Genomic DNA, 57,671 nt, shown 5'->3' with positions numbered 1-57,671 from the left:
AGATCATCACGTTGCGGCAGAACAGCGCCAGGTACGGGCCGGCGACGTCGTAGCGCGGTTCCAGCAAGTTGAGCTGGCGGAACTCGAGCAGGTCGCGCAGCGCCGGCAGCACCCGGCACTGGCCCTCGTTGGCGCCGCTGCCGCGCTGGAAGTACTTGCGCTTGAGCGCGGGGTCCAGGCTGGCGACGCGCTCCAGCGCGTACACGCCGCGCGAGGCGGTGGCCAGCACCTGGGTATCGACGTCGGTGGCGAGGATCCGCACCGGCGGGGTCAGCGTGCCGAAGGCCTCGCAGGCGGTGATCGCCAGCGAGTAGGGCTCCTCGCCGGTGGAGGCGGCGCAGGACCAGATCTTCAGCGGCGCGGCGCTGGAGTGCTTCTGCAACTCTTCGCGCAGCCGCTCGAAATGGTGCGGCTCGCGGAAGAACGAGGTCAGGTTGGTGGTCAGCGCGTTGGTGAACGCCTCCCACTCGTCGCCGCCGTCGCGCTCCAGCCAGTCCAGGTAGTCGCGGAACGAGCGCAGGCCCAGCACGCGCAGGCGCCGCGACAGTCGGCCGTAGACCATGTCGCGCTTGGCCGGGGCCAACGCGATGCCGGCCTTCTGGTAGATGAGGTCGCAGACCCGCTTGAAATCGCGATCGCTGAAGTCGAAGTCGCGATTGTCGGAACCGGAGGAGGGCGAAGCAGGAGTCTGGATGGCCATGGTGTGCAGCGATGCTCGGTCACTCGGGTTATCGGCCGGGACGGGCCGAAATTGACAGCCGGCGTTCAGCGACGGCCATCAGCAAGGGTGTATCGGTTCAGAACTCCTGCCACTGGGCCTCGCTGGCGGTGGAAGCGCCCGCGGCGACTGCGGCGACGGGGCGCGGCCGTGTCGCCTGCCGGGGTCTGCCGCGGGCCGGGGCGGGCGCGGCTTGCACCGTAGGCGCGTTGGCGGCGACACCGTGGTAGGTGTCCAGCTTGAACGCGGCGATGGCCGCGCCGAGTTGCCCGGCCTGGTCCTGCATCGAGCGCGCCGCGGCGGTGGCTTCCTCGACCAGGGCGGCGTTCTGCTGGGTGCTCTCGTCCATCTCCGTCACGGTCCGGTTGACCTGCTCGATGCCGGCGGACTGCTCCTGCGACGCGGCGGCGATCTCGCCCATGATGTCGGTGACGCGCCGCACCGAGGTCACGATCTCGCTCATGGTGCGGCCGGCCTGGTCGACCAGCGCCGAGCCTTCGGCGACGCGGCCGACCGACTCGTCGATCAAGCCCTTGATCTCCTTGGCGGCACTGGCCGAGCGCTGGGCGAGGGTGCGCACTTCGCTGGCGACCACGGCGAAACCGCGGCCCTGGTCGCCGGCACGGGCGGCTTCCACTGCGGCGTTGAGCGCCAGGATATTGGTCTGGAAGGCGATGCCATCGATGACGCCGATGATGTCGGCGATCTTCTTCGAGGAGGCCTCGATGCCGTTCATGGTGGTGACCACCTGGCCGACCACGTCGCCACCCTGCGAGGCGACCGCGGCGGCGCCGGCGGCGAGCTGGTTGGCCTGGCGCGCATTCTCGGCGTTCTGCTTGACGGTGGAGGTCAGCTCTTCCATCGACGCGGCGGTGCGCTCCAGGCTGGCCGCCTGCTGTTCGGTGCGACGCGACAGGTCGTCGTTGCCGGCGGCGATCTCGGTCGAGGCGACATTGATGTTGGCGGCGGCGGCCTGGATGCGGCCGACGATGGCCGCCAGTTGCGCGGCGGTGGCGTTGGCGTCGTCGCGCAGCGCGGCGAACACGCCGTGGTACTCGCCGTGCATGCGCGCGGTGAGGTCGCCGGCGGCGATCGACTGCAGCAGCGTCGACAGCTCGCCCAGGTTGCGGTCGCTGACCGCCATCATCGCGTTGAGGTCCTGCACCATGGCGCGGAAGCCGAACTGGAAGCGGTCGGGATCGCCGCGCGTGCCGAACGCGCCGGCCGCGGCCGCCTCCGCCAGTTGCTTGATCTGCTCGCTCATCGCGGTCAGGTTCTGCTTGGCCATGTCCATGGTTTCGGTGAGCACGGCCTTTTCGCCGGGCAGCCGGTCCATGTCCTCGGACAGGTCGCCGATCGCGTAGCGCTGGATGATCTGCAGCAGGCGCATCTTCACCGCGATGTGCGAGGCGACCAACTCGTTGGTGCCCTTGACCATCTGCCCGTACTCGCCGGGGAAGGCGTTCTCGTCGATGCGGTAGCTGATGGTGCCGTGCGCGTGCTGCTGCGCCATCTCGTCCTGCGCGCGGATCACCGCGTGGATGCGCGAGCGCATGACCAGCATGTCGTCCATCAGCTCGCCGATCTCGTCCTTGCCGTGCGGGTAGGTGGCGCCTTCCAGTTCGCCGCGGGCCACCGCCTGCGACAGGCGCTTGGCGGCGTGCAACTGGCGCGCGATGCCGCGCGCGATCAGCCAGGCGGTGACGCCGGCGAACAGCACGGCCAGCCCGAGCAGCGCCAGGATCAGGGTCTTGGTATTGGCCATCTGGCTGTCGGCGCGATCCATCTCCCGGTTCAGTTCGGCGACGTTGTACTGGGTCAGCGCCACGATGCGCTCGAACAGGGTCCGCCGCAGCGCACGCGACCGGGTGTCGGAGATCGTCTGCGCCGCCGCCACGTCACCGGCGCGCAAGGCGGTGCCCATGTCGGTGTTGGCCTGCAGATAGGCGTTCAGCGTTTCCTGGACACCGGCGTACATCTGGACCTGCTTGGGGTCGCGCATCATCGCCGCGATGACCTGCTGGTTCTTCGCCACCTCGGTGCGCACCTTCTGCATGCGCTTGAAGTAGTCGGCCTGGGCCTGGGCATCGTCGGCGCGCGACAGCTGCGCCAGCTCGTAGGTGCGGAACTCGCCCAGCTGCGCGCGCACCTCGGACAGGGCCTGGGTCGCCGGCACCCAGTCGTGCTCGATGTGCTTGAGTTCGGCGATCGACAGGTTGGTGCGGGAATAGGTGAACGCGCCCAGCACCAGCGTCAGCAGTGTGGTCAGGACGAAGGCGCCGATCAGCTTGTCGCGGATTTTCAGGTGCGAGAGCACGTTCATGGGCATTCCATGTGCGGTAGCGGGGTGGAAAAGCGGAGCGAAGGCGGCCGCGGCATCAGCCGGCGGAAGCGGGGCGGGGCGAGGGCGACGCAGAGGCAGGCTGCCGGTCGAGGCCGCGTGCGTGGCGCCGCCGGGACGGCCGGCGCGGAACCGTGCGCAGGATCTGCGCGCATGCGGCGCCGCGGCGCGGCGGCAAGCGACTGGACGACGGTGAAGATGGACAGCAAGGCATCACGTGCTCCCTGAACGGTCGCGGTCGTGACCCGGCGATGTCATGCGCGGATCACGTGGCGTGATCCTGATATCGACTAGCGCGGCGATTGCTTGAACCGCGCCAGGGGGTAAATCGCCATGCCGTGCCTGATCGTTTCTATGGCAGCGGTACGTCCGCTCAATCGGCCTCGATGGCCGGGGCCGCCGTGCGGACCAGCCGCAGCGGGGCCGATCGCGCCGCGCTCCGTGCCGCTGCGGCAGGCATGAGCGCCGCAGCGCCGTCCGCATGTGCCGACACCGCGTCCAGCCGGAACACCGCTGCGGCCTCGCCGAGCCGGCGGCCTTGCTCTTCCAGCGCCCGCGCCGAGGCGCTGGCCTCCTCGACCACGGCGACGTTCTGCTGGATCGCCTGGTCCATCTGCGCCACGGTGCGGCTGACCTGCTCGATGCCCATCGACTGCTCCTGCGAGGCCGCGGAAATTTCGCCCATGATGTCGGTGACGCGCTGCACCGAGGCGACGATCTCCTGCATGGTGCGGCCGGCCTGGTCGACCAGGACCGAGCCCTCGCTCACGCGGCCCACCGAGTCGTCGATCAGCGTCTTGATTTCCTTGGCGGCGTTGGCCGAGCGCTGCGCCAGGGTCCGCACTTCGGTGGCGACCACGGCGAAGCCGCGGCCCTGCTCCCCGGCGCGGGCGGCTTCCACCGCGGCGTTCAAGGCCAGGATGTTGGTCTGGAAGGCGATGCCGTCGATGACGCTGATGATGTCGGCGATCTTCTTCGACGACGCCTCGATGCCGCTCATGGTCTCGACCACTCTGCCGACCACCTCGCCGCCCTGCGAGGCCACCGACGCCGCCCCTGCCGCCAGTTGGTTGGCCTGGCGCGCGTGTTCGGCGTTCTGCTTCACGGTGGAGGTCAGTTCCTCCATCGAGGCAGCGGTCTCTTCCAGGTTAGCTGCCTGCTGTTCGGTGCGGCGCGACAGGTCCTCGTTGCCGCCGGCCAGTTCGGTGGTGGCGCCGTGGATGCTGCGCGCCGCGGCCTGGATGCGGCCGACGATGTCGGCGAGCTGGTCGGCGGTGGTGTTGGCATCCTCGCGCATCCGCGCGAACACGCCATGGAAGTCGCCCTGCATGCGCACGCTCAGGTCGCCGGCGGCGATCGCCTGCAGCAGCGCCGAGAGCTTGCCCAGGTTGCGGTCGCTGACCTCCATCATCGCGTTGAGGTCCTGCACCATCAACCGGAAGTCGTGCTGGAAGCGCTCGGCGTCGCCGCGCACGCTGAAATCGCCGGCCGCAGCCGCGGCGGCCAGACGCTTGATCTCGGTATTGATCGCCAGCAGGCTGGCCTTGGCGGCATCCATGGATTCGTGCAGCACCGCGCGGCTGCCGGGCAGGCGGCGCGCGTCGCGGCGCAGATCACCGTTGGCGTATTCGTTGAGCACGCCGATGGCGTCGACGATGGCGTCCAGGTGCTCGAACATCATGCGGTTGATGCTGGCGGCCAGTTCGCCGTACACGCCGGGGAAATCCTCCGGCATGCGGTGGGACATGTCCTTGTCGGCATGCAGCACGGCCATCCGGGCGGTCTCGCTGGAGAAGCGCTCCAGCATCCGGATCATCTCGCCGGTGGCGCGCAGCATTTCGCCGGTCTCGTCGCGGCCGGGGTTGTCGATGCGCACGCTGAGGTCGCCGCGCGACACCGCGCGGATCGCCTCCAGGCTGCGCGACACCGGCCGCAGCACCGAACTGCCGATCAGCCAGTTGATGCCGAAGGCGAGCAGCACCAGGATGCCGCCGGCCAGGGTCATCACCCCGGTGAAGATCAGCGCCTGCGCCTGCACGTCGTCCATGTAGACGCCGGTGCCGATCACCCAGTGCCAGGGCGCGAACGGGGCGTTGTAGGAAACTTTCTCCACCGGCGTCTCGTTGCCGGGCTTGGGCCAAAGGTAGTCGACGTAGCCGCCGCCGGCCTCGGCCACCTTGACGAACTCGCGGAAGATCGGCTTGCCGTCGGCGCTGAGCACCTGGCCGATGTCCTTGCCGATCAGATCCTTGCGGGTGGGATGCATCAGCATGGTCGGGTGCAGGTCGTGCACGTAGAAGTAGTCCACGCCATCGCGGGCGCGCATCGACTCCAGGGTGCGCAGGGCGGTGCGCTGCGCCTCGGCCAGCGGCATGCTGCCCTTGTCCACCTCGGCCGCATAGGCGCGTACCACGCCCAGCGCCAGCTCGATCTGGCTCTTCAGCGCCTGCTCGCGCGTGTTGCGGATGTCCAGGTACTGCATCCGCGCGGCGATCACCGCCAGCAGGACGATCCCGGCGCCCAACAACACGGTCTGCCACAGGAACTTGCGGCGCAGCGGCAGATCCGAGAGGCGGGTGAGCAACGAGCGAGACGACATCGACCTGTTCCTTGGAAAGGATCCCAGGGATTTAACGGCCCCGGGAACGATGAAATTGAGCGCGCGGCGCGATCGATTCGTAGACAATCCGCGCGCCGACGCGGCCATCAAAAAAATCCCCGGCGCGAGGCCGGGGAGAGGGATGCAGCGACAGGCCGGGCCGGTCTCAGAACTCCTGCCAGTCGGAATCGGCCAGCGCCGGTTCGACCTTGCGGGCGCGCACCGGCGCCGGCTTGGCGGAGGCGACAGCCGCAGGCTTCTTCGCCACCGGTGCCGGACGGGGTGCGGCCACGGCGTGCGGTGCATGCACCACCGCGGCCTGGGCCGACTGCTCGACGCGGAAGATCGACACGGCCTCGGTCAGCTGACCGGCCTGTTCTTCCATCGAGCGCGCTGCGGCGGTGGCTTCTTCCACCAGGGCGGCGTTCTGCTGGGTGGTCTCGTCCATCTGGGTGACGGTCTGGTTGACCTGCTCGATGCCGGCGGACTGCTCCTGCGAGGCCGCGGCGATCTCGCCCATGATGTCGGTGACGCGCTGCACCGAGGCGACGATCTCGGTCATGGTCTGGCCGGCCTGGCGGACCAGGGTCGAGCCGTTGGTCACCTGGCCCACGGAAGCGTCGATCAGGCCCTTGATCTCCTTGGCGGCGTTGGCCGAGCGCTGGGCGAGGGTGCGCACTTCGCTGGCCACCACCGCAAAGCCGCGGCCCTGTTCGCCGGCACGTGCCGCTTCCACCGCCGCGTTGAGCGCCAGGATGTTGGTCTGGAAGGCGATGCCGTCGATCACCGAGATGATGTCGCCGATCTTCTTCGAGGACGCTTCGATGCCGCTCATGGTCTCGACCACGCGGCCGACCACGTCGCCGCCCTGCGAGGCCACCGAGGCCGCGCCTGCGGCCAGCTGGTTGGCCTGACGCGCATGTTCGGCGTTCTGGCGCACGGTGGAGGTCAGTTCCTCCATCGACGCGGCGGTCTCTTCCAGGTTGGCGGCCTGCTGCTCGGTGCGGCGCGACAGGTCGTCGTTGCCGGCGGCGATCTCGCCGGCCGCGGCGTTGATCGCGTTCGCCGACTGCTGGATGCGGCCGACGATGGCCGCCAGCTGTTCGGCGGTGGCGTTGGCGTCGTCGCGCATGGTCGCGAACACGCCCTGGAAGTCGCCGTGCATGCGCGCGGTGAGGTCGCCCTGCGACAGCGCGGTCAGCAGCTTGGACACTTCGCCGATGCTGTCGCCGTTGGCCTGCAGCAGGCCGTTGAGCTGCTGCGCCAGCTGCAGGAAGAAGCCGTGCTTGCCTTCCACGCCGACACGCCCGCTGAGGTCGCCAGCGGCGGCCTCGCGCACGATCTTGGCCACTTCCTGCTCGACCTGCGCTTCCAGGGTGCGGTCGCGCGCTTCGCAGACGAAGCCGATGTGGTTGCCATGCGCATCGCGGATGGCGGTGATGGTCTGGGCGATGCGCGCGTCGGCATAGACCATCTCGCGCTCCATGACGCCGTTCTTTTCCAACTCCGACAGGGTCTTGGGGTCGTGCTGGTTGCGGTACTCCAGTACCGTGACCGGCGAGCCCACCAGCGGCAGGCTCGAATCGAAGGCCGGCGCCACCGATTGGATCTGCTGGGCGTACTTGTCGGCCAGGCCCTGCATCGACGGGTTGGCGTAGACGATGTTGTAGTCCAGGTCGACGATGAACATGCCGGTGGAGGAATTGTCCAGCGCGGTGCGGATGCGCAGGTTCTCGGAGGCGACCGCGGCGTCGCGCTCGATGCGCCCGCGCAGGTCCTGCTGCATGCGCTTGAGCGCCTGCATCAGCTCGCCGATTTCGTCCTTGCCGTTGGCGTCGATATGTCCGTCGAGCTTGCCGCCGGCGACATCGCTGGCGACCTTGACCGCATCGCGCACGCTGTTGGCCAGCATCCGGCCGAACAGGAAGGCCATGCCGATCGCGGCGCCAAAGCCGATCAGCAGGCAGACCAGCAGGGTGGCGGCGGCCTTGCGGTAGGTGCCGCTGGCGGCGTCGGCTGCGGCCTTGGCCTGGCGGTCGTTCTCGCCGATCAGGGCGATGACGTCATCCATCACCTTGTTGTGCAGGGTGCGGGTCTCGCCGGTGAACGTGTCGATGGCATCGTCGTGCAGATCCAGCTGCAGCATTTCGTCGACGGACTGGTAGGAGGCGCTGGCCTTCTTCCAGTCGGCGACCAGGCGATCATAGAGCGCCTTTTCCTGCGGGCTGGCGATCCTGGGGGGATACTTGGCCAGGATCGTATCCAACTGCTTCTTCAGCGCGGCCTGGCGCGCAGCCGATTCCTTCTTCAGTGCATCGCTGCTGCGGATCAGGCTCTGGTAGGCGGCATTGCGGTACTCGCCGAGGATGCCGCGCATTTCGCCGCCGGTGCGCACGCTCGGCACCACCTGCGTCGATACGTCTTTGGTCACGCCATCGAGCGCGTTCAGGCCGCGATAGGCGGCCACGCCCTGGATCAGCATCAGCGCCAGCACGACGCCGAATGCCAGCATCAGCTTGGGCATCACCTTGAGATCTTTTATCCACTGCATGAGCGGTTCCCGTAATTCGGAGGGGGGCGACAAGGGGCAAAAACGACAAACGCCGCCGTGCCGGACCGTCTGTGCGGGTCCAGCGCGGCGGCGCAAAGGCTTACTTGATGGTCGCCAGCTTCAGGCTGGACGGCGCGCTGACCTGGATTTCGGCACGCGAGCTGTCGCGCTCGATCTTGCCGATCACGCAGACGTCCTTGCCTTCCAGGGTCTCCGGCGCGAAGCCGAACTTGCTGCGGTCGGCGCCGGCGATGCGGGCGGAGAAGGTGTGGCGCGGGAACATGCCGCCCATGTACAGGAAGGTCGGCTCGCCTTCGGAGTTCTGCGCGTACTTGGCTTTCTCGACCTTGCCGCAGACCATGCCGTCCTTGCCGACGAAGCGGGTGGCCATCTCCGGCGGGATCATCTGCTGGGACTGGGCGAAGGTGCTGGGGCTGGCGGCGAGCAGCAGGACCAGCAGCATGGGAAAGCTCGGTTTCATGGAACGACTCCTTGGGGACGGGGGCTGAAGTGAGGGCTGTGTGATGGCCAGCCACCTTTCAGCTATCGGCCTGAAACCGGTTAACTTGATTCTCACAAGTGATAAACAGTTCGCATTTCAAATAAAAAACCCGCCGTGAGGCGGGTTTCGTCTACAGCCGGGCCGGCCGTCGCCGTCAGGCGGCTTCGTCGACGTGGGCGTGCTGCTGGCCGAACTCGGCGCTGTCCAGCAGGGTCTCGATGTCCAGCAGGATCAACATCTTGTCGTCCTGGGTGCCGATGCCGGAGATGAAGCGGGTATCGACCGCGGCGCCGAACTCGGGGGTCGGGCGGATCTGCTCTTCGTTCAGCGGGATCACGTCGGAGACGCTGTCCACGACGATGCCGACCACGCGGTTCTCGACGTTGAGCACGATCATCACGGTGAAGGCGTCGTAGCGCGCCTCCTTCAGGCGCAGCTTCAGGCGCAGGTCGATCACCGGCACGATGGTGCCGCGCAGGTTGATCACGCCCTTGATGTACTCGGGGGCGTCCGGGACCCGGGTCACCGAGTCGTAGCCGCGGATTTCCTGCACCTTGAGGATATCCACGCCGTAGTGTTCTTCGCCGAGGGTGAAGCTGAGGAATTCGCCGCCGGTGGCGCCGGAGGTGGAGGTGGTCTTGTCGTTCATCGTGTGCTCCTGGTGCGCACGGAATTGCGGTGGTGGCGGAATTGGGGAAGCGCGACTCTGATGCTAGATCGGCGCGGGGCCGCCGAACTTTAGACCTCGGCCGGTTGGCCGGGCCCGGCGTTCAGGAAAGCACGCCGCTCTTGCGGGCGCTGCGCTGGCGCTCGATGCGGAACACGTAGCGCTGGATCGCCGCGTCGGCGCCGCGCGGCAGGTCCAGGAAGCGCATGCCCACCCGCAGCGTGTCCTGGCCGTTGGCGAGCTTGGAGACATACATGTTGCAGACCTGCAGGGTCAGCCGGATGGCGTCGGCATCGGGCAACTGCAGCACGCAGTTCGGGTAGCGCTCCTGCACTTTCGGCATCGGTTGGCCGTGCACCAGCGCCACCGCCAGGCCGCCGCCGCTGATGTCCACCACGCGCAGCTTCAGTTCGACCTGGCCGGCGTCGTCCTCGATGCGCAGCACGCACAGCGGCGAGTCGGTGATGGGGGTCTCCAGGCGGAAATGCTCGCGCCGCTGCAGGTAGTACAGCGATTCCGGGAGCGGGGCGCGGAAGCCGTGCTGGCCGTCGTGTTCGACGCGCTGGGGATGTTCGATGCGGAAACGCACCCGTACCTTGTCCAGTTGGGCGAAGCACAGCAGGTACTCGGCCTGTTCGGCGGCGCGATTGGAGGCTTCGTTGACGCTCAGGTCCAGCAGCACTTCGTCCTCGTCCAGCGCCAGCAGCGCGGTCGAGAAGGCCTGGTCGCGGCCGCCCACGTGCGCGCTGACCTGCGAACGCTGCTGGATCAGCGACTGCAGCAACTGGCGGATCTGTCGCGGCTTGTCCAGCAGGAAACGGTCGTCCTCCACCTCTTCTTCCGGCGAAGACGGGACGGGGGAGTCGCTGGGAGTGCCTTCGGCCATGGTGGACAGTGCGTACGGGAAGTGGGTGGGGCCGCACCGCATCGGCACGCCCCACGCATGCTATCGGCTGAGCTGGGCTTTTTTGTAGACCGGATGCACGTTGCCGCCGCTGGCGGAGACGCCCGACGGCGAGCGCTGCTCCAGGGTGAAGGATGCCACGGCCCGGGCCAGTTCGCCCGCCTCCTGTTCCATCGAACGCGCGTTGGCGCTGGCTTCCTCGACCAGGGCGGCGTTCTGCTGGGTCGCCTCGTCCATCTGGGTGACGGTCTGGTTGACCTGCTCGATGCCGGCCGACTGTTCCTGCGAGGCCGAGGCGATGTCGCGCATGATGTCGGTGACCCGCTGTACCGAGGTCACGATCTCGCTCATGGTGCGCCCGGCCTGGTCGACCAGCGCCGAGCCGGTGGCGACGCGGCCGACCGACTCGTCGATCAGGTCCTTGATCTCCTTGGCCGCACTCGACGAGCGCTGGGCGAGGGTGCGCACCTCGCTGGCCACGACGGCGAAGCCGCGGCCCTGGTCGCCGGCGCGCGCGGCTTCCACCGCGGCGTTCAGCGCGAGGATGTTGGTCTGGAAGGCGATGCCGTCGATGACGCCGATGATGTCGGCGATCTTCTTCGAGGACGCCTCGATGCCGTTCATGGTGGTGACCACCTGGCCGACCACGTCGCCGCCCTGCGAGGCCACCGCCGCCGCGCCGACCGCCAGTTGGTTGGCCTGGCGCGCATGCTCGGCGTTCTGCTTGACGGTGGAGGTCAGCTCCTCCATCGAGGCCGCAGTTTCTTCCAGGCTCGCCGCCTGCTGTTCGGTGCGGCGCGACAGGTCGTCGTTGCCCGCGGCGATCTCGCCGGCCGCGGTGTTGATCGCATCGGAGGCGCCCTGGATCTGCCGCACGATCGTCGACAATTGCTCGGCAGTGGCGTTGGCGTCGTCCTTCATGTTCGCGTACACGCCCTGCAGGTCGGCGTCGATGCGCCGCGACAGGTCGCCCTCGGCCAGCGCGCGCAACAACTGCTGGATGTGGCCCAGGCCGGAGGCGCTGGCAGCGAGCATGGCGTTGATCTGTTCGCCCAACTGCAGCAGGAAGCCGTGCTTGCCGTCCAGGCGGATGCGCCCGCCGAGGTCGCCGGCGACTGCGCCGCGCACGATGCCGGCGATCTCTTCTTCCACCGCCACCTCCTCGGTGCGATCGGCCCATTCCACCACGAAGCCCAGGCGGTTGCCCGCCGCGTCGGTGACCGGATTGACGATCAGGCGCATGGTGTGGCCGCCCACGCGGATCTGCGCACGGTGCGTGCCCTTGAGCTCGGCGAGCATGCGCGCCTGATGTTCCGGGTGGCGGTGGAACACGTCGATGGTCTGGCCCAGCAGTGCGCTGGCATCGAACTGCGGCAGATCGCGGCGCAGATCCTCCTGCACGTCGCTGAGCATCTGCAGCAGCGGCCGGTTGACGTAGACGATGCGGCGCTCGGCGTCGGCGATCATCACGTTGGTGGTGACGTCGTCCAGCGCGCTGCGGATGCGCTGGGTCTCGCGCTGGGCCTCGCTGTCCTGCTCGCGGCTGTGCAGCAGTTGCGCATTGGCGGCGACCAGGGTGTGGGCGATGGAGCCTTCCGGCAGGGTCAGTGCGCGGATCGCGGCCGGCAGCGGCTGCTGCTGGGCGATGGCGCGTGCGGCCTGCGCCAGATCGTGCGGGTCGTGGCCCACATCCAGCAGTTGACGGCGCATCTGTACCGCCATCGGCACCAGGATCGCCGCTTCCACCGCCACGTACAACGCGTGGATCGCCAGGATGCCGATTCCGGCCTCGGCGGTGAACACGCGCACCGGCAGGCCGCGATGCTGCAGCCAGAAGAACAACACGTGATGCACGGCGATCGCCGCGGCGGCGACCATGATCGGCCGCCAGTCGCGGTAGTACAGCAACAGCGCGATCAGCAGGATGACGCCGAAGTGCACCTCGATCATGCCGCCGGCCTGCTGGATGAGCGCGGCCGCCAGCACCATCAGGCCCAGCGCCACGGTACAGCGGCTGAGCAGGCTGCCCGGATACAGCTTCACCTGCAGCGCGATGACCGCCAACGTCGGCAGGCTGACCGTCAGCCACAACGTCCACGTGCCCTGATGCCAGGCGGCGCCCAGGCTGGCGAGGGTGGCCAGCACCGCCACCACCACGAACAGGCGGTCGGCCTGGGCCGCCAGTTTCTGCAGATAGACGTAGCGCTCGTTGCCGATGAGGAAATTGCCGTGGTGAGGCGACGCGCTCATGCGAGGGATTCCTTGGAGTCGATGGGACATCCGCACGAGGCGGGCGAGATCAGCGGCGAGACGCCGCTGGTGGCGAGTAGCCGGGGGATCAGCGTGGCGGCGGCGATGGAGCTGCCGCAGCCGGCCAGTTGTGCCGGGCCGGCATAGATCAGGCGGGACTGCGCATCGAAGACGATCAGCGCATAGGGCAGGGCCGGTGGTGCCGCACGGTCGCGCAGGTCGACGCTGCGGATGCCCGGCAGTGGCGCCGTCGTCGGTGCGGCGCATGCGCAGTCGGCCACGCGCAGGCGGAACGCGACGGCCTGGCCGGCGGTGACGGCGGCGGGCGCGAAGGCCAGCAGGCGCGCACGGATGGCCTCGGCGCTGTCGGCCGGGGGCGGCGTGGCAGACGCCACCAGGTGGGCGACGGCCCAGACGCTCCAGACCGCCAGCAGCAACAGGCCCGCCGGCAATCGCAGAACGTGCCGCGATCGGTCGGCATCGGTGGGGCGTGTCTGCATGGAAGACCGGCCTGGGCGGCGCCGGCATCTACCGGCTGTTCACGTTATCGACAGCGACCATCGTTCCTTAAGGTGGTATTCATTCCATTTCACGCTGTGGTCACGATACCGCTTTGGTGTGTCCGTACCGAAGCTGAATGTCTCAGGCTTGGAAACGATCGGCCGCGGGACGCCCGCAGCCGATCGGTCTTTCCAGTTGTCGCGTCGGTGGCAGGCGTGGCGCCGCCGGCCGGTGCCGGGCAGGCGGCAGGCTGGCTCCAGGGTGACCCTCGCGCGCAGGCTCAGGCGAGCGTGTGCGCCGGCCCGTGCGGGGACAGCACCGCCGGCGCGGGCGCCGAGGACGCGGTTTCCACCTTGAACACCGCCACCGCCTGGCGCAGCTGCCCGGCCTGATCTTCCATCGAACGTGCCGCGGCGGTGGCTTCTTCCACCAGCGCCGCGTTCTGCTGCGTGCTCTCGTCCATCTGGGTGACGGTGCCGTTGACCTGTTCGATGCCTGACGATTGTTCCTGCGAGGCGACGGCGATCTCGCCCATGATGTCGGTGACGTGCTGCACCGAGGTCACGATCTCCTGCATCGTGTTGCCGGCACGTTCGACCAGGGCCGAACCCTCGGCGACGCGCTCGACCGAATCGTCGATCAAGCCCTTGATCTCCTTGGCGGCGCCGGCCGAGCGCTGCGCGAGCGTGCGCACTTCGCTGGCCACGACGGCGAAGCCTCGACCCTGTTCGCCGGCCCGCGCGGCTTCGACCGCGGCGTTGAGCGCCAGGATATTGGTCTGGAAGGCGATACCGTCGATGACGCTGATGATGTCGCCGATCTTCTTCGACGACGCCTCGATGCCGCTCATGGTCTGCACCACCTGGCCGACCACGTCGCCGCCTTGCGAGGCCACCGAGGCCGCGCTGGCGGCCAACTGGTTGGCCTGGCGCGCGCGTTCGGCGTTCTGCTTGACCGTGGAGGTCAGCTCCTCCATCGAGGCCGCAGTTTCTTCCAGGCTCGCTGCCTGCTGTTCGGTGCGGCGCGACAGGTCGTCGTTGCCGGTGGCGATCTCGGCCGCGGCGCCGTTGATGCTGATTGCGGCGGTCTGGATGCGCGCGACGATCGTCGCCAGTTGTTCGGTGGTGCTGTTGGCGTCGTCGCGCATGGTCGCGAACACGCCCTGGAAATCGCCGTGCATGCGCGCGGTCAAATCGCCCGCGGCGATGGCGCGCAGCAGGGACGACAGCGCCTGCAGGTTGCCGTCGGACGTGGCCATCAACTGGTTGAGGCTGTCGACCATCAGCCGGAAGTCGTACTGGAAGCGCGCGGTATCGCCGCGCACGCTGAAGTCGCCGGCCGCGGCGGCGCCGGCCAGGTGCTTGATCTCGGTGTTCATCGCGGTCAGGTTGCGCTTGACCGTGTCCATCGTCTCGGTGAGACGCGCCTTTTCGCCCGGCAGGCGGTCCATGTCTTCGGACAGGTCGCCGATGGCGTAACAGCCCATGATCTGCGCCAGGCGCTCGGTCACCGCGATGTGCGATGCGGCCAGCGCATTGCTGTCGCGGACCATGCGCCCGTAGTCGCCCGGGAAGGTGCTTTCGTCCATGCGGTAACTGGTCTGGCCGGCATCGTGGCACTTGGCCATCTCGGTCTGCGCGGCCAGCACCTCGCGCAGCTGTTGCTGCATGCGTTGCATGTCGGCCAGCAGTCGCCCGCTTTCGTCGCGGCTGCGCACCACGATGCGGGCGTCCAGGCGGCCCTCGGCGATGTCGGCGGCGACGCTGGCGGCGCGGCGCACGTTGCGGGTCAGGGTGATCAGGGTATGCACGCACACCGCCGCGATCAGCAGGGTCAACAGGCTGAGCCCGACCACGGCGGTCCACATCGCCTGCAGCGAGGCGTCCAGGTGCCGTTGCGATTGGCGCTGCAGCGCCTGCAAGCCGGTGGCACTGAGGCTGTGCAAGGCGTCGTCCCAGCCATGCAGGGCCGCGTCCCAACGTTGATCGGCATCGGCGTTGCCGCCGTCCAGGGCCTGCGCCAGCTGCGGCAGCGCGCGATCGGCGACCGCCGCCTCGGCGGCGACCGCACGCGACAAGGCCGGATCCGGTTGCTCCAGCAGGCCCAGCGCCTTCTTCAGCTCCTGCCGCAGGCGCGCGTGATCGCGGGCTAGTTCGGCGATCTGCGCGTGCAGCATCGGCGTCTCGGCGCCGGCCTGGGAGGGCGTGTGCATCGCATCCAGCCGGGTCAGTGTTTCGCTGGTGACCGGGGCGTAGATCAGGCTGCTGACCACCAGGTGGTAGCTTTCCACGTACGGCGTATAGACCAGCTGGCTGTCGTCGCGCAGGGCATCCAGCGCGTCGTCGGCCTGGTCCGCCACCGCCGCGAAATCGTTGCGCCTGGTCCGCAAGGTCTGCTGCAGCTGCGCCAGCGCCGCCGTGCTGCGGTCGAAGCCGGGCAGGGACGGCACGGTCCGCTGCAGTTCGCGCAGCGCCCGGTCCGCGGTGTCGCGTGCTTTCGCCACGTCTGCGGCGTCGCCCACCTGTTCTTCCTGCAGCGCGCCGAGCAGGACCAGCATGTCGCGCAGCGGCGCGTAGCTGCGCAGTTCGGCGCGGCTGACCTCCACGCCGTCGCTGAGCGTGCGCGTGTACAGCAGCAGCGGAATGGCCAGCCCGATCAAGGCCAGGACGCCGATCAGGCTGAGCTTGCGCGCGATGGGAAGGTCGTGCCAGACCCGCAAACGGGAGCGGTGTTCGGAGGCGGGCGGAGCGGCGTGGTTCGCGGGATGCGACGTCATTGCGCGGGTCTCTGAGGAAGAGCGAAAGAAGGCGGGCGATCCACAGGGAACCGCGCCATGGGAATGCGGGGTGCAACCGGATGGCCGCGGAACTTCGCCTGTCCAGGCGCGCGCATGCGATGGAATCGGCGGCGCTCGACCGGGTCGGGCAGATCTTTAGCGGCCGTCGTAGACAAATGTTGAAGCTGTCATCATGACTGCGTTAAGCCGCCGCCCATGCTGTGCAACCCTTGGCAGAGGGATGCATCGGGCGGGACATACGCGGCCGGGCGTGGCCCGGATGCAGCATGCGTGAGTCTTTTCGCGTGCGTGCCCGGTGGTCGGCGCTTCTCGGCCGGGCAGCGGCGTCGGGTCAGCGTTGTTCGATGGGGCGACCCCGGATTGCAGCGTCGGCTGCCTGCATGGTCGGGTGGATTTGAGCGAGGCATTGCATTGCCGATGACCGCGACCGCGGAGTCGTGGCGGGCTGCACGCTTACCCGTGTGAGGGACTGTCGGTGACGTCCGAGATGAGGCTGGGATGAAGCCTCAGGCCGTCACGGCTGCAGTCAAACCGGGCAGACCGTGGCGGCATCGGCGTGAGCCTTGGGACATTGCGAGACGGCAGCCGATCGCAGTGTCGATCGGCTGCCAGGCGCGTCCTTGCGGGGGCGGCGCCAGGCGACTGGTCGCCGTGGGATCAGAACTCCTGCCACGTATCGCCATTGCTTGTCGCGGCCACGGTCGCGCGGCGCGCGGTCGGCGCTTGCGGGCCGACGCCGGCCTTCGCCACGGTCTTGATCGGCGGCTTGGCGCTCCGTGCGGCCGGCGCAGTGCGGACAGACGCAGGCCTTGCCATCGCGGCGGCATTGTCGATCTTGAACAGCGCGACCGCATCGCTCAGTTGCACGGCCTGCTCTTCCATCGAACGCGCGGCAGCAGTGGCTTCTTCCACCAGGGCGGCGTTCTGCTGGGTGGTCTCGTCCATCTGTGTCACGGTCTGGTTGACCTGCTCGATGCCCGCGGACTGCTCCTGCGAGGCGGCCGAGATCTCGCCCATGATGTCGGTGACCCGCTGCACCGAGGAGACGATCTCGTTCATGGTCTTGCCGGCCTGGTCGACCAGGGCCGAACCGGTGGCGACGCGGCCGACCGAATCGTCGATCAAGGTCTTGATTTCCTTGGCGGCGCCGGCCGAGCGCTGGGCGAGGGTACGCACTTCGCTGGCGACCACGGCGAAGCCGCGGCCTTGGTCGCCGGCGCGCGCCGCTTCCACTGCGGCGTTGAGCGCCAGGATGTTGGTCTGGAAGGCGATGCCGTCGATCACGCCGATGATGTCGGCAATCTTCTTCGACGACGCTTCGATGCCGTTCATGGTCTCGACCACCTGACCGACCACGTCGCCGCCCTGCGAGGCCACCGAGGCGGCACCCGCGGCCAATTGATTGGCCTGGCGCGCGTGTTCGGCGTTCTGCTTCACGGTGGAGGTCAGTTCCTCCATCGACGCGGCGGTTTCTTCCAGACTTGCCGCCTGCTGTTCGGTGCGGCGCGACAGGTCGTCGTTGCCGGCAGCGATCTCGGTGGCGGCGGCGTTGATGCTGACCGCCGCGGTCTGGATGCGGCCGACGATGCCGGTCAGCTGATCGGCGGTGGCGTTGGCGTCGTCGCGCATCTGCGCGAACACACCGTGGAACTCGCCGTCCATGCGCGCGGTGAGGTCGCCCGCGGCGATCGACTGCAACAAGGCCGACAGCTTACCGAGGTTGCGATCGCTGACGTCCATCATCGCGTTGAGGTCCTGCACCATCAGCCGGAAGTCATGCTGGAAGTGCGCTGCGTCGCCGCGGGCGCTGAAGTCGCCGGCGGCCGCCGCCGCGGCCAGGCGCTTGATCTCGGTGTTGATCGCCAGCAGGCTGGCCTTGGCCGCATCCATCGATTCGTGCAGCACCGCGCGGCTGCCGGGCAGGCGACGGGCGTCGCGGCGCAGGTCGCCGTTGGCGTATTCGTTGAGCACGCCGATGGCGTCGACGATGGCATCCAGGTGCTCGAACATCATGGTGTTGATGCCCTTGCTCAGCTCGCCGTACACGCCGGGGAAGTCCTGCGGCATGCGGTGGCTCATGTCCTTGTCCGCATGCAGTTCGATCATCAATGTGGTTTCGCTGGAGAAGCGCCGCAGCTGGTTCTGCATCCGATCCATCGCGACCAGCAGGCGGCCGGGCTCGTCGCGCGCGGTGGTGCTCACGTCGTTGTCCAGGCGTCCGTCGGCGATGGCCTCGGCGGCGCGGGTGGCGCGGCTCAGCGGTCCAGTCAGGCTGCGGGTGATGGTCCAGCCCAGCAGGCCGCTGACCAACAGGACGGCCAGGCCGCCGGAGATCAGGACGATGCGCCCACGCGCCATCGCCGCCGACGAGACCGCATAGGCCTGCTTGCTCAGGCGCCGCTGCAGATCGGCATTGGCGCGGATCGCGGCCTGCTGCTTCTCCATCGCCACCGATGCATCGCCGAGCAACAGCGCCTGCGCCTGCGCGTTCTGGTCCTTTTCGCCCAGCGCGAGAACCTGGTCGTTCAGCTGCACCGATCGTGCGCGCGAGACCTCGATCGTGTCCATGGCTTGGCGCTCGGCCGGGCTGGCCGGCATCGCCGACAAGGCATCGTGCGCGGCCTTGTAGCGCGCACGGTTGCTCTTCACCATGTTGATCATCTTCTGGTTGGCCGCGTCGCCATCGACGATGGTGATGGCCATCAACCCAATCTGCACGTTGGTATTGGCGTCGAGCATCTCGTTGGAGAGCCGCACCTTTTCCATGTTGTTGTTGACGATGCTGTCCAGCTCGCGATGCGCCCTGGCCATGGTCAACAGCCCCATGGCGACCAGCAGGCCGGACAGCAGGATGAGGATGCCAAATGCCACACCCAGGCGCCGACCGACGTTGTAGCGTTGCAGAAGTGCGTTCATAACCGACCTTTGGGACAGAGGGGGAGTCGGGTCGTAAGCGCTGTCAAATCAGCAGTTGCGACGCGCCGTGGCGATGCCTTGCCGCACCCTCAATATCGACATGCCGGTGAGAAGTTGAGCATTTCTCACGGAATCGTTGGCGGTCGGTTAGGAAGCTGTCTGCCGGCTACATCGCGCCTGGCAGGATGGGGGAAATCCGACGTTGTTCCGACATCCACTGCTGTGCAGTAGGGCAAGCTGCGTCTTGCCCTTGAGGCGCGCGGGTCGAACTACACCGCGTGGCGCCGAGGCCGGTCGTCAGGCTGGCAGCCCGACGACCGACCGAACCGATCAGAACTCCTGCCAGTCCCCGCCGCCCGCGACGGCGACGCGCTTGGCCGGCTGCCGCAATGGACGCGCCGTCGTCTTGGCGGCATGCGCCGGCTTGGCCGCAACAATGGGTACCGATGCCGGTGCAGCGCGCACGCCGGCCACAGCGACGCCGGCGCTGTCGATCTTGAACAACGCCACCGTGCTGGTGAGCTGGCCAGCCTGCTCCTCCATCGCGCGTGCCGCGGCGGTGGCTTCCTCCACCAGCGCGGCGTTCTGCTGGGTGGTCTCGTCCATCTGCATCACGGTCTGGTTGACCTGTTCGATGCCCGACGATTGCTCCTGCGATGCGGAGGAGATCTCGCCCATGATGTCGGTGACGCGTTGCACCGAGGCAACGATCTCGCTCATGGTCCGGCCTGCCTGGTCGACCAGCACCGAACCTTCGGCCACGCGCGTGACCGAATCGTCGATCAGGCCCTTGATTTCCTTGGCGGCGCCGGCCGAGCGCTGCGCCAGGGTACGCACTTCGGTGGCGACCACGGCGAAACCGCGGCCCTGGTCGCCGGCACGGGCGGCTTCCACCGCTGCGTTGAGCGCGAGGATGTTGGTCTGGAAGGCGATGCCATCGATGACGCTGATGATGTCGGCGATCTTCTTCGACGAGGCCTGGATACCGCTCATGGTTTCGACCACCTGGCCGACCACGTTACCGCCTTGCGAAGCCACCGAGGCCGCACCCACCGCCAACTGGTTGGCCTGGCGGGCGTGTTCGGCGTTCTGTTTGACCGTGGAGGTCAGTTCTTCCATCGACGCGGCGGTCTCTTCCAGACTGGCGGCCTGCTGCTCGGTGCGGCGCGACAGGTCGTCGTTGCCGGCGGCGATCTCGGTGGCGGCGGCATTGATGCTCACCGCCGCGGTCTGGATGCGGCCGACGATCGCGGCCAACTGTTCGGCGGTGGTATTGGCATCGTCGCGCATGGTGGCGAACACGCCCTGGAACTGGCCGTGCATACGTGCGGTCAGGTCGCCGGCGGCGATGGATTGCAGCATCTGCGACAACGCCTGCAGGTTGCCGTCGGCGGTGGCCATCAGTTGGTTGAGGCTCTCGACCATCAGACGGAAATCGTACTGGAAGCGCTCGGCGTCCCCGCGCACGCCGAAGTCGCCCGCCGCCGCCGCGCCGGCCAAATGCTTGATCTCACTGTTCATCGAGGTCAGATTGCGCTTGACAGTGTCCATGGTCTCGGTGAGCACGGCTTTTTCACCAGGGAGCTGCTCCATGTCCTCGGACAGGTCGCCGATGGCATATCGGCCCATGATCTGCGCCAGGCGCAACTTGACGCCGATGTGCGCAGCGACCAGTGCATTGCTGTCGTGGACCATGCGGCCGTAGTCGCCGGGGAAGGCGTTTTCGTCCATGCGGTAGCTGATTTCGCCAGCGTCGTGGCGCTGGGCCATCTCCTTCTGCGCACCGAGCACCGCGCGCAACTGCTGTTGCATGGCGTCCATCGCGACCAGCAGGCGGCCGGGCTCGTCGTGCGCGTCGGTGGCGACGTCGTTGTGCAGACGGCCGCCAGCGATGGCCTCGGCAGCGCGGGTGGCGCGGGCTAGCGGTCCGGTCAGGCTGCGGGTAATGGTCCAGGCCAGCAGGCCGCTGACCAGCAGCACCGCGAAGCCGCCGGCGATGAGCATGTTGCGGCCGCTGTCCATCGCCTGCGTCGCCTTGGCATAGGCGAGCTTCATCTGCGACTCCTGCAAACCTACGTTGTCGCGAATCTTGGCTTGCCAGGCAAGCATGGCCGGGCGCGAACGTTCGCTCAGTGCCGTCTGCGCCTCCGCGTTGCGGTGAGCGGTGGCCAGCGCGATCACTTCGTCGTTCATCGCGCGCGCGGTGGTGCGCGCGGCGTCGATGTCGGCACGCAGTTTCACCGCATACGCATTGGCGGGAGGAAAGGTTTCCAGTTCGTTGCGGAAGTCGGCATAGCGCTGGCGCTTCGCTTTGATTTCCGCCAATGCCTCATCGTTGAGTTCCTCGCGCGTCTCCATTGCCAGGGTGCCGAGCGCGATCAAAATGCTGGAATTGGCGTCCAGCATCCCGTTGCTGATGCGGGTCTTCTCGATATTCACCTTGACGATGTTGTCCAACTCGGTGCGCGCGCGTGCCATCGACAGCAATCCCGTGGCGATCAGCGCACAGGACAGCAGGATCAGCAGGCCAAAGGCGCCGCCGAGGCGGCGTCCGACGTTGTAGCGTTGCAGAAAGGAATTCATGGTCGACCTCTTCGTTGACGATGTCCCTGGAACATCCAGGTCCTGCTGCGTCCATGCAGACTCCGTCCGCGCTTGAGCGGGGGCGGAGCGGCGGGCGTGGCGGTCAATTAAGTGAAGAAAGGACGAAATGCATTTGCTGTACAACGTGTCCGCCGTCGCTCGAAGGTGATATCGGCGTGACAGCGCAATACTCGATCCATCGTTGGTCGTAGGGCAATTCCCGACGCTGTATAATTCATTTCCCTACGCGGTCAGCGGCTGCCACTGGGTGCCGATCGCGTCGGCGATCGCCTGCGCATTCGGCTGGGGCGCGTGCGTGGCGTGCGGCGATGCCGTCGCGATCGCTACGGCATGTCCCGACGCGGCCGTGGCGGCGGACGCTGGGGAAGCAATTGCGCCACGCGTGGCGTGCTGGTCCAGCCGGAACACCGCCACCGCGTCGCTCAGTTGCGCCGCCTGGTCCTCCATCGACCGTGCCGCGGCAGTGGCTTCCTCGACCAGCGCGGCATTCTGCTGGGTACTCTCGTCCATCTGCGTCACCGTACGGTTGACCTGCTCGATGCCGGCGGACTGCTCCTGCGAGGCGGAGGAGATCTCGCTCATGATGTCGGTCACCCGGCCCACCGAGGCCACGATCTCCTGCATGGTCTGGCCGGCGCGTTGCACCAGTTCCGCGCCGGTGGCGACCCGGTCGACCGAGTCGTCGATCAGGCCCTTGATCTCCTTGGCGGCGCTGGCCGAGCGTTGCGCCAGCACCCGCACCTCGCTGGCGACCACGGCGAAACCGCGGCCCTGCTCGCCGGCACGTGCGGCTTCCACCGCCGCGTTGAGGGCCAGGATGTTGGTCTGGAAGGCGATGCCGTCGATCACCGAGATGATGTCGGCGATCTTTCTCGAGGCCGTCTCGATGCCGCTCATGGTGTCGACCACCTGGCCGACCACCGCGCCGCCTTGCGAGGCGACCTCGGCGGCGCCGGCGGCCAGCTGGTTGGCCTGGCGCGCATGCTCGGCGTTCTGCTTGACCGTGGCGGTCAGCTCTTCCATCGAGGCGGCGGTTTCTTCCAGGCTGGCGGCCTGCTGCTCGGTGCGCTGCGACAGGTCGCTGTTGCCCTGGGCGATTTCGGTGGCGGCGCTGTGGATGTCGCCGGCGGCGCGCTGGATGCGGCCGACGATATCGGCCAGGCGCTCGGCGGTACCGTTGGCGTCGTCGCGCATGGTGGCGAAGATGCCGTGGAAGTCGCCGTGCATGCGCGCGCCGAGGTCGCCATCGGCTAGCGCGCTGAGCAGCCGCGAAACCTCGGCGATGCTGATCGCGTTGGCGTCGAGCAAGCCGTTGAGCTGCTGCGCCAGCATCAGGAAGAAGCCTTGCTTGCCGGTGCGGTCGATGCGCTGCGACAGGTCGCCGGCGGCGGCGCTGCGCACCACCGCGGCCACTTCCGCTTCCACCCTGGTTTCGGCGGTGCGGTCGCGCCATTCGCAGACGAAGCCCAGATGCGCGCCCTCGGCGTTGCGGATGGCGGAAATCTCCTGCGCGATGCAGACCTCGCGATAGCGCACCTCGCGCTGCGCCGCGCCCTGCCGGTCCAGCCGCTGGTAGATCTCTGCGTCCTGCGCATTGCCGACTTCCAGCAGCGTCACCGACTGGCCCAACAACGGTGCGGAGCGGTCGAATGCGGGCGCGCAGGCATGGATGTCCTCGGCGTGGGTCTGCAGCAAGGTCTGCAGCGCGGTATTGGCGTAGATGATGGTCAGGTCGGGATCGGCGATGTACATGCCGGTGGACGCGTTGTCCAGCGCGGTGCGGATGCGCAGGTTCTCGGCGGCGACGCTGCGCTCGCGTTCGATGCGCTCGCGCAGTTCGCGCTGCATCCGCGCCAGCGCCGCCATCAGGCTGCGGCCGTGCTTGGCCGCGACCGGGATGGGCTGGTCCAGGCGGCCTTCGGCGATGTGCTGGGCGGCGTCCATCGCCACCCGCGGCTCGCCGCCGAGCAACTGCGCGACCGAGCGCAGGATCCAGGCCGCGGCGGCGCCCAGGCACAACACGGCGAGCAGCACCGCGCCGGTCTGCTGCCAGGTGGCGCGCTGGCTCTGCTGTTCGGCGGCGGTGCGACTCTGCTCGTTCAGCGCCAGGATGCGGTCGCTGATCGCGTCCATCTCGGTTTCCAGGCGCGCGAACTGCGCGGTGAAATCGGCATAGGCGGCGCTGCTGTCGCCCTGGGTCTCGGCCAGCGTCACCACCTTGTCGGCGGCGGCGATGTAGCGCTGCAGTGCAGGCCCGGCGGCATCCAGTTGCGCGCGTAAGGCGCCGTCCAGCGGCAGCTTCTGGTTGTCGTCCAGCGCCTTGCGGAATTCGCCGGCGTGTTCCCCCAGCGAGGCGCGCGCGGCCTTGACCCCGTCCTCATCCTGCCGTGCCGCCGCCAGCAAGGCGGCGGTGACGTCGCCGCGCAGGGCGTCGTGCATCATGTCGGCCTGCATGTGGTTGCGCAGCGCGTCCGAGGAGGTGACCTGTGCCGCGACCGAGCGCAGCAGCCCTTGCTGCGCGGTGTAGCCGACCCCGCCCAGGGCGAGCAGGGCGAGCACCGCCACCAGCACCAGGATCCCGAGCATATGCATGATTTTCATCGGTGTGGCCCGATCAGAAACGGAAGGACAGGCCCGCGCCGAGCGCGTGGTCCGGCGAACGGTCGTTGAGGCCGCGGCTGTACACCACGTCCAGTTGCACGTCCTGGCTGAGCAGCCAGGCCGAGCCGACGTCGAGCAGGGCGATGGTGCCGCCGTCGTCGGCATGGGCGATCTGCGGTAGCGCCAGCTCCACGAACGAGCGGCTGCGGTCGGTCCAGGCCTTGCCCAGCACCACGCCGAAGATGCCGGCGGTGTAGCGATGCCCGCCGTCGCCTTCGTCGCGGATCACGCCGGGCATCATCCCCAGCGAAACGCTGTCGCTGAGTTCCCATTCGGCCACCAGGCGGAACGAGGGGCGGGCGCCGCTGCCGCGCACGTCGCGTGCGCCGCTGGGCAGGTCCACGTGCAGCAGCCAGGCCAGCGAGGCGCCGCCGATCTCGCTGGCAAGGTGATGCTTGAGCCCGAGCGAAATGTCGGAGAAGCCGGAGACGTCGTCGCCGACCGGGACGTCGATCGTCTGCCAGCCGTCGGTCTCCACGCGCAGCTCCCAGGTCGGACCGATGCCGTAGCGGAACAGGGTCGGCGTGGCGTAGCCATCGACATCGCCATCGCGTTCCCAGGCCACGCTGGTTTCCACCTGCAGGCGCCGATCGCCGACGGTGAGGCTGGATTCGACGAAGTCGGGGCGATCGGTGGCGATCGGTTCGACCTCGGCGTGCGCAATGCCGGCGAGGCCGCACAAGGTCAGACAACTGGCGATGACGCGTAGCTTCATGTGCGGCTCCCATTGGCGGTTCGGTCGGAACCGTGGGGCCGGGCGCAATGCGGCCGGCGCCGGGGCACGCCTGTCGCGGCGCCCATGGCATGGCAGTTCCGCTTTCTATATCGACCCTGAATACACTTTCTTTACGAGCGTGACGCGCTAAGCGCTCTGCGGCCGCCGCGACCAGGAACCAGGCGGCCGGACCGCGAAGCGCGCAAGGCGCTCGCGGGAGTGGGTCGAGGTGCGGCTCAGAACTCCTGCCACTGCCCATCGTCGGTCGACGCGGTCGCGCGCGGAACCGCGCGCAGCGGCGCCGTGGCCGGCCGCCGCGGCGTGGCCGCCGCTGTGGCCGGCGCGGGCGACGCAGGGCGGCGCGTGGGCGCCGGCGCAGCGATCGCCACCCCGGCGCTGGTCTCGAGCTTGAACAGGGCCACGGCCTGATTGAGCTGGCCGGCCTGGTCTTCCATCGAGCGCGCCGCGGCGGTGGCTTCCTCGACCAGCGCGGCGTTCTGCTGGGTGGCCTCGTCCATCTGGGTGATGGTCTGGTTGACCTGCTCGATGCCGGCGGACTGCTCCTGCGAGGCCGCGGAAATTTCGCCCATGATGTCGGTGACGCGCTGTACCGAGGCGACGATCTCCTGCATCGTGCTGCCGGCCTGATCGACCAGCACCATGCCTTCGGCGACGCGCTCGACCGAATCGTCGATCAGGGTCTTGATCTCCTTCGCCGCATGCGACGATCGCTGGGCGAGGGTGCGCACTTCGCTGGCCACGACGGCGAAGCCGCGGCCCTGTTCGCCGGCGCGGGCCGCTTCCACCGCGGCGTTGAGCGCCAGGATGTTGGTCTGGAAGGCGATGCCGTCGATCACCGAAATGATGTCGGCGATCCTCTTCGAGGAGGTCTCGATGCCGTGCATCTTCTCCGAGACCTCGCTGGCCAGTCTGCCGCCCTGCGAGGCGACCGAGGCGGCGCCGGTGGCGAGCTGGTTGGCCTGGCGGGCGTGCTCGGCGTTCTGCTTGACGGTGGAGGTCAGCTCCTCCATCGAGGCGGCGGTTTCTTCCAGGCTGGCGGCCTGTTGTTCGGTGCGGCGCGACAGGTCGTCGTTGCCGGCGGTGATCTCGGCCGCGGCGCCGTTGATGCTGACCGCGGTGGTCTGGATGCGCGCGACGATCGCCGCCAGTTGTTCGGTGGTGGCATTGGCGTCGTCGCGCATGGTCGCGAACACGCCCTGGAAGTCGCCGTGCATGCGCGCGGTCAGGTCGCCGGCGGCAATGGCCTTCAACAGCGTGGACAGCGCCTGCAGGTTGCCGTCGGCGGTGGCCATCAACTGGTTGAGGCTGTCGACCATCAAGCGGAAGTCGTACTGGAAGCGCTCGGCGTCGCCGCGCACGCTGAAGTCGCCGGCCGCGGCGGCGCCGGCCAGGTGCTTGATCTCGGTGTTCATCGCGGTCAGGTTGCGTTTGACCGTGTCCATCGTCTCGGTGAGCACGGCCTTCTCGCCGGGCAAGCGATCCATGTCCTCGGACAAGTCGCCGATGGCGTAGCGGCCCATGATCTGCGCCAGGCGCAGCTTCACCGCGATGTGCGAGGCGGACAGGGCATTGCTGTCGCGGACCATGCGGCCGTAGTCGCCGGGGAAGGCGCTCTCATCCATGCGGTAGCTGATCTGGCCGGCGTCGTGGCGCTGGGCCATCTCCTTCTGCGCGTCGAGCACCGCGCGCAGCTGCTGCTGCATGCGCTGCAGCGATCCCAGCAACTGCCCCAGTTCGTCGTTGCGCGGATACTGGATGCGGCTGTCCAGGCGGCCGGCGGCGACCGCGCTGGACACCTCCACCGCACTGGCCAGGGGCTTGACCACCAGCCGCCGCAGCAGCAGGTAGAGGCCGCCGCTGAGCAGCAGCGCGGCGCACAGGCCGACCGCGGCGATGGTCCACAGCAGGTTGCGCGCCTGCGCCATCAGCACCGCCTTCGGCACCGCCACGCCCAGCGCGAAACGCTCCTGGGCCTGGCCGATCTGCAGCGGCACATACACTTCCACGTCGGTGGCGCCGGTCTGCGGATCGACGCTGTCGCGGCCGACGGTCTTGCCCTGGGCGATGTCGGCCAGCAGGGCGCGGGTGGCCGGATCCTGCAGTTTCTTGCCGACCAGCGCGGGATCGCGGTCGGCGACGATGGCGCCGCCGGGCGACAGCAGGCGCACGCGGCCGGCGCCGAGCGGACGCAGCTTGGCGACGCGCTGCTGCAGAGCGGCCAGGCCGAAATCGGTGGTGACCACGCCCAGGAACTTGCCGTCTTCCAGGATCGGCGTACTGACCGTGGTCATCAGCACCTTCTTGCCGGCGATCTCGTAATCGTAGGGTTCGGCCACGGTGGGCCGCAGCAGCTTGCGCGGATTCAGATACCAGTCGCCGGCGCCGGCCACCTCGTAGTCGTGCAGCGGATCGCGCACGAGTTCCCCGTTCTGCCAGGACCAATACACCATGTAGCGGCCGCTGGCGTCGTGGCCGGCGCTGTTGGCGTAGTCCGCGTCCTTGCCGTCCAGCGCCTGCGGTTCCCACAGCGTGCCGATGCCGGTCCAGTCGGGGTGCTGCTGCAGTTCGCGGCGCAGGCTCTCGCTGAACAGGTCGCGCGCCGTGTCCTGGCCGCGCTGGGCGAGCAGGGCATTGGCCAGCGCCTGGTTGGAGACGGCGGAGGCGCCGATGGTGTTGCCGATGCGCTCGGATTCCAGGCGCGCGGTGTCGGTCATGCCGACCTTGGCGGAGGCGAGCAGGGCGGAACTGCTGCGGGCGTAGATGATGGCGGCGGTAATGCCGAAGCACAGCAGGGCGATCGCGGCCACGCCCAGCATCAGGCGGGTGGCGACACTGCTCGGGCGTGTGGAGGACGTCGTGGGCATCGCGGTCGTCTCGATGGGAGGATGGAGAGATCGCGCCATCGCCTCGGAAAGCGTCTTGCTTTCGGACAAGCCAGGCAGGGAGCATGCGCGATAGTGCCGTTATCGGCACCGCGTCCCAGAAATGTAGTCGGTGCCTGTGGTGTGCCGCGCCGGGCGGGCGCATCCGCGCGGATGGCGACGTCGGATCCGGACCCGCCGTCTACCGCGGCGCATGCCGCGGGGAGGGGAAGGCGCGCCTTGGTGGCGCACCGTGTGGCGGCCGGGCGGCGGCCAGGCGGCGAAGCATGGCGGCAATAAAAAGCCCCGGGAGCGATCCGCTCCCGGGGCCATTGGTGCGAGACGAGCGGCAGGGATGCGCGCTCAGAACTCCTGCCAGCTGTCGTCGCCGGCCGCGACCGCGATCGGCCGGGCCGATGGCCGCACCGGGCGCGCGGCGGGCTTGGCCGCCGGCTTGGCGGCCGACCGGGCGACCGCGCGGACCGGTGCGCTCGCTGCGCTGGCGATGGCCGGCTGGCCGGCGTGGCTGCTGCTGGCATCGATCTTGAACACGGCCACGGCCTGGCTCAACTGCCCGGCCTGGTCTTCCATGGAACGCGCCGCGGCGGTGGCTTCTTCCACCAGGGCGGCGTTCTGCTGGGTGGTCTCGTCCATCTGCGTGACGGTCTGGTTGACCTGCTCGATGCCGGCGGACTGCTCCTGCGACGCGGCGGCGATCTCGCCCATGATGTCGGTGACGCGCTGCACGGAGGCGACGATCTCGTGCATGGTCTTGCCGGCCTGGTCGACCAGGGCCGAACCGGTAGCGACGCGGCTGACCGAGTCGTCGATCAGGCCCTTGATCTCCTTGGCGGCATTGGCCGAGCGCTGGGCGAGGGTACGCACTTCGCTGGCCACCACCGCGAAGCCGCGGCCCTGTTCGCCGGCGCGTGCGGCTTCGACTGCGGCGTTGAGCGCCAGGATGTTGGTCTGGAAGGCGATGCCGTCGATCACCGAGATGATGTCGCCGATCTTCTTCGAGGAGGCTTGGATGCCGCTCATGGTCTGCACCACCTGGCCGACCACATCGCCGCCCTGCGAGGCGACCGAGGCGGCGCCGGCAGCCAGTTGGTTGGCCTGGCGGGCGTGCTCGGCGTTCTGCTTGACGGTGGAGGTCAGTTCCTCCATCGAGGCGGCGGTTTCTTCCAGGCTGGCGGCCTGCTGCTCGGTCCGGCGCGACAGGTCGTCGTTGCCGGCGGCAATCTCGCTGGCGGCACCGTTGATGCTGACCGCGGCGGTCTGGATGCGCGCGACGATGGCCGCCAACTGCTCGGCGGTGGCATTGGCGTCGTCGCGCATGGTGGCGAACACGCCCTGGAACTGGCCGTGCATGCGTGCGGTCAGGTCACCGGCGGCGATCGATTGCAGCAGGGACGACAGCGCCTGCAGGTTGCCATCGGAGGTGGCCATCAGCTGGTTGAGGCTCTCGACCATCAGCCGGAAGTCGTACTGGAAGCGCTCGGTGTCGCCGCGCACGCTGAAGTCGCCCGCGGCAGCGGCGCCGGCCAGGTGCTTGATCTCGCTGTTCATCGCGGTCAGGTTGAGCTTGACCTTGTCCATGGTCTCGGTGAGGACGGCCTTTTCGCCGGGCAGGCGCTCCATGTCCTCGGACAGGTCGCCGATGGCGTAGCGGCCCATGATCTGCGCCAGGCGCAGCTTCACCGCGATGTGCGAGGCGGACAGGGCATTGCTGTCGCGGACCATGCGGCCGTAGTCGCCGGGGAAGGCGCTCTCGTCCATGCGGTAGCTGATCTGGCCGGCGTCGTGGCGCTGGGCCATTTCTGTCTGCGCGGCAAGCACTGCCTGCAACTGGCTCTGCATCTTGTCCATGCTCGTCAGCAGCACGCCGGCCTCGTCCTTGCTGCGCAGGTCGATCGCGTTGTCGAGCTTGCCGCGGGCGATGGCGTCGGCCACGTCGATCGCCGTGCCCAAGCGCTTGAGCAACTGGCGGCGGATCACGATCGCCATGCCGATCGCGGCCACGATCACCAGCAGATTGCCCAGCAGCACGGCCCACTTGTTCTGCGCGCGCACCGTGTTCAGGGTTTCGCTGCGCTTGGCGAGCAGTCCGCGCTCCTCGTCGGTGAACTCACCGAGCAGGCTGCGGATCGATTGCATCGCCTTGCGGTCGCGGGCCTGCTTGAACTCGGCGGCGACCTGCGCCGTATCGTCGGACTGCGCGCGCAAGGCGGTGATCTGCTTTTCCACGCCGACCAGATCGTCGAACGACGCATGCAGCTTCTCGAGCCGCGCCTGCTGGCGCGGGTTGTCCGCAGTCAGGCGCTTGGCCTCGGCGAAGTTCTTGTCGAAACTGGCCAGGCCCGCGGTGTAGGGCTGCAAGTGGTCTTGGTTGCCCGACAGCAGATAGCCGCGCGCGCCGGTCTCGACGTTGAGCGCATCGACTTCCATCATGTCGCCGGTCGCCAGCACCTTGTAGGTGTGGTCGTTCATGTCGGCGGCCGTATTGAGCGAGGACAGGCTGCTCAGGCTGATCGAGCCGATGATCACAGTGATCAGCACGATCACGGCAAAACTGAGCGCGAGCCTGGCGGAGAGACTGAGGTTCTTGAGCGTCATCGTCGTATTCCTGGTGGAAGAGTGGAGCGTTGGGGGATGGCGTACCCCGTGCCTGAGTCGATGTCCGCGGAGGCGTTGGGCGCTGCCTTATCTATTTCGGCTGTGAATCAAAAGCATTCAATTGATAGTTTTCCTGACTTCGATAGGTTTTGAAGATCGGAAATGGATACTCCAATTGCGTTTTTCTTGCTCTACCGGCCTGTGGCAACTTTTGTTCAAATTTGTAGACAATTTGTGTATCCAGATCACGTATCGGCGTGTCGTCGATCTTCTTTAAGCGCCAATGGCGCGCATTTAGATTTACTTCACGTCGGCTTCACGCAAACGTGGATGCGCTTCACGCTCTGCTGGTGGTTGCAGGTCGCGCTGTCTGCCTCGCGGCGTTGGACGAGAAAAAGCCCGGGAGCTTGCGCTCCTGGGCTTGCTCAGGTGTCCTTTGCGACGCGGTGAAGTGCGATCAGAACTCCTGCCAATCGCCGCCGCCGGCAACGGCCGGCGTGGCACTGGCGCTGGACCGGCGCGCGGTCGCTTGCGGTGCAGGCTTGTTGGCCGCCCGCTGTGCGACGGCCGTGGCGAGCGGCGCCGAAGCGCGGCGGGCCGCCGCCGGTGCCTGCTGGTCGATCTTGAACAGGGCTACGGCCTGGCTCAGCTGGCCGGCCTGATCCTCCATCGAACGGGCGGCGGCGGTGGCCTCTTCCACCAGCGCAGCGTTCTGCTGGGTGGCTTCGTCCATCTGCATCACGGTCTGGTTGACCTGCTCGATGCCGGCGGATTGCTCCTGCGAGGCCGCGGAAATCTCGCCCATGATGTCGGTGACCCGCTGCACCGAGGAGACGATCTCGTTCATGGTCTTGCCGGCCTGGTCGACCAGGGCCGAGCCGGTGGCGACGCGCTCGACCGAATCATCGATCAAGGTCTTGATTTCCTTGGCCGCGTTCGACGAGCGCTGGGCGAGGGTGCGCACTTCGCTGGCGACCACGGCGAAGCCTCGACCCTGTTCGCCGGCACGGGCCGCTTCCACCGCGGCGTTGAGCGCCAGGATGTTGGTCTGGAAGGCGATGCCGTCGATGACGCTGATGATGTCGGCGATCTTCTTCGAGGAGGTCTCGATGCCGTTCATGGTCTGCACCACCTGGCCGACCACGTCGCCGCCCTGCGAGGCGACCGAGGCCGCACCGGCCGCCAGCTGGTTGGCCTGGCGGGCATGCTCGGCGTTCTGCTTCACCGTGGAGGTCAGCTCCTCCATCGAGGCGGCGGTCTCCTCCAGGCTGGCGGCCTGTTGCTCGGTGCGGCGTGACAGGTCGTCGTTGCCGGTGGCGATCTCGCTGGCCGCGGCATTGATGCTGACCGCGGCGGTCTGGATGCGCGCGACGATGGCGGCCAGTTGTTCGGTGGTGGTGTTGGCGTCGTCGCGCATGGTGGCGAACACGCCCTGGAACTCGCCATGCATGCGCGCGGTTAGGTCGCCGGCGGCGATGGAGCGCAGCAAGGACGACAGCGCCTGCAGGTTGCCGTCGGCGGTGGCCATCAGCTGATTGAGGCTGTCGACCATCAGCCGGAAGTCGTACTGGAAGCGCGCGGTATCGCCGCGCACGCTGAAGTCGCCAGCGGCGGCCGCGCCGGCCAGGTGCTTGATCTCGGTGTTCATCGCGGTCAGGTTGTGCTTGACCGTGTCCATCGTCTCGGTGAGGCGGGCTTTCTCGCCGGGCAGGCGCTCCATGTCCTCGGACAGGTCGCCGATGGCGTAGCGGCCCATGATCTGCGCCAGGCGCTCGGTCACCGCGATGTGCGCCGCCGCCAGCGCATTGCTGTCGTGGACCATGCGCCCGTAGTCGCCGGGGAAGGCGCTTTCGTCCATGCGGAAGCTGATCTGGCCGGCGTCGTGGCGCTGCGCCATCTCCGCCTGCGCGGCGAGCACCGCCTGCAACTGCTGTTGCATGCGTGACATGGCGTTCAACAGGCGGCCGGTTTCGTCGCGGGCTTCGGTGCGCACGGCGTTGTCCATGTGACCATTGGCGATGGCCTCGGCGGTACGCGTGGCCAGGCGTAGCGGCGTGGTCAGGCTGCGGGTGATGGTCAGCGCCAGCAAGGCGCTGAGCACCAGGGCAAGCACGGTCCCGCCCATCAGCAGCATGCGGCCACGGTGCATCGCCTCCAGCGCCGCCTGGTAGCTCGTGGCGGCCTGCGACTTCTGCCGATCGGCGAACTCGCGGATTTTGCCCTGCCATGCCAGGGTCGCGGGTAGCGCTTGCCGGTTCAGCATCTCCACCGCCTGGGCGGTGTCGCCTTTCTGTCCCAGCGCCACGATGGTGTCGTTGATGGTCTTGGCGGCGGCGCGCTTGGCGTCCATGTCGGCGCGGATGGCGCGGCCGGCGGCGGTGCTGGACAGCTTGTCCATCTTGGCGCGTGCTGCGGCGTAGCGCTCGCGCTGTTTGGTGAACGTCTCCAAGGCTTGCTGGCGAATCGCCGGATCGGTGGAGGTGGTGTAGGTGCTCAGTGCGACCAGTACCGAGGAGTTGGCATCGAGCATCTGGTTGCTGAATTCGATCTTCGCCATGCGGTCCAGCACGATCATGTCCAGGTGCTTGCGCGCCTCGGCCATGCCGGACATTCCGATGATCACCAGGACCACCGAAAGAAGAATCAGCAGGCCGAAGGCGGACGACAGGCGGACACCGACGTTGTAGCGTTGCAGAAAACGGATCATTTCAATCTCCAAGAAGCGAAAAAGCAGGTCGGCGCGCAGGGACGTGGGCGTCGGCGGTTTACGTGGGCAGGCGCGGACGGCCTGCGCTGGCTGCGGCGGCCGTCACATGGCGTGATGACGGGCGACGTCGCAGGCAGGTCGTGTGCAAGCGCCGCAATTGCGGCGGTCGCCATGGCGTTGCCATGCCCGATCTGCACCTGGAATCGCCTATGGCGTCCATGGCTCGTATCGGTGGATGCGTCTTGATGTGGCGAGATCGCACGCATGGTGGGCCCCGTGCACGAAGGAAGGAATGACGCGCGTTGCGATGCGCCGGGAATCCGGGGTGCGATTACCTGGCGAAACGTGTGGCAAAAACTGCAAGTCCGGCCAGCGCGCGTGCCACGGACATGCGCGAAAAGATCAGCAGTCGGGTTAGGTCCTTCCCCGTTCGTTCGACTTCAGCGACCGGCTATCTACGCCAGTCGATCCCCCTGAAGCGCCGGCTGACCTCCCCAGGCCGTGCCGGCACGCACCGATGTAGACAAAACGCGTGCGATCAACCCTGTATCGACAGCCGCACGGGATTCTTTAGTGCGGCATGGCGCCTTGCCGCTCAGGTGCCAGCGCGGCGCGTGGCACGCGTGTCGGGGAGGGAAGCTTGGCCACGAAGGGTGAGGTTCGACGCCGTGCACGACAGCGTGTTCGTCCTGGCACCGGCAGTGGCAGGGCGCCGGCGCTGCGCGTTTCCAGCATTCGACGGCGCTTGCCGTCCTCGGGAGTGATGAAGGTGGCGCAAGTGCCGCGCCGCACTGGCGGCGTGCACGTGAGCGGTCGCGCGGGTACGGTCCCTCGTTGGCGTGACTGGCAGAGCGCGTAGAACGCCTGCCAGTCGCGGCTGCCAGCCTGGGCAAGCGCAACGGACCGTACCGGCGCCGGTCCTGACGTGTGCGACTACGCGGAGCGCACGTTGCGTAGGGCAGTGCGACTTGTCGGCGCGATGGCGATTGACGCGATCGCCGGCAGGGTGTCCAGCTTGAACACCGCCACGGCGTCCTGCAGCTGCGTGGCCTGTTCTTCCATCGACCGTGCGGCGGCAGTGGCTTCCTCGACCAGCGCGGCGTTCTGCTGGGTGGTCTCGTCCATCTGGGTGATGGTCTGGTTGACCTGCTCGATGCCGGCGGACTGCTCCTGCGAGGCCGCGGAAATCTCGCCCATGATGTCGGTGACGCGCTGTACCGAGGTCACGATCTCGGTCATGGTCCGGCCGGCCTGATCGACCAGGGCCGAGCCTTCGGTGACACGTTCGACCGAGTCGTCGATCAGCCCCTTGATCTCCTTGGCGGCACTGGCAGACCGCTGGGCGAGGGTGCGCACTTCGCTGGCGACCACCGCAAAGCCACGGCCCTGTTCGCCCGCACGGGCGGCTTCGACTGCGGCGTTAAGCGCCAGGATGTTGGTCTGGAACGCGATGCCATCGATCACGCCGATGATGTCGGCAATCTTCTTGGACGAGGCCTCGATGCCGTTCATGGTGGTGACCACCTGGCCGACCACGCTGCCGCCTTGCGAGGCGACCGCCGCCGCGCCGCTGGCGAGTTGGTTGGCCTGGCGTGCGTGCTCGGCGTTCTGCTTGACCGTGGAGGTCAGCTCTTCCATCGAGGCGGCGGTTTCTTCCAGGCTTGCCGCCTGCTGCTCGGTGCGACGCGACAGGTCGTCGTTGCCGGTGGCGATCTCGCTGGCTGCGGCATTGATGCTGACCGCCGCGGTCTGGATGCGGCCAACGATACCGGTCAGCTGATCGACGGTGGCGTTGGCATCGTCGCGCATGGTGGCGAACACGCCCTGGAACTCGCCGTCCATGCGTGCGGTGAGGTCGCCGGCAGCGATGGCTTGCAGCAGCGTCGATAGCTTGCCCAGGTTGACGTCGCTGACCTCCATCATCGCGTTGAGGTCCTGCACCATCCGTCGGAAGTCGTGCTGGAAACGCTCGGCATCGCCGCGGGTGCTGAAGTCGCCGGCCGCGGCGGCGGCGGCCAGGTGCTTGATCTCGGTGTTGATCGCCAGCAGGCTGGCCTTGGCGGCATCCATGGATTCGTGCAGCACCGCGCGGCTGCCGGGCAGGCGACGTGCATCGCGGTGCAGATCGCCGTTGGCGTATTCGTTGAGCACGCCGATCGCATCGACGATGGCGTCCAGGTGCTCGAACATCATGGTGTTGATGCCCTGGCTCAGCTCGCCGTAGACGCCGGGGAAATCCTGCGGCATGCGGTGGCTGATGTCCTTGTCGGCGTGCAGTTCGATCATCAATGCGGTTTCGCTGGAGAAACGCCGCAACTGGGTCTGCATGCGGTCCATGGCCAGCAGCAGCCGGCCGGGCTCGTCGCGCGCGTCGGTGGCGACGTCGTTGTCCAGGCGGCCGTCGGCGATGGCCTCGGCGGCGCGGGTGGCGCGGGCCAGCGGCCCGGTCAGGCTGCGGGTGATGGTCCAGGCCAGCAGGCTGCTGACCAACAGCACCGCGAGGCCGCCGGCAATGAGCATGTTGCGGCCGTTGTCCATCGCCTGGATCGCATTGGCGTGGGCCGTGCGCATCAGTTCTCCTTGGAGCGCAACATAATTGCGGATCCCGGCTTGCCAGGCCAGGCTGATCGGCCTGGCCTTTTCGTTAAGCAAGGCTTGCGCATCGGTGTTGCGATTGTCCTTGGCCAGGGCCATCACCTGGTCGTTCGCGTCACGAGAGACGCGTCGTGCCTCGTCCATGGCCTTGCGCAACGCGGTTCCACGTGCGGTGGTCGGTGGAAACGCGTTCAACTGTTTGGTCAGGTCGATGTAGCGTTGCCGCTGTTGTTGGATCTGCTCCAACGCTTTCAGGTTGAGGTCTTCATTGGTCACCATGGTCAAGGTGGCCAGTGCCGCCATGATGCTGGAACTGGCATCGAGCATGTCGTTGCCGATGCGGGTCTTCTCGACATTGACCTTGACGATGCCGTCCAGTTCGCGGCGCGCTTGTGCCATGCACAGCAGTCCCGCCGCGACCAGCAGGCAGGACAGCGCGATCAACAGGCCGAACGCGCCACCGAGGCGGCGGCCGACGTTGTAGCGTTGCAGGAAAGACGTCATGGTTGAAACCCCCTTTGCGAATGGATGCAGACGCGTAGCGCTCAGATGCGATAGGGGAAAGCGATTCGTGGTGTACGGCGTTACGGCGGGTCTTCCGATCCATCGTCGAGCGCCCACGCAACGGGGCCCAGTAGCGCCAAACCGTGATCCGTTTTCTTTCCCGCTATCGCCCTTCTTTCAGCGATCGACAGAAGCGCCGATCGATCCCTTCCTGAAAGGCCGGTCCTTGCCTCCCCAGGCGTTGCCGGCACGGACAATGTAGACAAAAAATGTGATCTTGATTGTCTAGCGGCAGAAGCGTCGGCTTCTTTAGCGCAAATATGCCGTCGCAGGTGTGGACGGGGGCGACGCAGCGCAATCGGCTGGAGCCCGGCAGCGGCACGAGGCATCACGTTGCGCGCGCAACGCAAAAGCCCCGGCATCGCTGCCGGGGCTCGTGTGTCGCGTGACGCGGGAGGGCGGGGCGGTCAGGCTGCCTGCTGTACCCGCAGCGAGCGGACCAGGCCGCCGATGTCCACGATCAGGGCGACGCGGCCGTCGCCGAGGATGGTGGCACCGGAGATGCCGCTGATGCGCCGGTAGTTGTTCTCGATGTTCTTGACCACCACCTGCTGCTGGCCGATCAACTCGTCCACTTCCAGCGCCAGCTTCTGTCCGTCGGCCTCGACCACCACCACCAGCGGTTCTTCGCTCTGCTCGATGCGGCCGAAGCCGTAGGAATCGCTGAGCGAGAGGATCGGCAGGTATTCGCCGCGGACCCGCAGCACGCGACCTTCGCCGGCCATGGTGCGGATGTCGTCGGCCTTGGGCTGCAGTGCCTCGATGACGTAGGCCAGCGGCAGGATCAGGGTCTCGCCGGCGACCGCCACGGTCATGCCGTCGAGGATCGCCAGGGTCAGCGGCAGGCGGATCAGCACGCGGGTGCCGCGGCCGGATTCGCTTTCCAGCTGCACTTCGCCGCCCAGGCCCTGGATGTTGCGGCGGACCACGTCCATGCCGACGCCACGGCCGGACAGGTCGGTGACCGCATCGGCGGTGGAGAAGCCTGGGGCGAAGATCAGATCCCAGACCTGCGCATCGCTCGGGTTGTCCGGCACTGCGATGCCGCGTTCGGCGGCCTTGGCCAGGATGCGGTTGCGGTTGAGGCCGGCGCCGTCGTCGCTGACTTCGATGACGATGTGGCCGCCCTGGTGCGAAGCGGCCAGGGTGATGGTGCCGGTCTCGTCCTTGCCGGCGGCGCGGCGCGCCTCCGGCAGTTCCAGGCCGTGGTCGATCGAGTTGCGCACCAGGTGCACGAGCGGATCGGCGATCTTTTCGATCAGGCCCTTGTCCAGCTCGGTGCCCTCGCCAATCGTGCGCAGGCGCACCTGCTTGCCGAGGCGGCTGGACAGGTCGCGGACCAGGCGCGGGAAGCGGCGGAACACCGCGTCCACCGGCAGCATGCGCACGCCGATCACGGCCTCTTGCAGGTCGCGGGTATTGCGTTCCAGCAGGTCCAGGCCGGCGAACAGGCGTTCGGCCACGGCCTGGTCCAGGCCGGTGGAGACCTGCTTGAGCATGGCCTGGGTGATGACCAGTTCGCCGACCAGGTTGATCAGCGCATCGACCTTGTCGACGCTGACGCGGATCGAGCTTTCCGCTTCGTGCGCGGCGGCGGCGTTGCCGGCCGGCGCATTCGCGGCCACGGCGGCGGCGGGCGCTGCGGTGGCGGCGGTCGGTGGCGCGGTCAGCACGGGTGCCGGCGCGGTGGCCAGGCTCGGCGGCGGCACCGGGCGGATCTCCAGTTCGCAGTCGTCGATGACCCAGGCGAAGGTGTCTTCGATCGCGCTGCGCGGAATCTTGCCGACCAGGCCCAGATCCCAGGCCAGGTAGGCCTCGAGCGGATCGAGTTCGGAGAAGCCGGGCATGCGCGTGCTGCGGCAGGCGACCTGCAGCGGGCCGAGGTGTTCGAGTTCGCGGATGATGCGCAGCGGATCGTTGCCGCTCATGAACAGCGACGGCGCCGGGGTGAAGCCGATCTGCCAGGCTTCCGGCTCGGCCGGCTGGTTCGCCGCCGGGGTGGCGGCGGCCGGCGCGGCGGGGCCGCCGTTCAAGGCGTGCTGCAGGCGTTCGTGCACGGCCTTGACCGCGGCCGGATCGGCCGGGACGCCGTGTTCGGCTTCGCGCAGCAGGGCGCGCAGCACGTCCACCGAGCCGAGGATGGCGTCGATCGCGTGCGCCTCGACTTCGCGCTTGCCGGCGCGCAGCTCGTCGAGCAGCGTTTCCAGCACGTGGGTGAGGCCGGCCATCGCTTCGAAGCCGAAGGTGGCGGCGCCGCCCTTGATCGAATGCGCGGCGCGGAACACCGAGTTGATGGTCTCGGGGTCGCGATTGCCTTCTTCCAACGACAGCAATCCGGCTTCCATCGCATCCAGCCCTTCGCGGCTTTCCTCGAAGAAGGTGGCGTGGAAACGTTGCAGGTCCATGCTCATGGGGCGGGAATCCGGAAAAGGAGGAGAGGGATCAGCCCAGGACTTTCTGGACGGTGGCGATCAGCTGTTCGGGATTGAACGGCTTGACCAGCCAGCCGGTGGCACCCGCGGCCTTGCCCTCGGACTTCTTCTCCGCCGCCGACTCGGTGGTCAGCATCAGCATCGGGGTGAACTTGTAGTCCGGCAGCTGCCGCAGTTCGCGGATCAGGGTGATGCCGTCCATGTTCGGCATGTTGACGTCGGTGACCACCGCGTTGAAGCGCTGGCCCTTGGCGCGGCCCAGCGCGACCGCGCCGTCTTCTGCTTCTTCGACGGCAAAGCCGGCCGAGGTGAGGGCGAAGGAGACCATCTGGCGCATCGACGCCGAATCGTCCACTACCAAGATACGTGCGCTCATGCCGCGTTCTCCACAGATTTCAGATTGTCAGGGGTTGCAGGAAGGCCCAGCGATTCGCTGACCCCTAGCAGGCGTGCCGCGTCGCGAAAGGTGGCGTTGCAGGCCTCGAATTCGGTGCGCTTGCCATCCTTGCGACGAGCGTCGACGAATGCGCACAGCACCTGGACGGACGCGGTATGGATGCGGCGCACTTCGCCGGCGTCCAGACGCAGCACGTCGTCCGCCGCAAGGAACGCGGTCAGGCGTTGTTTCAGGTCGGCGCTGGTCTCGATGCCGAGATCCTCGCCAAGAGGGACTGTGCTCATCATTACTCCGCACCAATGGTTCTATGGCAGATAACGGCCGTGGCCTGAAAAGCTTTAGCGGCGGTTGGAAAGTGCGGCACCGTTCCCAGTTGCCGCCCGCCGCATCGCTCAGTGCAGCAGTTGCTCGGCGTCGAGCAGGATCATCGGCTGTTGCGCCAGACGCGCCACGCCGCGGAACAGATGGTTGGAAATGCGGCAGATGCGGGCGTTGTCCGGCGGTTCGATCTGCTGGTCGCGCAGGCTGGCCACGTCTTCCACCGCGGACACGCGCAGGCCCAGGGTCTCGCCGTTCTCTTCCAGCACCACCACCCGGGTCAGCATGTCCATCTCGATCGGCGCCGCGCCCAGGTGCAGGCCCAGGTCGATCACCGGCACCACCTGGCCGCGCAGGTTCATGATGCCCAGCATCGCCGGTGGCGTGCCACGCAGCGCCAGCAGCGGCACCGGCAGCACCACTTCCTGCACCTTCAGCAGTTCCAGTGCGTAGGCCTGCTCGCCGCAGCGCAGGCGCAGCCAGCGTGTGCTGCGCTCGGCCAAGCGCTCGGGGGCGATGGCCGAGCCGTGCGGCACGCTCGGCGCCATGAAGGCCTGCAGATTCGGCGGCAGCTTCGCTCCGGCCGCCTGTGCGCGGCTGGCTTCTGCGCGCCGTTCCGGCGGCACCGCCATCGGCGGGCGCTGGACCGCACGCGCGGCGGCGGCATCGTCTTCGGCGGCGAGATTGCGCGGCGTTGTGGCGCGTTGCCGCTCCATCGCCGCGACCACGTCCAGGTCGGCCTGGCGCTCGGCCTGCTCGGCCGGCGTGAGCGCGGCAACGGGTGCCTGCTGCGACATGATGCCGGCCAGGGCCGGATCGGAGTCGGCTTCGGCCAGGACCGCGGCAGCGATCTGTTCGGGCGTCGGGCCGGCCGGCGCGGGCGCGAGTGCCTGCTGGGACATGATGCCGGCCAGGGCCGGATCGGAGTCGGCTTCGGCCAGGACCGCGGCGGCGATCTCTTCGGGCGTCGGGCCGGCTGGGGCGGGCGCGAGTGCTTGCTGCGACATGATGCCGGCCAGGGCCGGATCGGAATCGGCTTCGGCCAGGACCGCGGCGGCGATCTCTTCGGGCGTCGGGCCGGCCGGCGCGGGCGCGAGCGCCTGCTGGGACATGATGCCGGCCAGCGCCGGATCGGAATCGGCTTCGGCCAGGACCGCGGCGGCGATCTGTTCGGGCGTCGGGCCGGCCGGCGCGGGCGCGAGCGCCTGCTGCGACATGATGCCGGCCAGCGCCGGATCGGAGTCGGCTTCGGCCAGGACCGCGGCGGCGATCTGTTCGGGCGTCGGACCGGCGGTGGCGAGTGCCGGGATCTCGGCGTCCGCGTCCACGTCGGCGACCGCGACCGCGACCGGCGCGGGGTTCGCTGGCGGTGCCTTCTGCTCCTCGGCGATCACGTCGTGGAGCAGGCCTTCCAGGTAATCGTCGATGATGCCGGGGGTGCTCATGCGGCTTGCTCCATCGGCGTCGCGTCGCTGGCCAGCAGCCATTCCAGCGCGCGGCGGTAGGCGGCCAGGCCGCGGCCGGGGTAGTCGCCCGCCACGCCGGCCACGGTCAGCGCCTTGACGTTGCAGATCTTGGTGTCGACCGGGATCGCGTCTTCCCACACCCGTTCGCCGTAGCTGTCCTGCATCTGTCGCAGGGTCTCGTTGCCGGCGCGGGTGCGCTTGTCGAACAGGGTCGGCAGGATCGAGGCGGGCAGCGGCCGGCGCCGCGAGCGTTCGACCATGTCCACGGTGCGGACCATGCTGGCCAGGCCGTGCAGGGCCAGCGGCTCGGCCTGGGTCGGGATGATCACGCGGTCGGCCGCGGCCAGCGCATTGATCATCAGCAGGCCCAGGGTCGGTGGGCAGTCGAGCAGGATGTAGTCGTGCTGGCCGGCGTGGCGGGCCATGGCCTGCTGCAGCGCCAGGCCCAAACCGGGCTGGTTGGCGCTACGCCGTTCCAGCGTGGCCAGCGCGGTCTGCCCGCAGACGAAGCTCAGGCGCTCGACCGCGGTGTCGCGGGCCAGCGCGGCCAGTTCGCCCGGCGGGGTCCCGAACAGGTCCAGCACGCCCGGCGGCTGCGGTTCCTGCGGCACGTCGAAGGCCCGGGTCAGCGAGGCGTGCGGATCGAGATCGAGCATCAGCACGCGGTGCCCGAGCATGGCCAGCCCACGGCCCATGGCCAGCGTGGTGGTGGTCTTGCCCACGCCACCTTTCTGGTTGGCGATCGCCCAGATGCGCATCAGTTGACTCCTTCAATGGCAGGTACTGCGCGGGAACCGCCGGCATTGCCGGCGGCCGCCGCGGCGGGGGGTGTCGAAGTGGCCGGCGCGGCGCCGGCGCTCAAACGGTCGGGGGCCGACGGCGTCGGATCGCTGCTGTCGCCGGAATCGGCCAGGATCACCAGCACCACGCGGCGGTTGGCGTTGCGGCCGGCCGGCGTGTCGTTGCTGGCGCGCGGGCGGAACTGGCCGTAGCCGATCATCGACAGCCGCGAGGGCTGCAGGCCCTGGTCGGCGAACAGGTGGACCACGCTGGCCGCGCGCGCCGCCGACAGTTCCCAGTTCGACGGGAACTGCAAGGTGGCGATCGGGGTGTTGTCGGTGTAGCCCTCCACGCGCACCCCGTTGGGCACGCCGGCCAGCACCTGCGCCAGTTCCGCCAGGGTGGCACGCGCGCTCTGGTCCAGCGCGGCCGAGCCGGAGCCGAACAGGATGTCGCTGTTGATCTCCACTTCGATCCACAGCCCGGCGCGGCGCACGGTGATCAGCTTCTTCTGGATCAGCGGCGCCAACGCGGCGCCGAGGCGGTCGGCGATGCTGTCGAGCTGGCGTTGCGCGCGGCGCAACTGCTGCGCGTCGCGCAGGTCGTCGCCGCGCTGCGCATTGCCGGAGGGCAGGCGGTTGGGATCGGGCAGGGTCAGCGCCGGGCTGGACTTGATCGGGGTCGGGCGCTCGCCGCCCTGGCCCTGCAAGGCCTGGTCGCCGACCTGCACCGGGCGCAGGGTCTTGGGGGTACCGCCGAACGCGGCGCTCATCGCGTCGGCCATCACCCGGTACTTGGCTTCGTTGATCGTGGACAGCGCGTACATCACCACGAAGAAGGCGAGCAGCAACGTCATCAGGTCGGCATAGGGGATGGCCCATGCCTCGTGGTTGGCGTGCTCGTCGTGGGAGTGCTTGCGGGCCATTGGCAACTCAATGCAAGAATCCGGCCAGTTTCGATTCGATGTTGCGCGGGTTCTCGCCCTGGGCGATGGCGATCAACCCTTCGATGATCATTTCGCGCTCGCCGCAGCTGTGCTTGATCACGCTCTTGAGCTTGGCGGCCATGGGCAGGAACAGCAGGTTGGCCGAGGCGATGCCGTAGATGGTGGCGGTGAACGCGGCGGCGATGCCGTGGCCGAGCTTGCTCGGGTCGGCCAGGTTCTTCATCACCGCGATCAGGCCCAGCACCGCGCCGATGATGCCCAGGGTCGGCGCGTAGATGCCCATGCCCTCGAACACCTTGGCCGCGGCCAGGTCGCAGTGTTCCTGGCCTTCCAGGTCGATCTCCAGCATGTGCCGGATGGCTTCCGGCTCCACGCCGTCCACCAGCATCTGCAGGCCCTTGCGCACGAACGGATCCTGCTGCTGCGGCACCTGGTTCTCGAGGCCGAGCAGGCCCTGGCGGCGGGCAATGTTGCTCCATTCCACGATCTGCTTGAGCAGCGCCTGGCGATCGCTCGGCGGCGGCCACAGCAGCCACTTGGCGATCTGGAACGCACGCCGGAACACGGAAGGCGGGGTATGCACCAGGATCGCGGCGACGGTGCCGACGATCACGATCACGAACGCAGCCGGCGACCACAGCGCCGAAATGCCGGCGCCCTTGAGGATGCTGCCGCCGATCAGCGACAGAATCGCCAACAGCAGGCCAATGAGACTGAGCTTGTCCATGCAGGAGGTATCGGCCAGGGGGCGGGGGACTTGATGGGTTGGGGATTCGGGATTGGGGATTGGGGAGTCGCAAGCGCGCGAGCGCGGCGGGTTGGTCGGTGTGTCGTAGGAGCGGCTTCAGCCGCGACGCGCTGAGCTTGGCGCGTGCCTATGCACGATCGTTCGGATCGTGTCGGTAGGGAGTAGTGCGCCGCGCGTGCGATCGCCAAGCTTCGACCCCGGCTTCACGGCGTCGCGGCTGAAGCCGCTCCTACAAGGGAACCGATGCGGCGGCGAGCCGCTTTTGCGATTCCCCAATCCCGATTCCCGAGTCCCAGCCTCACCGCGTCGCGGCTGAAGCCGCTCTACAAGAAGCAGAGAAGCGCCAGGGATGCTGCTGTTGCGAATCCCCAATCCCGATTCCCCAATCCCGGCTCGTCAGGCCTTCAGGCCATCCACATCCAGGATCAGCGCCAGGCGGCCGTCGCCGATGAGGGTGGCGCCGGCGTAGCCGGGCAGGCCGCGCAGGGAGCGCGGCAGCGGCTTGATCACCACTTCCTCGCGGCCGCGGACCTGGTCCACAACCAGGCCCATGCGCGATTCGCCGGCCTGCAGCACCACCACGGTCAGCAGCGGCAGTTGCGGGGCGTCGATGTTGAGCCACTGGCGCAGGTCCACCAGTGGCAGGGTGTGCGACTGCCGGTCGAGCACGGCGCGGCCGTCGAACCAGCCCAGCGAGCGGCGTGGGGCGTGCAGCACTTCCACCACGCGCGCCAGCGGCAGTGCGTAGACGGTGTCGCCGGCCTGCACCAGCAGGGTCGGCAGGATCGCCAGGGTCAGCGGCACGCGGATCAGGAAGCGGCTGCCGCGACCTAGTTCCGACTGGATCTGGATCTGTCCGCTGAGTTCGCGGATGCGCGACTGCACCACGTCCATGCCGACGCCGCGGCCGGAGATATCGGTGACTTCGGCCTTGGTCGAGAAGCCGGGCAGGAACACCAGGTGCAGGCATTCCTCGGTGGTCAGGCGGGCGGCGGCCTCGGGGTCGATCAGGCCCTTCTCGCGGGCCTTGGCGCGTAGACGTTCCGGGTCGATGCCGGCGCCGTCGTCCTGCACCTCGATGCTGACGTAGTCGCCTTCCTGCTGCGCCGACAGGCGCACGTGGCCGCCGCGCGGCTTGCCGGTGGCCTCGCGCAGCGCCGGCGCCTCGATGCCGTGGTCGATGGCGTTGCGCACCAGGTGCACCAGCGGATCGGCCAGCGCCTCGACCAGGTTGCGGTCCAGTTCGGTATCGGCGCCGATCAGTTCCAGTTCCACTTCCTTGTTGAGGGAGCGGGCGACGTCGCGCGCGACCTTGGGGAAGCGCGAGAACACCTTGCCGACCGGCTGCATGCGCGTGCGCATGACCGCCGACTGCAGGCGCGCGGTGGCGATGTCCAGGCTGCTGACCGCGCGGTCCAGTTCCTCGTCGCGCAGGCGCACGCGCAGGGTCTTGAGTCGGTTGCGCGAGAGCACCAGTTCGCCGATCAGGTTGACGATCGCGTCCAGGCGCTTGGTGTCCACACGCACGGTGTGTTCGGGTTCGGCGGCCTTGGCCGGGGCGGCCGCGGCCTTGGGCGCGGCGCTGGGCGCGCGCGGCGCCGGCTGCAGCGCCTGCGGCGTGGCCGTCGGCGGCGCATCGCCGTGCAACTGGTCCAGCAGCGCTTCGAATTCGTCGTCGCTGATCAGATCCCCCGCGGCCGCGGCGGTGGCCGCTGCGGGGGCGCGCGCCGGCGCGGCGCTCTTGGCCGGGGCCGGGGTCGGGGCCGGGGCGGCATCGCTGTGCGCGTCGAACTGCGCGATCAGTTCCGGCGGCGCACGCGGCGGCTCCTGGCCGCTGCCGAAGGCGTCGAGCATCGACTGCAGGTAGTCCAGCGACTGCTGCGCGGCGTCGAAGTGCCGCGCCTGCAGGGTGGCCTGGCCGGCGCGGGCCATGCCCAGGGTTTCCTCCGCGGCGTGGCACAGCTCGACCATGGCGTTGATCGCCAGGAAGCCGGCGCCGCCCTTGAGCGTGTGGAAGCCGCGGAACACGGCGTTGAGCTGGCCGCTGTCCTCGGGCGCCTGCTCCAGCGACACCAACTGCTCGCCGAGCCGGTCCAGGATCTCCTGGGCCTCGATGATGAAGTCGGCAGCGATGTCGTCGGGTACGGCGCTCATGGCATTACAGTCCCAGTCCGGACAGCAGGTCGTCGGCGTCGTTCTGCGACACGCCGTGGCGGTCCAGACCGGGCAGGGCCGGGCCGGCCAGGCTGCCGTCGGGTTTGCGTTCTTCCTTCGGCGGCAGACCCAGCGCGCCGAAGCCTTCGTGCACGCGGCGCACGATGCCGGCGACGCGGCGGATGATCTGCCCGGTCAGGTCCTGGAAGCTCTGCGCCAGGGCCATTTCGGTGAGGTTGTGGCGGATCTTGTCGAGGATCTCGCCCTGGTCGCCGCTGAGGCCGCCGGCGGCGAGCTGGTTGGCCAGCGCGCGGCATTCCTCGGCCAGGTCCAGGGTGCGGTGGCTGGCCTGTTCGGTCATCTCCACCACGTGGTCCAGGCGCGAGCAGGCGTCGTCCAGCTCGCCGGCCTCGCTGGGCACCACCGGCAGTTCGCCGAGCGCCTGACCCAGATCGCGCGCGAGCCGGCTCAGGCCCTGCATCATCGGCCGCGTGCGCCAGGCGGCGAGGGTGTCGATCTCCCTGCGCCAGCCGGCCTCGTCGCCGTTCTCCAGCGCGTCCAGCGCGCCTTGCAGGCGTTCGATCAGGGCGGTACGTTCGGCGGTGGCTTCCATTTAGGCGGTCGCTCCCAGGCGTTCGAAGATCTTGCCGAGCTTCTCCTGCAGCGTCTGTGCGGTGAACGGCTTGATGATGTAGCCGTTCACGCCGCACTGCGCGGCCTCGATGATCTGCTCGCGCTTGGCCTCGGCGGTGACCATCAGCACCGGCAGGTGCTTGAGCTTGTCGTCGGCGCGGATGTTGCGCAGCAGATCGATGCCGGTCATGCCGGGCATGTTCCAGTCGGTGACCACGAACTCGAACGGTGCCGAGCGCAGCGCGGCCAGGGCGCTGTTGCCGTCTTCGGCCTCGGCGGTGTTGGTGAAGCCCAGATCGCCGAGCAGATTCTTGACGATGCGCCGCATCGTCGAGAAATCGTCCACGATCAAAATCCGCATGTTCTTGTTCACCACTGACTCCTAAGGGTTCCTATTCTTCGTCTTCCAGACCGGCATCGGCGACACCGAACGCCTTCAGGCGTCCGCGCAACCGTACCGTGGCCTGGCCATGGATCTGACACACGCGCGACTCGCTGACCCCGAGCACCGCGCCGATTTCCTTGAGGTTCAATTCCTGCTCGTAGTACAGCGACAGCACCAACTGCTCGCGTTCGGGCAACTGCGCGATGGCCTTGCCCAGCTCGCGGCCGAATTCGCTGCGCTCGAGCATCTGCTGCGGATTGGGTCCGCCCTTGGCGATGGTATCCAGCTCGCCATGGTCCTCGATGCGCGACTCCAGGCTCAGCACCTGGCCGCGGGCGGCATCTTCCATCAAACGCAGGTATTCGGGAAGCGGCATGTCCATCGCCGCGGCCACTTCGTTGGCGGCGGCGGCGCGGCCGGTGCTCTGTTCGATCTTGCGGATCGCCGAGGCGGCGTCGCGGGCGCGGCGGTGCACCGAGCGCGGCACCCAGTCGCCGCGGCGGATCTCGTCGATCATCGAGCCGCGGATGCGGATCGAGGCGTAGGTCTCGAACGAGGCGCCCTGTTCGGCGTCGTAGCTGCGCGAGGCCTCGATCAGGCCGATCATGCCGGCCTGGATCAGGTCGTCGATCTCGACGCTGGCCGGCAGTCGCGCCGCCAGGTGGTGGGCGATGCGCCGGACCAGGTCCGAGTGCTGGGCGATGTAGTCGTTGGCGCTGTTGCGCTGGACGGCGCGGTAGTGGGCGGCGGCGTTCATGCGGCCACCCCGCGCTGGATGATGCGTTCGACGAAGAACTCGACGTTGCCGCGCGGGGCGGTCGGCGCCTGCCAGCGCGCGGTGCGCCGGGCGATCTCGGAGATCGCCTGCGCCGACGGGCTGGACGGGTAGGCCTTGACCACCGGCTGCTGGCGCTGCACCGACAGGCGCAGCCAGTCGTCCTGCGGCACGCAGCCCAGGTAGTTCAGCGACACGTCGCCGAGGAACTTCTCGCAGACCCGGCTGAGCTTGTCGTACAGCAGGCGGCCTTCGTTGAGGTCGCGCACCATGTTGGCGACGATCTGCACCCGGTCCACGCCGCGCTCGCGCGAGAGGACCTTGATCAGGGCGTAGGCGTCGGTGATCGAGGCCGGCTCGTCGCAGACCACCACCACCGCGTCCTGCGCGGCCTGGCAGAAGGTCAGCACGCTGTCGGTGATGCCGGCGGCGGTGTCGACGATCATCACGTCCAGCTCGCGCTGCAGCTCGGAGAACACGTTGACCAGGCCCACGTGTTGGGCCGGCGGCAGCTCGGCCATGTAACGGCGGCCGGAGGCGGCGGGCACCACCATCAGCCCGTTGGGCATGTCGATCAGCGCCTCTTCCAGGGTGCAGCGCCCGGCGACCAGGTCGGCCACGGTGAACTTGGGCGTCAGCCCCAGCAGCACGTCGACGTTGGCCAGGCCGAGGTCGGCGTCCAGCAGCAGGGTGCGCTTGCCCATGTCGGCCAGCGCCATGGACAGGTTGACCGAGATGTTGGTCTTGCCCACGCCGCCCTTGCCGCCGGTCACGGCGATGGTGCGCACCGGACCCAGCGGTTCGCTACGCGTCGCCGACAGGGGGAAGGCATTGGTCAGATTGACGTAGTCACGCGACGGCATGGGTCTGCTCCGGAGTACAGGGCTTATCGGCAGCGCGCCGCAAATCTTCAAGGCGCAATACCAGGCTGGCGGCGTTGGCGCGGTGCAGGTCGTCCGGCACGCGCTGTCCATCGGTCACCCAGGTGATGGGGAGGCGGTGGTCCACGACCACCGACAAGGCACTGCCGAACCGCCCGGTCTCGTCCAACTTGGTCATGATGACCCCCTGTGGGTCGGCGCCGGCGAACCGGCGCACCACCTCGTCCAGGTCGGAGAAATGGGCATTGGCAGGCAGTACCAGCAAGGATCGGACCACACGCGAGGCGCGCAGCCAGTGCAGCTGGGCGGCCAGGGCGCGGTCGCGCTGGCCCATGCCGGCGGTGTCGATCAGCACCAGCTTGTAGTCGGCCAGGCGCTCCAGCAGCTGCTGCAGCGCGGCGTCGCTGTCGGCCTCGTGCACGGCGATGCCGAGCTGGCGGCCGTAGCTGTGCAGCTGCTCGCGGCCGCCGACGCGGACCGTGTCGGTGGTCACCAGGGCCACGTCGCGGGCGGCATGGCGCTCCAGGAAGCGCGAGGCCAGCTTGGCGATGGTGGTGGTCTTGCCGGCACCGGTGGGGCCGATCAGGGCGATCACGCCGCCTTCCTCGATCGGGTCCAGCGGGGCGATCGGCAGGCGCTTGGACAGCAGGCCCAGCATCAGCCCGCGGCCGCGGTGCAGCTCCAGGTCGGCGGGGATCTGCATGACCACGTCGCGGGTGATGCCGCTGTCGAAGCCATAGTCGTCCATCAATTCCAGGGCCTGGGCGCGGACCGGCGAACCGCGCAGGCGTTCGTCGGTGAGGCGGTTCATCTCGCGCTCGATCATCTGCCGCATCAGCGCCAGTTCGTCGCGCAGCTGCGTCAATTGTTCGTCGTTCTGCGGGGCCGGGAAGGTCGGCACCGCCGCCAGCGTCGCGGCCGCCGGGATTCCGGCAGTGGCCGGCGCGTCCGGCTTGGCCGCGCTCGGCGCGGGCGCGGCCGGGGCCGGGGCCGGGCTCGCCACCGGGGTCAGCGCCACCGCGGCGACGTCGTCGCGCCAGGCCGGCATGGCCTCGGCGGCCGGCGCCGGGGCGGCGGCGAACGGGCTGGGCATGGGCACGCTGATCGGGGCGTTGCGGAACACGTCCTCGAGGATGCTGAAGTCGGCGCGGCCCGTGGCCGGTGCCGGAGCCTTGGCCGCTGCGGCCGGGCGCGCTGCGGCAGCCGGGGCGGCCGCGGCAGGCATGGCCGAGGCGGCCAGCGCCGCCGGCTGGGTCAGCGGCCGCGCTGCGGGAGCGGCCGGGGCGGCGGCCGCGGCGCCACCGCGGCGCTCGCTGATCGCGGCCATCATCGCCATCGCCGGGCTGGCCGCGGCCTTGTCGCTGCGGGCGGCGCGCGGCGCGGCAGCGGCCGGTGCCTGCGCCGCGGCGGCGGCGCGTGGCGCCTCGTCCGGGCGCACCGAATCCAGCGCCCGCTGCACCAGGGCCTCGTCGTAATTGCTGGCGGCGACGATCTCGATGCCCTCGTCGGTACGCCGGTTGGACAGGATCACCGCATCCGGCCCGTGCTCGTCGCGCACCATCCGGAAGGCGGTGCGCATGTCGGGGGCGACAAAGCGTTTGATCTTCATGGGTGAGTGCCGGGATTCGGGATTGGGGAGTGGGGATTGGTTGCGGAGGCCGCCATGGCATGGCTGCTATCCGGTCGCCTTGCTCTGGTTGTGTTCGTTCGTGTCATTGCTGTCTCTCTCCGCGTGCCGGGCCCGCTGTTGCGACTCCCGAATCCCAAATCACCAATCCCCGCCAATCAACTGATGGTGCCGACCAACTTCAGCCGCTTGTCTTCCGGCACTTCGCTGTAGGACAGCACCGACAGCGCGGGGACGCTGTGGCGGACCAGGCGGGCGAGGGCGGCGCGGACCTGCGCCGGCACCAGCACCACTGCCGGTTCGTTGCGCGCCTCCTGCTTGCTCACGCAGTCCGCCAGACTTTGGTGCAAGCGTTCGGCCAGTCCGGGTTCCAGCGCCGCGCCATTGCCCTGGGTAGAGTCCTGCAAGACACGTTCCAATTGCGGGGCCAGGGTGAACACCGGCAGTTCCGGTGCCATGCCGGCGATCTCCTGGACGATGAACCGGCCCAGGGCGTTGCGTACGGCGGCGGTGAGCGCGCCGGGTTCCTGACTCTGCGGCGCGTGCTCGACCAGGGCCTCGACGATCTTGCGCAGCTGCCGCACCGGGATCTTCTCGATCAGCAGGTTCTGCAGCACCCGCACCACCACCGACAGCGGCAGCGCCTTGGGGGTGAGGTCCTCGACTAGCTTGGGCGCGCTCTTGGCCAGGGTCGCCAGCAGTTGCTGCACTTCCTCGTGGCCGAGCAGTTCCGGGGCATGTTCGCGGATCAGGTGCGAAAGGTGCGTGGCGATCACCGTGGCCGGGTCGACCACGGTGTAGCCCATGGTCTCGGCCTGGGCGCGCAGGTGCGGCTGGATCCAGGTCGCATCCAGGCCGAACGCCGGATCCTTGCCGGCGATGCCGTCGATCTTGCCGAGCGCGCCGCCCGGGTCCAGCGCCAGTTCGCGGTCCGGGTGGATGTCGGCGGTGGCCACCGGCACCCCGTGCACCAGCAGGCGGTAGGCGTTGGCGGGCAGTTCCAGGTTGTCGCGGATGTGTACCGGCGGCACCAGGAAGCCGATGTCCTGGGTCAGCTTGCGGCGTACGCCCTTGATGCGTGCCATCAGCTCGCCGCCCTGGGCCTTGTCCACCAGCGGGATCAGCCGGTAGCCGACCTCCAGGCCCAGCGGGTCGATCGGACGCAGTTCGTCCCAGCCCAGTTCGGCATTGGCCTGGGCCGCGGCCGCCGCCTGCGGCGCCGCCTCGGCGGCGGCCGGGGTCGGCTGCAGGCTGCGCTTCCACATCTTCCAGGCCAGCAGGCCCAGGATCAGCGCCAGCGTCAAGAAAGCGACGTTGGGCATGCCCGGGATCAGGCCGACCAGGCCCATGATCGCCGCGGCCACCGCCAGCGCCTTATGCTGGCCGAACACCTGGCCCATCATCGACGCGCCCATGTCCTGCGAGCGCGAGGCGCGGGTGACCAGCATCGCCACCGCCGAGGACACCAGCAGCGCCGGCAACTGCGCGACCAGGCCGTCGCCGATCGACAGCAGGGTGTAGGTGGAGGCGGCCTGTCCCACCGGCATGCCATGCTGCAGCACGCCGACCGCCATGCCGCCGATCAGGTTGATGAACAGGATCAGGATGCCGGCGATGGCGTCGCCGCGGATGAACTTGCTGGCACCGTCCATCGAACCGTAGAAGTCCGCTTCCTCGCGCACTTCCTCGCGGCGGGCCTTGGCTTCCTCGCGGGTCAGCAGGCCGGCGTTGAGGTCGGCGTCGATCGCCATCTGCTTGCCGGGCATGGCGTCGAGGATGAAGCGCGCGGTCACTTCCGACACGCGCCCGGCGCCCTTGGTGATGACCACGAAGTTGATGATGGTCAGGATCGCGAACACCACGATGCCGACCGCATAGTTGCCGCCGATCACGAATTCGCCGAAGGCCTCGATCACCTTGCCGGCGGCGCCGTGGCCGTCCTGGCCGTTGATCAGGATCACGCGGGTGGAGGCCACGTTCAGCGCCAGGCGCAGCATCGTGGTCATCAGCAGCACGATCGGGAAGATGCTGAACTCCAGCGGCCGCTTCACGTACACCACCGCCAGCAGCACCATCAGCGAGATGGCGATGTTGAAGGTGAACAGGGCGTCCAGCACCGGGGCGGCCAGCGGCACCACCACCATCGCCAGCATCAGCAACACGATCACCGGGGCGCCGAGCCCGTGCTTGATCATGTCCATGACTTTGCGCGTATTCATCTGCGCGGCGGGCTGACTCATGGCTGGCTCCCCGGGGCGAATTCATCCACTTCCAACGGCGGCAACGGCGGCATCGGCCCAGTGCGCCAGGCGCGCAGCTGGTAGACGTACGAGAGGACCTGCGCCACCGCGGAATACAGTCTCACGGGAATTTCCTTGCCGAGTTCGCCTTCCCTATACAAGGCGCGTGCCAAAGGCGGCGCCGAGATCACCGCCACCCGATGCTGCTCGCCGACCTCGCGGATGCGGAAGGCGATTTCGTCCACGCCCTTGGCCACCACGGTGGGGGCGCGCATGCGCCCGCTCTCGTACTTCAGCGCCACCGCATAGTGGGTGGGGTTGACCACCACCACGTCGGCCTTGGGGATGGCTTCCATCATCCGCCGCTGCGACATCTGCATCTGCATCTGGCGGATGCGGCCCTTGACCTCGGGGCTGCCGTCGCTTTCCTTCATTTCCCGGCGCACTTCCTCGCGGGTCATCTTCAATTTGCGGATGTAATTCCACTTCTGATAGGGCGCGTCGATCGCGGCCAGCAGTGCCAGCGCGCCGGCGGTGTACAGCAGCAGCCGCAGGGTGAAGCCCAGGCCGTGGCCGACGGCCTGTTCCAGCGGCTGCAGCAGCAGCCCGCGCAGGAAATCGACGCTGCCCCACAGGCACAGCATCGCGGCGCCGCCGACGAAGGCCATGCGCAGGATCGATTTCAGCAGTTCGGCGATGGTCTCGGCGCCGTACATGCGGCTCAGCCCGGCCATCGGGTTGAGCCGGTCGAACTTGGGGATCAGCGCCTGGCCGGAGAAGCGCAGGGTGCCCATCAGCACCGGCGCGGCGAAACTGGCGGCAAGGCAGATGCCGACCAGCGGCAACACCACCCAGAGCAGGTTCAGCAGCAGTTCGCCGAAATGGCCGAACATCGCCTCCGGATGGGCGCGCATCGACAGGTCCGGGCGCAGCGCCTGCTTCAGCCAGGACACGACGCCGGCGGTCAGCGAGGTGGACAGGCCCATCAGCGCGAAGACGCCGGCGCTGAACACCGCCGCCGTCGCCAGCTCGCGCGAATGCGGGATGTTGCCCTGTTCGCGGGCTTCGCGCAGGCGTTTGTCTGTTGGCTGTTCTGTGCGCTCTGCGCCTTCTTCGCTCTCGGACATCGGGGGATGCGCTCGGCCAGGATCGACCCTGCGCACTGCAAGGACTGTGCCGGTCCGTGGCCGGGCTGCCCGAGGCTGTCGCGATGCGCCTTTCGGCCGCGGTCAGGCGGGCTGCAGTTCCACCCGGTCGCGGCCCAGGCGCTTGGCCTGATACAGCGCCGCATCGGCACGCGCCAGCAACTGCTGCAGGGATTCGCCTGGCCGGTACCAGGCCACGCCGATCGAGGCGGTGATCGCCAACTGCCGCTCGCCGATGCGCAGCGGTTGCCCGGCGATGGTGGCGCGCAGGGCCTGCAGCCGCTCGCCGCAGCTCGGCGGCAAGCCAGGCAGCACCGCCAGCAGTTCTTCGCCGCCGTAGCGGCCGACCAGATCGGCGTCGCGCAGATTGGCGCCCAGGCGCCGCGCCACCTCGATCAGCACCGCATCGCCGACCAGGTGGCCGTGCTCGTCGTTGATCCGCTTGAAATGGTCCAGGTCGATCATCGCCACCGCCAGCACGGCCTGTTCGGCCTCGCTGCGGCGCATCTGCGTGGCCAGCGCCTCGAGGATGCCGGCGCGGTTGAGCAGGCCGGTGAGGGCGTCGTGCGAGGCTTTCACCGCCAGCGCGGCGCGGGCGATCTCCAGTTCGCGCTTGTCGTGCTCCAGTTCCTCGGTGCGTCGCGCCACCAGGTCGGCCAGTTCGCGCTGGCGCTGGTGCAGGCGGCGCTCGCGCCAATGCAGTACCGCCACCATCAGGCCGCCGCCGAGCAGCAGGTACAGCGCCAGCATCGGCTGGCTGCGCCACCACACCGGCGCCACCGAGAACGCCACCCGTAGGGGAGCCGAGGCGCTACGCCGGTAGGCGTCCAGCAACTGGATCTCCAGCACGTAACGGCCCGGCGCCAGCGGCGGTTGTTCGAACTCGAAGTTGGGCGTGTGCAGCCAGCGGGTGTGCGCGCCCTCGAAGCGATAGCGGAAGCTGATGCGGTTGCGCTCGTCGTACAGGTCCGGCGAGCCGACCGCGATGTGCAACGGATCCTCGCTCCAGGGCAGGCGCGCGCCCGCGGCGATGGTCACGCCGCCGCGACTGAACTCCTTGAGCGCCAGTCGCGGCGCCTGCGCCGGGAACAGCCGCGTCGGATCCTGCAGGTGGGTGACGCCGCGGCTGCTGCCGAGCCACACCGAGCCGTCGCTGTCCTCCAGGAAGGCCGATTCGGACATGTCGTTCCAGAGCAGGCCCTGCGCCTGGGTCAACCGCGACCAGGCGTGACCGTTGAACACGTCCACGCCCTGGTTGTGGCTGATCCAGATCCAGCCGTTGCGGGTATGGCGCAGGCTGTAGACCTGCAGGCCGCTCAGCTGCGCATCGGCCGGCTGCAGGTGCAGGGTGTCGCCGTCGAGCCGGCCCTGCCAGGCGCCGGGGCCGTACAGGCTGGCCCAGGCCTGGCCGTCGTCCAGGACCAGCAGCTTGCTGAGCACGGCTTGCGCCGGCGCGCCGTCCACGACCAGCCGGATCGGGGTCCAGGTATCGCCGCGCAGGCGGAACAGCCCGGCCACGCCGGTCACCAGCATGCTGCCATCGTGGCGCTGCTGGATATCCGAGTATTCGCCGCCGGGCAGCGTCGACAATCGTTGCGGCACCGCGTCTGCATTCGCCTGCGCAAGCAGGTACACGCCGTCGTCGCTGAGGATCCAGACCCGGCCGGTCGCATCCACGAGCAGTTGCTTGGCGATCACCAGTCGCTGTCGGCCGCTGCTGCGCAGCGGAGGATAGACGCGCAGCAATCGACCCTGCGCGTCGTAGTGGCGCAGCACGCCTACCGAGCCGATGCTCCACAGGGTGCCGTCGGCGGCGCGCTGCAGCCCGATCATCTGTGTGCCGTTGGCGCTGGCCCAGCGCTGGAAGCGTCCGTCCTCGCGCAGCCGATCGATGCCGCCCTCGTTGCCGGCCAGCAGATCGCCCTGTTGGGTGCGCTGGATGCTCCAGGTCGGTGCGCGGCTGATGCCCTGCGACACGTCCCAGTTCTCGATCCAGCCATAGCCGGTCCAGCGCAAGACACCTTCGCCATCCATGCTCAGCCACAGGTCTCCGGCCTGGTCGAAGCGCATGGCGACGATGTTGCCCTCGGGCAGGCCATTGCGGCGGTCGAAGCTGTGCCAGCGGCCGTGCTCCCAGCGCGCCAGGCCTTTGTCGGTGCGCACCAGCACGCGGCCCTGCGGGTCGAGCAGCATCTGCATGCGTCGCGTCAGCAGGCCCGGCCCGCCCAGTCCCGGCGGCGTCTGTTCCTGGAAGCGCGAGGCGCCGGCGGGCAGCCGCATCACCTGACGCTCGCCGAGCACCCACAGGGTGCCGGCGCGGTCACGCACCGCGCTGCGCCAGGCCTCGCGCGGCAGCCCCTGGGCCTCGCCGTAGCGGGTCGCATGGCCGTCGGCATCGATCCGGCACACGGCCTTGCCGCAGCCCAGCCACAGCATGCCATCGATGACGAACAGGTCGTGGACCTCGGTCAGGTCCGGTTGCCGCACCAGCGTCGCCGCGTCGAACAGCGAGTGCAGTTCCCAGCCGATGCCGTCGGCCTTGCGTGCGGCGCGCAGCAGGCGGTGCCCGTCCAGGACCACCATGCCCCAGTCCGGCGCGGCCAGGCGCGGGCGGTTCAGTTGGTGGTGCGACGGCAGGCGGTCGTGCTCCAGCGGCATCCAGCCCGCCGGCGTGCCGTCGTCGACGTAGATCGCATCGTAGGTGGCCATCCACAGCCGTCGCTGGGCGTCCTCGACGGCATCGGAGATGTAATGGCCGCCGCGGCCCTGCAGCGGCACCTGCTGGAACTGGTTGCCGTCGAAGGCGTACAGGCCGCTCTCGCTGCAGACCAGCAGGCTGCCGTCGCGGCGCTGCAGCAGGCAGGTGCCGGCGAGGCCGAGCAGACCCTGGTCCTGCGCGTAGTGCCGCAACGGGATGACCTGGGCCTGCGCGGCTCCGGCGCAGCCCAGTGCCGACAGCAGCAGCCATCGCAGGCATCGATCCATGACCCTGCGCATGCGGCGCTCAGCCGTCGCTGTGCCGCCGTGCGAGACGGCGAGGGCAGACACGAGCGAACGCGGACGAGCAATGGGGCATGGCGGGGGCGGTATCAGCAAAAGAAAGGGCGGGCGGCGGCGACCGGCAGTGTAAGGACGGGCGGCAGCGCCATCGCTCATCCAGGCGTCACACCAATGGCCTTCTGCCGGTATCGGCCGCAGTACGGCGCAGCTTGAGTGCCGGCTAGGCGGTGATCGCGCGCGCCGCGTCGAAGGCGGCGTCGAACAGACGCTGCACCGGCGGCCCCATCTCGCCGACCAGGACTGCCAGCAGCGCCAGACCGAGCACCACCGCCACCGGCAGGCCGAGCTGGATCGGGTTCAGCGAGGGCGCGGCCTTGGCCAACGCGCCGAAGGCCAGGTTCACCGCCATCATCGCCACTATCACCGGCAGCGCCAAAGTCACCGCACCGCGCATGATGCTCATGAAGAAGTTCGGTGCCACCGACGCCATCGCCTGGGCGTCGGGAAGGGCGGTGCCGATCGGCAGCGCCTTGTAGCTGTCCACCAGCAGCGACACCACCGCCAGATGCCCGTTGGTGGTGAAGAACATCAGCCCGAAGACCAGGTAGAACCACTGGCCGATCACCGGCGAGTTGACCCCGCGCAACGGGTCGGCCATCTGCGCAAAACCGAGGCCAGTGCTCTGCGAGACCAGTTCGCCGGCCATCGCCCCGGCCTCGAAGATCATCCGCAGCATGAACCCCATACTGGCCCCCACCGCCAGCTCCCGGGCCACGCTCAGCACCACTGCGGCATTGAACCCATCCCAGTCCGGCACCGGCGGCAGGATCGGCGCCAGCGCGATGGCCAACGTCCCCGACAGGATCACCCGCACCCGTCCCGGCACCGCCTTGGTGCCGACCAACGGCATCACCGTGAACATCGCCCCGATCCGCAGCATCGTCCACAGCACGGCCCCGATCATCGCGAACGCCCGCGACCCATCGACGACCATTTGCGTGGCGGCATCCATCAGCCCGAGGCCCCGGCAGACATCACGAAGGAACGGCCAGCACTAACTGCGAGACGCGGGCGCCTTGCAGCCGAAGACAGACCGGCGAACCCCCAAACAACCAGGGGCACAGCACGACCGACAATGGAGCCAAAGCCAAAGCGGCTATAGCCGTAGCCGTAGCCGTAGCGGTCGCTTTTGCGGTTGCCGTCGTTTTTGCTGTTGTTTCGCTCTTGATCCACCGGGTCCCCTCCGCAGCGGCGGAGCTGGCGGGCAAAACCCCCCGCAGGGGGGCGGCGCACAGGGATGTGCGCCGTTTTCGGCCGGGGCAGGGCTCGCCGGGAAAAGGCGAAGCACTGCTTCGCCCCGGCGGGCGGGCTGGCGCCGCGAGGCGACTGCCCCGGACTTGGCTGCGAAGCAGACAAGCCCCGTCCGAAAATCCCGTCAGCGGAGCGGACCCGCGTAGCGGGCGCGAAGGCGGGGTGTGCTTTCTTTTGGTTACTTTTCTTTGCACAAGCAAAGAAAAGTGACTCGCCGCAAGGCGAAAGCTCTTGCTGTTCAGAAGGCTCGCCGCAAGGCGAAAGCTCTTGCTGTTCAGAAGGCTCGCCGCAAGGCGAAAGCTCTTGCTGTTCAGAAGGCTCGCCGCAAGGCGAAAGCTCTTGA

General features: G+C 68.5%; 35 protein-coding genes (1 of these 35 running past the window's edge). All 35 read right to left on the bottom strand.

Annotated elements, in window-relative coordinates:
- A protein-coding gene (locus GGR64_RS16210; RefSeq protein ID WP_160967778.1) for a CheR family methyltransferase crosses the window boundary here: on the bottom strand, positions 1-700 show its 5' portion. The gene continues 167 nt to the left of window position 1, outside the view; only the first 700 of its 867 coding nucleotides appear in the window; it begins with the start codon at positions 698-700; its stop codon lies off the left edge, out of view.
- A gap of 97 nt (positions 701-797) precedes the next feature.
- Complete coding sequence (locus GGR64_RS16205; RefSeq protein WP_184447996.1) at positions 798-3,041, bottom strand: methyl-accepting chemotaxis protein; 2,244 nt, start codon at positions 3,039-3,041, stop codon at positions 798-800.
- Between the two features lie 391 nt (positions 3,042-3,432).
- Positions 3,433-5,658, bottom strand: a complete 2,226-nt coding sequence (locus GGR64_RS16200) for a methyl-accepting chemotaxis protein (protein ID WP_184647097.1) — start codon at positions 5,656-5,658, stop codon at positions 3,433-3,435.
- Positions 5,659-5,824: 166 nt separating this feature from the next.
- On the bottom strand, positions 5,825-8,209 hold the full coding sequence (locus tag GGR64_RS16195; protein WP_184647095.1) for a methyl-accepting chemotaxis protein: 2,385 nt from the start codon (positions 8,207-8,209) through the stop codon (positions 5,825-5,827).
- A 100-nt stretch (positions 8,210-8,309) separates the two neighbouring features.
- On the bottom strand, positions 8,310-8,672 hold the full coding sequence (locus GGR64_RS16190; RefSeq protein ID WP_017910574.1) for a hypothetical protein: 363 nt from the start codon (positions 8,670-8,672) through the stop codon (positions 8,310-8,312).
- A 193-nt stretch (positions 8,673-8,865) separates the two neighbouring features.
- Positions 8,866-9,360 (bottom strand): chemotaxis protein CheW, encoded by a 495-nt coding sequence (locus GGR64_RS16185; RefSeq protein WP_019796102.1) that lies wholly within the window; start codon positions 9,358-9,360, stop codon positions 8,866-8,868.
- A 121-nt stretch (positions 9,361-9,481) separates the two neighbouring features.
- Positions 9,482-10,264: a flagellar brake protein gene (locus tag GGR64_RS16180; protein WP_184448125.1), complete on the bottom strand. Its 783-nt coding sequence runs from the start codon at positions 10,262-10,264 to the stop codon at positions 9,482-9,484.
- Between the two features lie 60 nt (positions 10,265-10,324).
- Entirely contained in the window at positions 10,325-12,532 is a 2,208-nt protein-coding gene (locus GGR64_RS16175) for a methyl-accepting chemotaxis protein (RefSeq protein ID WP_160967785.1), read from the bottom strand.
- Complete coding sequence (locus tag GGR64_RS16170; protein ID WP_237475344.1) at positions 12,529-13,032, bottom strand: hypothetical protein; 504 nt, start codon at positions 13,030-13,032, stop codon at positions 12,529-12,531. The genes GGR64_RS16175 and GGR64_RS16170 overlap by 4 nt, the downstream gene beginning before the upstream one ends.
- Positions 13,033-13,313: 281 nt before the next feature.
- Complete coding sequence (locus GGR64_RS16165; protein WP_184647093.1) at positions 13,314-15,809, bottom strand: methyl-accepting chemotaxis protein; 2,496 nt, start codon at positions 15,807-15,809, stop codon at positions 13,314-13,316.
- A 678-nt stretch (positions 15,810-16,487) separates the two neighbouring features.
- Positions 16,488-18,746, bottom strand: a complete 2,259-nt coding sequence (locus GGR64_RS16160; protein WP_184647091.1) for a methyl-accepting chemotaxis protein — start codon at positions 18,744-18,746, stop codon at positions 16,488-16,490.
- A 330-nt stretch (positions 18,747-19,076) separates the two neighbouring features.
- Complete coding sequence (locus tag GGR64_RS16155; RefSeq protein ID WP_184647089.1) at positions 19,077-21,329, bottom strand: methyl-accepting chemotaxis protein; 2,253 nt, start codon at positions 21,327-21,329, stop codon at positions 19,077-19,079.
- A gap of 243 nt (positions 21,330-21,572) precedes the next feature.
- Positions 21,573-23,951: a methyl-accepting chemotaxis protein gene (locus tag GGR64_RS16150; RefSeq protein WP_184647087.1), complete on the bottom strand. Its 2,379-nt coding sequence runs from the start codon at positions 23,949-23,951 to the stop codon at positions 21,573-21,575.
- Positions 23,952-23,964: 13 nt separating this feature from the next.
- A complete protein-coding gene (locus tag GGR64_RS16145) occupies positions 23,965-24,726 on the bottom strand; it encodes a transporter (protein WP_184647085.1) in 762 nt (253 codons plus the stop codon).
- 236 nt (positions 24,727-24,962) lie between these two features.
- On the bottom strand, positions 24,963-27,611 hold the full coding sequence (locus tag GGR64_RS16140; protein ID WP_184647083.1) for a methyl-accepting chemotaxis protein: 2,649 nt from the start codon (positions 27,609-27,611) through the stop codon (positions 24,963-24,965).
- Between the two features lie 360 nt (positions 27,612-27,971).
- Complete coding sequence (locus GGR64_RS16135) at positions 27,972-30,224, bottom strand: methyl-accepting chemotaxis protein (RefSeq protein WP_184647081.1); 2,253 nt, start codon at positions 30,222-30,224, stop codon at positions 27,972-27,974.
- Between the two features lie 457 nt (positions 30,225-30,681).
- Entirely contained in the window at positions 30,682-32,931 is a 2,250-nt protein-coding gene (locus GGR64_RS16130) for a methyl-accepting chemotaxis protein (protein ID WP_184647079.1), read from the bottom strand.
- A 933-nt stretch (positions 32,932-33,864) separates the two neighbouring features.
- Positions 33,865-36,030, bottom strand: a complete 2,166-nt coding sequence (locus tag GGR64_RS16125; protein WP_184647077.1) for a methyl-accepting chemotaxis protein — start codon at positions 36,028-36,030, stop codon at positions 33,865-33,867.
- 467 nt (positions 36,031-36,497) lie between these two features.
- Positions 36,498-38,501, bottom strand: coding sequence for a chemotaxis protein CheA (locus GGR64_RS16120; RefSeq protein ID WP_184647076.1), 2,004 nt, complete (start codon positions 38,499-38,501; stop codon positions 36,498-36,500).
- 31 nt (positions 38,502-38,532) lie between these two features.
- Complete coding sequence (locus GGR64_RS16115; protein ID WP_010341778.1) at positions 38,533-38,898, bottom strand: response regulator; 366 nt, start codon at positions 38,896-38,898, stop codon at positions 38,533-38,535.
- Positions 38,895-39,203 (bottom strand): STAS domain-containing protein, encoded by a 309-nt coding sequence (locus GGR64_RS16110; protein ID WP_160967807.1) that lies wholly within the window; start codon positions 39,201-39,203, stop codon positions 38,895-38,897. Before GGR64_RS16110 ends, GGR64_RS16115 begins: the two co-directional genes overlap by 4 nt.
- 108 nt (positions 39,204-39,311) lie before the next feature.
- The gene (locus GGR64_RS16105) at positions 39,312-40,682 is read right to left on the bottom strand and encodes a chemotaxis protein CheW (RefSeq protein ID WP_184647074.1); all 1,371 of its coding nucleotides are present in this window, start codon (positions 40,680-40,682) and stop codon (positions 39,312-39,314) included.
- The gene (locus GGR64_RS16100; protein WP_184647072.1) at positions 40,679-41,461 is read right to left on the bottom strand and encodes a ParA family protein; all 783 of its coding nucleotides are present in this window, start codon (positions 41,459-41,461) and stop codon (positions 40,679-40,681) included. Before GGR64_RS16100 ends, GGR64_RS16105 begins: the two co-directional genes overlap by 4 nt.
- Entirely contained in the window at positions 41,461-42,414 is a 954-nt protein-coding gene (gene motD, locus GGR64_RS16095; protein ID WP_237475346.1) for a flagellar motor protein MotD, read from the bottom strand. Before motD ends, GGR64_RS16100 begins: the two co-directional genes overlap by 1 nt.
- Before the next feature lies 1 nt (position 42,415).
- Positions 42,416-43,156: a flagellar motor protein gene (locus GGR64_RS16090; protein WP_160958704.1), complete on the bottom strand. Its 741-nt coding sequence runs from the start codon at positions 43,154-43,156 to the stop codon at positions 42,416-42,418.
- Positions 43,157-43,573: 417 nt separating this feature from the next.
- Positions 43,574-45,331, bottom strand: a complete 1,758-nt coding sequence (locus tag GGR64_RS16085; RefSeq protein WP_184647070.1) for a chemotaxis protein CheA — start codon at positions 45,329-45,331, stop codon at positions 43,574-43,576.
- Positions 45,332-45,335: 4 nt separating this feature from the next.
- Positions 45,336-45,944, bottom strand: coding sequence for a protein phosphatase CheZ (locus tag GGR64_RS16080; RefSeq protein ID WP_160967575.1), 609 nt, complete (start codon positions 45,942-45,944; stop codon positions 45,336-45,338).
- A complete protein-coding gene (gene cheY, locus GGR64_RS16075) occupies positions 45,945-46,337 on the bottom strand; it encodes a chemotaxis response regulator CheY (RefSeq protein WP_010341542.1) in 393 nt (130 codons plus the stop codon).
- A 19-nt stretch (positions 46,338-46,356) separates the two neighbouring features.
- Positions 46,357-47,106, bottom strand: a complete 750-nt coding sequence (locus GGR64_RS16070) for an RNA polymerase sigma factor FliA (RefSeq protein ID WP_160967573.1) — start codon at positions 47,104-47,106, stop codon at positions 46,357-46,359.
- Positions 47,103-47,987, bottom strand: coding sequence for a P-loop NTPase (locus GGR64_RS16065; protein WP_184647068.1), 885 nt, complete (start codon positions 47,985-47,987; stop codon positions 47,103-47,105). Before GGR64_RS16065 ends, GGR64_RS16070 begins: the two co-directional genes overlap by 4 nt.
- Positions 47,974-49,614, bottom strand: coding sequence for a flagellar biosynthesis protein FlhF (flhF, locus tag GGR64_RS16060; protein WP_184647066.1), 1,641 nt, complete (start codon positions 49,612-49,614; stop codon positions 47,974-47,976). Before flhF ends, GGR64_RS16065 begins: the two co-directional genes overlap by 14 nt.
- Positions 49,615-49,790: 176 nt before the next feature.
- The gene (gene flhA / locus GGR64_RS16055) at positions 49,791-51,851 is read right to left on the bottom strand and encodes a flagellar biosynthesis protein FlhA (protein ID WP_184448123.1); all 2,061 of its coding nucleotides are present in this window, start codon (positions 51,849-51,851) and stop codon (positions 49,791-49,793) included.
- A 17-nt stretch (positions 51,852-51,868) separates the two neighbouring features.
- Positions 51,869-52,999: a flagellar biosynthesis protein FlhB gene (gene flhB, locus GGR64_RS16050; RefSeq protein ID WP_184447979.1), complete on the bottom strand. Its 1,131-nt coding sequence runs from the start codon at positions 52,997-52,999 to the stop codon at positions 51,869-51,871.
- Between the two features lie 102 nt (positions 53,000-53,101).
- On the bottom strand, positions 53,102-56,002 hold the full coding sequence (locus GGR64_RS16045; protein ID WP_184647064.1) for a ligand-binding sensor domain-containing diguanylate cyclase: 2,901 nt from the start codon (positions 56,000-56,002) through the stop codon (positions 53,102-53,104).
- A 235-nt stretch (positions 56,003-56,237) separates the two neighbouring features.
- Positions 56,238-57,029: a flagellar biosynthetic protein FliR gene (gene fliR, locus GGR64_RS16040; RefSeq protein ID WP_160967563.1), complete on the bottom strand. Its 792-nt coding sequence runs from the start codon at positions 57,027-57,029 to the stop codon at positions 56,238-56,240.
- Between the last annotated feature and the right edge of the window lie 642 nt (positions 57,030-57,671).

This window comes from Xanthomonas sp. 3307 (genome assembly GCF_014199735.1).
Lineage (GTDB): Bacteria > Pseudomonadota > Gammaproteobacteria > Xanthomonadales > Xanthomonadaceae > Xanthomonas_A > Xanthomonas_A rydalmerensis.
The sequence above is the reverse complement of the archived record's forward strand: the minus strand, read 5'-3'. Positions and strand labels throughout refer to the sequence as shown.

Bases quoted from the DNA above. Each gene is read 5' to 3' on its own strand.
- GGR64_RS16205 (WP_184447996.1), bottom strand. From the start codon at position 3,041: ATGAACGTGCTCTCGCACCTGAAAATCCGCGACAAGCTGATCGGCGCC.
- GGR64_RS16200 (WP_184647097.1), bottom strand. From the start codon at position 5,658: ATGTCGTCTCGCTCGTTGCTCACCCGCCTCTCGGATCTGCCGCTGCGC.
- GGR64_RS16195 (WP_184647095.1), bottom strand. From the start codon at position 8,209: ATGCAGTGGATAAAAGATCTCAAGGTGATGCCCAAGCTGATGCTGGCA.
- GGR64_RS16190 (WP_017910574.1), bottom strand. From the start codon at position 8,672: ATGCTGCTGGTCCTGCTGCTCGCCGCCAGCCCCAGCACCTTCGCCCAG.
- GGR64_RS16185 (WP_019796102.1), bottom strand. From the start codon at position 9,360: ATGAACGACAAGACCACCTCCACCTCCGGCGCCACCGGCGGCGAATTC.
- GGR64_RS16180 (WP_184448125.1), bottom strand. From the start codon at position 10,264: ATGGCCGAAGGCACTCCCAGCGACTCCCCCGTCCCGTCTTCGCCGGAA.
- GGR64_RS16175 (WP_160967785.1), bottom strand. From the start codon at position 12,532: ATGAGCGCGTCGCCTCACCACGGCAATTTCCTCATCGGCAACGAGCGC.
- GGR64_RS16170 (WP_237475344.1), bottom strand. From the start codon at position 13,032: ATGCAGACACGCCCCACCGATGCCGACCGATCGCGGCACGTTCTGCGA.
- GGR64_RS16165 (WP_184647093.1), bottom strand. From the start codon at position 15,809: ATGACGTCGCATCCCGCGAACCACGCCGCTCCGCCCGCCTCCGAACAC.
- GGR64_RS16160 (WP_184647091.1), bottom strand. From the start codon at position 18,746: ATGAACGCACTTCTGCAACGCTACAACGTCGGTCGGCGCCTGGGTGTG.
- GGR64_RS16155 (WP_184647089.1), bottom strand. From the start codon at position 21,329: ATGAATTCCTTTCTGCAACGCTACAACGTCGGACGCCGCCTCGGCGGC.
- GGR64_RS16150 (WP_184647087.1), bottom strand. From the start codon at position 23,951: ATGAAAATCATGCATATGCTCGGGATCCTGGTGCTGGTGGCGGTGCTC.
- GGR64_RS16145 (WP_184647085.1), bottom strand. From the start codon at position 24,726: ATGAAGCTACGCGTCATCGCCAGTTGTCTGACCTTGTGCGGCCTCGCC.
- GGR64_RS16140 (WP_184647083.1), bottom strand. From the start codon at position 27,611: ATGCCCACGACGTCCTCCACACGCCCGAGCAGTGTCGCCACCCGCCTG.
- GGR64_RS16135 (WP_184647081.1), bottom strand. From the start codon at position 30,224: ATGACGCTCAAGAACCTCAGTCTCTCCGCCAGGCTCGCGCTCAGTTTT.
- GGR64_RS16130 (WP_184647079.1), bottom strand. From the start codon at position 32,931: ATGATCCGTTTTCTGCAACGCTACAACGTCGGTGTCCGCCTGTCGTCC.
- GGR64_RS16125 (WP_184647077.1), bottom strand. From the start codon at position 36,030: ATGACGTCTTTCCTGCAACGCTACAACGTCGGCCGCCGCCTCGGTGGC.
- GGR64_RS16120 (WP_184647076.1), bottom strand. From the start codon at position 38,501: ATGAGCATGGACCTGCAACGTTTCCACGCCACCTTCTTCGAGGAAAGC.
- GGR64_RS16115 (WP_010341778.1), bottom strand. From the start codon at position 38,898: ATGAGCGCACGTATCTTGGTAGTGGACGATTCGGCGTCGATGCGCCAG.
- GGR64_RS16110 (WP_160967807.1), bottom strand. From the start codon at position 39,203: ATGAGCACAGTCCCTCTTGGCGAGGATCTCGGCATCGAGACCAGCGCC.
- GGR64_RS16105 (WP_184647074.1), bottom strand. From the start codon at position 40,682: ATGAGCACCCCCGGCATCATCGACGATTACCTGGAAGGCCTGCTCCAC.
- GGR64_RS16100 (WP_184647072.1), bottom strand. From the start codon at position 41,461: ATGCGCATCTGGGCGATCGCCAACCAGAAAGGTGGCGTGGGCAAGACC.
- GGR64_RS16090 (WP_160958704.1), bottom strand. From the start codon at position 43,156: ATGGACAAGCTCAGTCTCATTGGCCTGCTGTTGGCGATTCTGTCGCTG.
- GGR64_RS16085 (WP_184647070.1), bottom strand. From the start codon at position 45,331: ATGAGCGCCGTACCCGACGACATCGCTGCCGACTTCATCATCGAGGCC.
- GGR64_RS16080 (WP_160967575.1), bottom strand. From the start codon at position 45,944: ATGGAAGCCACCGCCGAACGTACCGCCCTGATCGAACGCCTGCAAGGC.
- GGR64_RS16070 (WP_160967573.1), bottom strand. From the start codon at position 47,106: ATGAACGCCGCCGCCCACTACCGCGCCGTCCAGCGCAACAGCGCCAAC.
- GGR64_RS16065 (WP_184647068.1), bottom strand. From the start codon at position 47,987: ATGCCGTCGCGTGACTACGTCAATCTGACCAATGCCTTCCCCCTGTCG.
- flhF (WP_184647066.1), bottom strand. From the start codon at position 49,614: ATGAAGATCAAACGCTTTGTCGCCCCCGACATGCGCACCGCCTTCCGG.
- flhA (WP_184448123.1), bottom strand. From the start codon at position 51,851: ATGAATACGCGCAAAGTCATGGACATGATCAAGCACGGGCTCGGCGCC.
- flhB (WP_184447979.1), bottom strand. From the start codon at position 52,999: ATGTCCGAGAGCGAAGAAGGCGCAGAGCGCACAGAACAGCCAACAGAC.
- GGR64_RS16045 (WP_184647064.1), bottom strand. From the start codon at position 56,002: ATGGATCGATGCCTGCGATGGCTGCTGCTGTCGGCACTGGGCTGCGCC.
- fliR (WP_160967563.1), bottom strand. From the start codon at position 57,029: ATGGATGCCGCCACGCAAATGGTCGTCGATGGGTCGCGGGCGTTCGCG.